Source organism: Runella sp. R5_40 (assembly GCF_057652295.1).
Map to the genome: position 1 here is coordinate 147,305 of NZ_JBYFCH010000007.1, position 56,693 is coordinate 203,997.

A 56,693-nucleotide genomic window follows, 5' to 3' on the forward strand; every position below is an offset into this window, starting at 1 on the left:
GGATGCTCACATCCGACGCCTAACAGACATTTCGGTTCTGAGGAACCGAAAACACGAAACGTGCCGTCGGATGCTCACATCCGACGCCTAACAGACATTTCGGTTCTGAGGAACCGAAAACACGAAACGTGCCGTCGGATGCTCATATCCAACGCCCAATAGACATTTCGGTTCTGAGGAACCGAAAACACAAAACGTGCCGTCGGATGCTCACATCCAACGCCCAATAGACATTTCGGTTCTGAGGAACCGAAAACACAAAACGTGCCGTCGGATGCTCATATCCAACGCCCAATAGACATTTCGGTTCTGAGGAACCGAAAACACGAAACGTGCCGTCGGATGCTCACATCCAACGCCCAATAGACATTTCGGTTCTGAGGAACCGAAAACACGAAACGTGCCGTCGGATGCTCACATCCGACACCTAACAGACATTTCGGTTCTGAGGAACCGAAAACACAAAACGTGCCGTCGGATGCTCACATCCGACGCCCAACAGACATTTCGGTTCTGAGGAACCAAAAACACAAAACGTGCCGTCGGATGCTCACATCCGACGCCCAACAGACATTTCGGTTCTGAGGAACCGAAAACACGAAAAAAAAGCCCTCGCACTTGGAAGTGGGAGGGCTTTTTGCAAAGAAATTCTTAGAAATTACTCTTCGTCGCCTTCATCGTTACGAAACGAATAAAGCGTTGAATCGAGCTTGAGGGTGCCTTTGTTGAAGTTGTTCACAAAATCAGTAATGACTTCTTCCGTTACAGCTTCTACGTTCAGGCAAGCATCTAGTCCTACACCGTACTCAAATTCCGTGTCGATTTCCAAATGCTCTTTCACTTTCACTTCTTCTTCTTCCTCAATCGCCTCAATCAACTCAGTGATAAGCTCTTCCGCTTCTTCTTCCTCTTCGGGCTTGATTTTGTAGCCTGGGCCACGTTCATCCAAGGGCAAGTATTTTGGGAATACTTTTTGAGCTTGCGCTACGGCTTTCTCGTACACCAAACTGCTGTGGTGGAGGCGTAACGTATAAATAATGGCATCGTAAATGACTTCTTGGCCTTTGTATTCGCCAACAAACTGAACGTGAGCCAGTTCGTCATTTTCTGCCATGCTTTCGTCTTCGTCGTCGCAATGAACAAAGTTCATGCCTTCTTCTTCGCATTCCTCCCGTAGTAATTTTATTTCTTCGGGATTGTAACCTTCGTTTGTCATTGATAAGTAATTTTAGCCACGGCAAAATTAGCCGTTTTTAGGCAGCTATTTGTGTATGACCTCATCATTTTTTACTAACCAGCTTAAAATCGTAGAGTTAGCCAGTGTTTTGGCGGGGCCTGCGGTGGGGATGTTTTTCGCCGAACTAGGCGCAAACGTCATCAAAATCGAAAATAAAAAAACGGGTGGCGACATGACTCGCTCGTGGAAACTCCCTTCCGAAAACCCTACGTCAACCACTTCGGCCTACTATGCTAGCGTCAATTGGAACAAGCAGGTACATTTTCTGGATTTGGAAGATACCACTGACCGCCAGCAAGCGTACGAACTCATCAAAGATGCCGACATTGTCATTAGCAATTACCGTACGGCAGTGGCACAAAAATTGGGCGTAGATTACGACACTTTATCAAAACGACATCCTAACCTGATTTTTGCCCAACTCAACGCCTTCGACGACACCAGCGAGCGACCAGCATTCGACGTAGTGTTGCAAGCAGAAGCGGGTTTTATGTTTATGAATGGTGAAAAAGAAGGCCCTGCCGTCAAAATGCCCGTGGCTTTGATTGACGTTTTGGCCGCTCACCAGTTGAAAGAAGGAATCTTGTTAGCCCTCCTGCGGCGTTATCAAACAGGACAAGGCTCGTACGTTTCTACGTCGTTGTTTGAATCGGCGGTGGCTTCCCTCGTCAACCAAGCGACCAATTGGCTCATGGCAAACCACATTCCGCAACGCATGGGCACCCAACATCCCAACATCGCTCCCTACGGCGACTCCTACGTTTGCCTAGACGGGAAAGCTATCTTGCTGGCGGTGGGTACTGAAAAGCAATTTAAGAACCTATGTCAAGTGATACAGCACGACGAATTAGTGTCGCTTTATCCGACCAATGCTTCTCGGGTTAAAAACCGTTCTGCCCTGAACGAGGCGTTGGCACAAGCCATCGGTCAACTGAATTCACAAGAACTTTTATCTCAATTGGAAAAAGTGGGCGTTCCTGCGGCCTCCATCAGAAACATGCAAGAAGTGTTTGAACTCCCAGCGGCGCAAGCCATGATTTTGGAAGAAAAACAGGCCGATGGCAGCGTCAGTAAACGTGTCAAAACCGTCGCTTTTGAGCTAAAATAGTAGATTTTGCCGTTGAACGTCCTTATACACCAAATCAACTAACCGAATGAAAAATACCGTCGCAATTTTAGCCCTTGCCTTTTTACCGTTGGTAAGCCGTGCGCAAGAGGAAGTGAATCAACTGATAGCACCTGGCGCAACCCTTCAGCAAATTTCGAAGCAATTTAAGTTTACCGAAGGCCCTGCCGTTGACAAAAAGGGCAATATTTTCTTTACCGACCAGCCCAACGACAAAATTTGGAAGTACGACACCGAAGGGAATTTGGGGGTCTATATGGAAAAAACGGGGCGTTCTAATGGCTTGTTTTTTGACAAAAAAGGGAACATCATTTCTTGCGCCGACGAAAAAAACGAAATGTGGCAAATCTCTCCCAAAGGCGAAATAACAGTTCTTTTTTCGGGTTATCAGGGCAAAAAACTCAACGGCCCCAACGATCTCTGGATTACGCCCAAAGGGGGAATTTACTTCACCGACCCCTTTTATCCGCGCGATTATTGGGAACATAAAAAGCCTGAACAAGAGAAACAAAGTGTGTATTTTTTACCTAAAGGCGCAAAAACGCCCGTTTTGGTGGACGATAACTTGAAACAACCCAACGGCATTGTGGGAACACCCGACGGCAAACACCTTTTTGTGGCCGACATCCGTGACCAAAAAACCTACAAATACGACATCAATAAGGACGGAACGCTCACCAATCGCCAACTTTTTGTAGCACAGGGTTCGGACGGAATTACGCTCGACAACTTGGGAAATTTGTACATCACGGGGCGTGGCGTAACCGTTTATGACCCTACGGGAAAAAAACTAGGCAATATTCCGATTCCGTCGGGCTGGGTGGGTAACGTTTGTTTTGGGGGTAAAAACCGTAATGTGTTGTTTGTCACTGCATCGGAGTCTATTTACACGCTCAAAATGCAAGTAAAAGGAGTTGAATAACATGAAAAGGCTCATTTTGTCGGTCTTATTGCTGGGAATGGGTGTCGTTTGGGGGCAAAAAACACCCCCACGGCCCAACTTTGTCATTATCATGGCCGACGACCTTGGTTTTAGTGATATTGGCTGCTACGGTGCCGAAATCAAGACTCCTAACCTTGACAAACTTGCTTCAAAAGGCGTAAAATTTACCCAGTTTTACAACGCCGCCCGCTGCTGTCCAAGCCGTGCGTCGTTACTGACAGGCATGTATCCGCACCAAGCAGGCATGGGAACGATGGTCGTGACCAAAGTCAAAGACCGCTCCAAAGAAACCACCACCCAAGGTTGGTTGAGCAAACAAACCGTAACGATGGCCGAAGTACTCAAATCGGCAGGTTATCAGACCTACATGTCGGGCAAATGGCACGTGGGCGAAGAACGTCCCGATTGGCCTTTGCAGCGCGGATTTGACCACTATTTTGGACTTATTAGCGGAGCAACCAGTTACTACGAACTACTCCCAGGGCGAATTTTGCTCGAAGACAACGAACCGTATAAAATCCCCGAAAAGTTTTATTTGACCGACGCCATTTCGGACAAAGCCATTGGCTACATCGACCAAAATCGAGGTTCCAACCAACCGTTTTTTCTGTACGTCGCCTACACAGCACCTCATTGGCCGCTTCACGCCCCCGAAGAAGACATCGCCCAATACCGTGGCAACTACCTCAAAGGCTGGGATTACCTCCGTGCCGAACGCCTAAAAAAACAATATCAGTTGGGCTTATTTCCCCAAAAATACGCCCTTTCACCCAAAGAAGCCGACCTGCCCGATTGGTCTTCGGTGAGCAACAAAGACGAATGGGACTTAAAAATGGCGGCTTATGCTGCCATGGTCAGTCGCATGGATGCGGGTATTGGAAAAATCATGGATAAACTCAAAGCCACGGGGCAATGGGACAATACGGTCATCGTTTTTCTGTCTGACAACGGCGCTTGTGCTGAAGTGCTCAACGACCGCGCCCAACGCGACCTCGGCGAAAAAGCGTATGCCGAGTCGTTGACAAAAAAAGCGGGTGAAAAAGGTTCTTACACTACGTATAGCAAAGAGTGGGCAGCTTTAGGCAATACGCCTTTTCGAATGTACAAACAATTTACGCACGAAGGCGGCATTGCGACTCCCATGATTGTGCATTATCCTGCGCTCGTCAAAAAGCCATTTCAGACCCAGCAACTAGGTCATATTATGGACATTATGCCCACTTGTTTGGAATTAGCAAAAGCAACCTACCCAAGCCAATACCAGCAAAATTCCATCAAGCCTTTGGAAGGGAAAAGTTTAGTGCCTATTTTGGAAGGGAAAACCCGTACTCCCCACCCTTATTTGGCGTGGGAACACTTTGACTGTCGAGCCGTTCGGCAGGGAAAATGGAAATTGGTATGGTCCAAAGACACCAAAAAATGGGAACTTTACGATATGGAAAACGACCGTTCGGAGCTTTACGACCTTGCCTCCTCTCATCCTGCCAAAGTACAAGAATTAAAAGTTTTGTACAGCGATTGGACGGCCAAAGTGGGTGCCACCAAAGGAGAATAATCTCCCGTTAGCCTTCCAACCTTTATGCAACAGTTAGAACAATTTTTACGCGAAATAGGCCCCGTTTACTCTGCTTTGATTGCCACTACATTTACGTGGTCAGTTACGGCGCTTGGAGCCTCCTTGGTTTTTTTCTTCAAAACCATGCACCGAAGTGTGCTCGATGCCATGTTAGGTTTTACAGGCGGCGTCATGGTCGCGGCCAGTTTTTGGTCACTATTAGCACCTAGCATTGAGCAATCTGAAAAATTATTTCCCAGTGTCCCTTGGATGCCCGCTGCGGTGGGTTTTCTACTTGGCTCACTGTTTATCTATTTTTTAGACAAATTTACGCCTCACTTACACATCAATTTTGGAGAAAACGAGAGCGAAGGAATGAAAACACAATGGCACAAAACCACGCTGTTGTTGTTGGCCATTACCCTTCATAACATTCCCGAAGGACTGGCGGTGGGGGTGTTGTTTGGCGCGGCCACCATTAGCGGCGGCGACCATTTGCTATCGGCAGCCATCACACTTGCCATCGGCATCGGCATTCAGAATTTCCCTGAGGGCTTTGCGGTGGCCATGCCACTTCGTCGGCACGGGGTAAGTCGCTGGAAAAGTTTTTGGTATGGCCAACTATCCGCCATTGTTGAACCCGTAGCGGGTGTTTTGGGCGCGGTTGCCGTTATTTATCTCCAGCCTGTCCTTCCTTTTGCCTTGGCGTTTGCAGCAGGGGCTATGATTTACGTGGTGGTGGAAGAAGTAATTCCCGAAACCCAACGCGACAAATACACCGACGTTTCTGTGCTTGGTTTTATCTGTGGTTTTGTGGTCATGATGATTTTGGACGTTGCCCTTGGTTAAACCATTTTGTATTGCTACATACAAAAAGAAGGCCGTCGCTGCAATAGCGACGGCCTTCTTACTCAATGATTTATATGATTAAAATTAGATAACTTTAACGTTAACCGCATTTAAACCTTTTTTACCATTTTCCACATCAAAAGACACATTGTCATTTTCACGAATGTCATCAACAAGACCTGATACGTGTACAAAAACGTCTGCGCCACCATTGGCTGGAGTAATAAAACCAAATCCTTTGGTGTCATTAAAAAACTTAACTGTTCCTTCTTGCATTATATTCTCTTTAAAGTATTGATTCTCAAAGGTAAGAAGATAAAACAAATATACCTAATTTATTCCTTCTTACTTTTGGTAAAGTATTTTCAGCCAATGCAAAAAACTATTTTGTTTACCTTTAAAAAATAAAACCACCCATTAGACAATGAGAACCTGTTTTTACTTTTTTATTATCTCTTTCTGCTTCATTTCTCTTAATACGCTCCATGCCCAAACCACGCATTCCTTCACCGAAGGCTTAGTCGTTGGCCCCTGCCATCAATACGGTCGCGAAGCCATTTACACCGACCAGCTTACCTACCAGTTGATTCAAAAAACCTTTGTCAAACCCATCGAAGGCGCCGTTTTACTCACCAACGAGAAAGGCCAAGAGCTCAAATGGCAAAAAATAACGGCCGATACGGCCAAACGTTTTCGCCACGCGGCACTGTCCAACGGCTACGTGTATTTGACGTATCAATCGCCCAAAGAAACGGTGGCGCTCCTCAACGTCGCTGGTCATGCAGGACTGTATTTCAACGGCATTCCGCGCGGAGGCGATGCCAACCGCTATGAATATATGTACAGTCCCGTTAAAATCAAGAAGGGGTTGAACGAACTTATTGTGCGTGTAGGAATGGGCGGGCGCTTCCAAGGCATTTCCGCCCGATTGGTATTTCCCGAAAAACCAATCTCCCTAAGCCTTCCTGATATCACCCTTCCGCACGTGGTTTTGGGAGAAAATAGCGAGCCGATTTGGGGAGGAATTGTTCTTTTTAACACCACTGAAAAACCACTTACAGGGCTAAAAATCAGGTCATTGGTACAAGGAAAAGAAATAATTACTGACCTTCCAACCATTACTTCCCTCAATTCTCGCAAAGTTGGTTTTAAAATCGACGCCAGCGCCGTTACGCAACGCGGTGACCTAACTTGTGAGGTCTCTGTCCTCCAAAATGGCAAAGTAGTTGACAGCAAAACCCTTACTTTACAAGCAGTTAACAACAAAGAGCATTACAGTCAAACCTTCGTTAGTGGCATTGATGGGAGTGTTCAATACTACGGAGTTGCGCCCCAAAAAGGAGAAAAAACGGACACGTCAGCCTTGTTTCTTTCGGTACACGGAGCGGGTGTAGAGGCGATTGGCCAAGCACGCGCCTATAAACCCAAAGAGTGGGGAACGCTCGTAGCGCCCACCAACCGCCGCCCGCGCGGGTTCAACTGGGAAGACTGGGGGCGCTTAGACGCGTTGGAAGTATTGGCTATTGCCGAGAAAAAATTCCAGCCTCATCCCCAAAAAATTTACTTAACAGGCCACTCGATGGGCGGCCACGGAACGTGGTATTTGGGAGCGACGTTCCCAGGAAAATGGGCAGGCATTGCTCCTTGTGCGGGCTACCCGACCTTGATGGGCTACGGCTCAGCCGACGGAAAAATTCCTGAAAATAGCACCAATCCTGTGGAGCAATTGCTGCTTCGGGCGAGTAATCCAAGCAACGTCATGGCCTTGGCCCAAAACTACAAAGCCAGCGGTGTTTACATCCTCCACGGCGACGCCGACCGCACCGTTTCAGTAGAATATGCCCGCACTATGCGCAACACTTTGGGGGCTTTTCACAACGATTTTTCATATTATGAATACCCCAACGGCTCGCACTGGTACGGCGACCACAGTGTTGATTGGGCACCACTTTTTGATTATTTCAAATGGCACCGTTCTAAAAAAGCCGAAGACGCTGACGTCCTAGATTTTACCACGGCAAACCCTGCCATTTCTTCGCATTACCATTGGATTGGGGTTGAACAACAAATTCAGCCGTTGCAATACAGTCGAATTCAGGCAAAACGAATGCCGAACGAGAAGACACTGGCCATTACCACCGACAACGTTCAAACGCTCACGGTGCATCCTTCGGCATTTTTAGCGAATCAGTCTTTTAAACTAAAAATTGATAATCAAGAAATTACGGGCACTTTCCAGTTGAACAACCAGCCCTTGTATTTTGCGAAGAAAGATAAATGGGAAGCCACTGAAAAACCGTCGATTCAGCAAAAAGGAGCGCACCGTAACGGAACTTTCAAAACGGCTTTCAACCATCGAATGGTCTTTGTCTATGGCACAACGGGCACCAAAGAAGAAAACGAATGGGCATACAATAAAGCACGTTACGACGCCGAAACTTGGTATTACCGTGGCAATGGCGCCGTTGATGTGATTTCGGACAAAGAGTTTTCGTTGGCGGCTTATGCCGACCGTGGTGTGGTTGTTTTTGGCAATGCCACTACCAACAGTGCGTGGAATTTAGTACTGGGCCAATGTCCGATTCAGGTTCAAAAAGGCAGCATGAAAATTGGCAACGAAACCCTTTCGGGCGACGACCTAGGCGGTTACTTTATTTATCCACGCCCCGACAGCCCCCTAGCCTCGGTGGCAGCCGTCACAGGTACAGGTTTGGCAGGGATGATGGCAACCGAATCGAATCAGTACTTTACGGGAGGCAGCGGCTTCCCCGATTACTTTATTTTCAGCACTGCCATGCTCAAAGAAGGAACAAAAGGCGTCAAAATGGCGGGATTTTTTGACAACCAATGGCAATTTTCGCCAGCCGATGTGGTAAAAGTGCCGTAAAGAAATCATAAAATTTGGCCACAAACAGGCGGTTACTATGTAGTAGCGCTTGTTTGTGGCCATGTATGTTGGTTATTTTCCCAACGCAATCTTGATGTGAGCCAAATGGTGCTTGGCGTGCCACGCACCCATGTCCAAGGCATCAATCAACTTGACGTTTATTTGGCGAAGCGGATGGAAATAACCCTTTTGAAAATCTTCCACCGACATTTGTTCCATCAAATTCGTCCAACGGGCATGGGTGCCTTCTATCATTTGCAACGAGAAACCGATAGGAGCCGTTTTGGCTTCTTCCATCGTTGCCCACGCATCAATTTTTGCTACGACGCCGTTGGGGTTATCTTCGGTCAAGACGTGCTTAAAACGGATGTAATGCAACAAGTGCATGTCTGCCACGTGGTGAATCAACTGCTGAATGGTCCAGCTTCCTTCGCGGTATTGTTTTTGTAACTCTTCGTGCGAAAGTTGTTCAGCCAACGCCCGATACTCCGCAGCGATGGTCTTCAGCGTGGTCAGGCGTTCTTGTATTTCTTCAGCGGTGTAGTCTCCTTTGGGCGACCATTTTCCAATCGGGAATTGGAGTGATTGAATGTCCATGAGTGTGTATTATTTTAAATTTTCTTCAAACCATTTTACGCGTTCTTTCAATTCCTCAATCGTTTCGCGCATTTCTTCTCCAGCTTTTAGGTATTCGTTGGGATACTCGTCTTTTAGGTATTCCATTGTGAGGAAATAAATGGGCTTTAATCGGTCTTTGAGTTCGGGGTTTTCTTCAAAGAGTCTGTGGACGGTGTGGTATTGTTTTTTTGAGAGTAATAGTTGAAAAAAATCTTGTCTATCAGTTTGCTTAGATACTTCTCCCCAATCTAAAATACTAACATTTACAGTCTTATATATTTTTACAGCTAACTCAATTTCATTAACAAATAACAAATTTATAGGTAACTGTAAACTAAATATTTCTACAAAAAAATTAATATCAATTAATTTTAATATTTCAAACGGAAATAACTGGCTTGTTAACCTTGACATGAACTTTTTTGTAAGTTCATATTCACTCTCACAATTTCCTAAGTTTTCCAATCTTTCTGCCAAAATTCTGATATGTTTTAAAAAAATATCTTCTGCTAACTTTTCGTAGGCAGTTATTAAAACTTGGATTGATTCTCTATTATATTTTTTATCAATCAGATAGATAATAGCTTTGTAGAGAACACTTAATTTTTCAGCTGGGACTCCCCCATTCTCCACCATCGAATAAGCCAATGCTCTATCAAAGATTGTATTCAACTCGTACGTTTCTTTCTCTAAATTATTATCAAAACGTTCAAAGAGTTGTTTAAGGTCGTTGGTGTCGCACCAGCCTTCCAAAAACTTTACAAACCAAATCACCCGCTGCTTGTCTTGGCGTGTGGAGTAGCGCATCAGATACCAAATGTTAAAAAACCGTTCTTGAAGGCGATAAAGGTGGTTTCTTCCCTTAGCACGTGGTTCTATTTCAATAATTTGATTATCAACCAATTGTTTGAGTTGGGCTGAGATTTGATTAGTTTTCAATCCTTGGCGTTCTGAGCGAGCTAGTTCCGCAATTTCACTTACAGTTACGGCATCCCACGCCCGCGCCACGGCATCCACAATAAGCTGTTGCTGCGGTTTAAGGTCATCCATGCGGTGTTTGTACAGTGGGGTTACGCGGTCAAGAATCGCTTCTAAGTCTTTGAAACTGTCCTGCTTTTCGTTGTCCATAAAAACATCAAAAAGCATCACCATCGTTCGTATTACTCCACCCGACAGTTTTCGCATTACCTCAATTCGCGGGCGTTCAGTCTTTAGCATTTCTTGAAAAGCCTCGCTTTTTCCTTCATTTTCGGCTAACTTTTCAAAAAGCGTGATTGTCTCGTCGGTGGTCATGCCTTTGAGCCGAATTTGGTAAAAGAAATCAAAAAACGGCTCTTTATAATCGAACGTATGTTCAAGCAAGGTAGCCGATGCCCCCACCAATCGCAAATAGGGCGAGTTCATCAGGATATTGCGGAGGCGGTGCGTAGCAGTTTTGCCAATTTTCTCCAAAAACTGCCCAAAATTATCGTGGAAAACAATGATTTTCTGCTGATTTTGTTTCAAATAATCTACTAAAACCTCAAAAGCTTTTTGATCATAATCTGCGTCAAATTCATGTTTCCGCATTTCGTCCAAAAGGGTTTGATAAGCAGTATGATCTTCTGCCAAAATTTTAGCGATATGTTCAAAAAATGCGGCCAAGTCAGGCATCGAATACTGCTCTTCATTAAAAAGAACAGGAAGAAGCCATTTGTTGAGTTTTTCATCTTCTAAAACCGCATATTTAAGGCGCAATAAAAGCGTGGTTTTACCCATACCTCTTTGGCCTAAAATCATATAATGCTGCGGCGGATGCTGCATCAAATCCTCTTGAATTTCCTCAAATAATTGATTAAATACCGCAGTTCTTACCACAAACTCGGCTTTCAATTGTTTTGGTTCTTTTTGAAGAGGATTAAACAAATATTTCAATTTTCTATCCGACATTTTTCGACCACCATTTTTTAAGGGGCTATATTTTCATTGCCGCCTTGATTGTTTTTTTGACCTTATCAAGGTCTTTGACCAATACCACTAATTGAGGGTCAATCCAACTCAGAACATCAATGATTGAATCATAGATTTCAATCGTTAATGTGAAGTTAATACTATTACCAGCAAAACAGATAGGCTCGTTGTGGTTGATTCTGTTTCTAAATCTTCTGATTTTGGTAAGTGCATTATTAATATCCTTTCTCCCGTACCCTTTGGGAATATTACTAAAAATTTGGATAGGTTTGCCTTTAAGTAGCTTATAATGATGTGCCTCAAATAAATCAGTCCAAAATCCTAACGTTTGTTCGGCAATTATTTTACCACTTGTTATAGTTGTTCCCGTTTTACGAAGCCTTTGTTCGGCTTTATTGACTTCTCGTTTTAAAAAGTCATTCGTCTTTTTTTGTCCTGTTCGTTTATCTATCAATGTCAGCGAAGGATCCGACATAAAGCCCGATTTTTGATTAATAATCCAATTTGGGTCAGAGAAGTGAGCTGTCAAGACATCATTTATTCTATTTCTTAAAATTACTTCTAGTATGCCAAGTAAGGGATGGAAAGATTGTGCAATTTTCAAATTGGCCTTATATAATTTAATGGCTTTGCTATTTGAATTACCTGTGGCTATCGAATATCTGTTTACTCGTGCATTTGAAAAATACCGACTAAAGTCTTTGAATTTCATTTGGTCAATTCTCTAAACAGTTATACCTTTGTGCTGTGATGCTTGGTCAAGCCTCTTATTTTTAATAACGTAACCAAGTTACAGATTTGGACCTGTCAGCAATGGCAGGTCTTTTTTGTTATTTTTGATTTACGTCGTCTTGACTTTGCAAATATAATCGCATTTTTTTTATTGCAAAATCATTCTGCATTTTTTTTATTGCTAACTATACTCGTCGGGTTGTGAGCAACCCTCATCACAGGCAACAAAAAAAGGGAGCAAAAATGCTCCCTTTTTTTGTTGATTCCTGAAATTAATGATGCCCATGGGCTTCGTTTCCCTTTTGGCAGCACTCTGGTAGTTTGTCGTGAGCCGTTTTATTACACATTTGGCTATCGGCATCGTAGCCCGTATCCGTAATCACCTTACGAAGCGCAGCCTCGTCCGTTTTTTTAGGATTATACTTGATAGTCACCACTTTGTCATCCAGATTTAAGACTGCTTCGCTCACTCCTTTGCTCAACGTCAAGTTTTTCTCGATGCGTTCCTTGCACATGTCACACACCGCCGACGTCTTAATTTTTACTTCTTTTTCTTTGCCAGGCTTACTAGCTACGGTGCTGAATACTACTCCCAGTACGAGCACAAAAAGGAATGTTAATTGTTTCATTGGTTTAAAAGCCCCCAACCCCGATGGGGAGTTTTTTGGATGATTCACGTACATTGGGGTTTGATGGTGTACGTTTACTTGTATTTATTCTTAATCTTTGACTTTAATTCGTATTCCTGCATAGACCATTCGACCTACGATTGGCCCCCATACTTGCCCCGCATCAAAATACTTCCCAAACGGGTCTTGGGCGTTGATGATGGGGTTTGGTTGTTTAAAATTGAGCAAATTTTCTCCTCCCAAATAAACTTCAAACTTCCGAAATGCCCGCGATACTTGAGCGTTCACGTTGGTGTAAGGTTGTGAATAAAGAATCGGCATTGATTTTTTATCCAAAGTTGCTTCCAACGATTGCAACGGATCATTGATACGAGCTTTCCCGTTCCACTGAACCGTCAAGTCGGCTTTCCATTTATCGTAAGGTAAGGTATAACCAATGTTAAAAAGCACCCTGTCGCGCGGTATCATCATACGAGCCATGAGGCGAACATCGTTGACGGGCTGCCCCATCGTTTGCCAAACATCAAACAAACGGTATGCCAATTTTATTTCGGTACGCTTTGATAATAAACCGTTTAGCTCTGCTTGAAAGCTATTCGAGAACGATTTACCCTTGAGATTGTAAAAATACAAATGCGCGGCCAAATCGTCGGCGTGGTCGCTATCAACCACCAATTGGTTTTGAAAATCAGTTCGATAATAGTCCAGAACCACATCCCAGTGTTTTTCAAACAAATGGAAGGTTTGGGTCAAACTTGCCCCGTAATTCCACGAAATTTCAGGTCGTAGCTCGTCCACAAAACGCACCCACCGTTGACTTACCAAATAGCCATAGTTTTCGGCCAGCGCGTTCGGGGTACGCTGCCCTCGTCCCGCTGATACCCGAAGCGTTGTTTGTTCAAACGGCTGCCAGCGAAGGTGCAAACGCGGCGTAACAAACGCCCCCAAAAGGTTATGTGCATCAGCTCGAATACCTGCCACAAGCGTCAGTTTGTCGAGGTAATTATAAGTATATTCAAAAAACGCCCCAGGCACTGACTCCGTCCGCATACGGTGAATATCCTTGTAGGTTTCGTTGTAGTCGTCCAGCAAATAACTCAAACCCGTCGTAAACTTATGGTTGGTGTTATTGATAATCGACTGATAAATCAGGTTGGCATACAATGTTTGTTGGCGAGCGTCGTAATTAGCAAATCCAAAGTACGAGTCACTGGCGTGCGTCAGTCCGTTTACGATAAAACCCAATCCTTTGTACGGCTTGTCTTGGTACATTTTGGCCGTTTTGGAGAAAAACTCCACACGGCGAGTTGTGTTGCCAAAACCATACGCCTGCGACGTTCCGCGCATGTTTTCACGAAACCCTACTTGTCCTCCCAAACGGTTCTCGTAAAGGGCTTTTACCCCAAACTGCGCCATCATTTTGTCGCTTTTATACTGCCAACGATTAACCGCGTTAAGTTGCGTGTAAAGGGGCATGTCCAGAAACCCATCGCCGTTGTTATCCACCCGCGTTTGGAGCGTACTTGCGTGCGAAAGTATGCCCGTTGACCAACGTTCATTGAGTTTTTTATTGACGTTGAAATTTACCTCTCCACGGCCAAAATTGTTGACGTACGCATTAAAATACAGTTTCTCGCGGGCATCTGGCTTGACCAACTCCACATTAATCGCTCCCGTCAAGCTTTCATAGCCATTGACGACGGAGCCTGCCCCTTTGCCAATGTCGATGCTTTGTATCCACGTTCCTGGGATGTAGTTTAGGCCAAAGGTCGTGCCCAAACCACGGATATTCGGAATGTTTTCGACGTTGGTTTGCACGTATTGCCCTCCCAACCCCAAAAACTGAATTTGTTTGGCGCCCGTCACGCCGTCGCTCAAACTCACCGACACCGAAGCATTGGTTTCGAAGCTTTCCGACAGGTTACAGCAAGCCGCCTTGGCAAGGGCTTTGGTCGTAATAATTTCGGTTTGAATAGGATTCAAGCGGTCGATTTGTGAGGAAGTTCCTCGTACGACCACCTCCCCTAACTGGCCATCAGCCACCAGCACAATCTCAAGATTGTCTTGGTTGGTGACCTTCAACGTATCGGTTTTGTAACCAATGTAGCTCACCACTAGCTGATTAGATTTGGCCGAACGAGCCAAGTTAAACTGCCCCGTTGTGTCAGTAGCCGTACCTAAATTTGTCCCTAGCCAAAATACGTTCACGCCTACCAATGGCTTTTTGACTTTCCCTACTTGCTCCTTTACCAAGCCCGAAATACGCTGGGCTTGAAGAGTTCCTCCCCAAAATACAGTTAGTATTAAGCCATTGAGCAAAAGTCTTAGCGCATTTGTTTTATTATAACGCGTTAACACGGTTAGCAAATAACGGTTAACTTGTGCTTTAGCACTTAATGGTATTAAATTCCTCAATTTCATTTGTTTACGCAGTCAATTGTATAACTTATTTTCTACAAACAGTTATTTTACGCCCTTCGCTTTTGCTCAAATTGCATCCAACGGTTGTCGGTTTTTGTGACCCGAAAGCTTGTATTGACTCGGTGTGATACCCGTGATTTTCTTAAATTGGTTGGACAAATGCGCTACGCTACTGTAATGAAGTTTGTCCGCAATTTGACTAAGGTTGAGTTCATCGTAGGTCAACAATTCTTTCACTCGTTCAATCTTTTGGCGAATGATGTATTGCTCAATTGTGATGCCTTCCAGCGAAGAAAAGAGAGTACTCAAGCCATTATAGTCACGGTTGAGTTGTTCGGCTAAATAGTCAGAATAATTCACCTTCAATCCCAATGACGAAGAACGAATCAACGCTAAAACAAGCGTTTTGATTTTTTCAACCGTACGAACTCGTTTATCCTCAAGCAATTCAAAACCGTATTCTTGCAGCCGAGCTGTCACTTCCGCTATCTGAGTAGCAGTCACAGGCGCTGCCACCTCCACTTCCCCGAGTTGAATCTGTTGAATTTGAAAATGAGCCTGAGAAAATACTTGGCCAACCACCAATTTACAGCGGTCGCATACCATGTTTTTGACGTAAAATACCATTATTGTCTGATTTAAAATTCCCCAACAAGTGTGCTACACTGAGAAAATCTCATGCACTGGAAATTCTAAATCAAAAAAGACTGCACAAACGAAAGCAGGCTTCGCCCGTGAAAAAAAGAAGTAAAAGAATAAACAGAAGAAGAACCCGCCGAAGTGGGCAAGAAAAACTCAAATACAACTTTGAAGACCGCTACAAAGGTCTCGACAGCCCAGTCGGCCGTTGTTTTTAATAACTTAGCTACCCATTGTGTCACCGACGACGCTACCTCTACGTTTTCGTAGCGTTGTTGGTCTTCGCAGCACGTTCTTTTTTTGATGGTAGTTTGTCCAGCAGGGGTTGCTGATTCTTTTGTAGTAGCGCAACTGCCACATTTGTCCTTGCTAAGAGCGGCCAAATGCAGCGATTTTCCTCTCAGAATACAATGATGTTCGACTACGCCAAAGCCCGTGCTTGCCGTCAGAACGACAAGTGCCATAAAAAAGGCAAGAAATCGGCGGAACATTAGTTTCATAAAAGAGAGATAGACTTCAGTTAATGCTCGAACACCTAGTTTTCCTAAAAAGTTCGAGCTAATCAAAAAATAAAAGGTAACGAAATTACATCCGTTACCTTTCATAAAAAAGCGGCGCGCTAGGCGCCACTTTTCCCAATTATTTTACTTTTTCTACTACTGCCTTGAACGCCTCTGGGTGATTCATTGCAAGGTCAGCAAGTACTTTACGGTTCAGTTCAACACCTGCTGCGTGAACTTTACCCATCAATGCAGAATAAGACAATCCTTCTTGACGAGCTGCAGCGTTGATACGCTGAATCCACAAAGCACGGAAATTTCTTTTCTTTTGTTTACGACCGACATAAGCGTAGTTAAGACCGCGCTCAACGGCGTTTTTGGCTACTGTCCATACGTTTTTACGACGACCGTAGTAACCTTTGGCTAATTTTAATACTTTCTTGCGACGAGCCCGCGACGCAACGTGGTTTACCGAACGTGGCATAATTTTGTTAGTTTTTTGACGGTTGGTGGCTTACTTAGAAGCACTTGTAGAACCAACAATCGGGTGAAACAATGAACCTGTGCTTAAAGCACTGTTAGTAGTTATCTGTTGTTCGTTATCTGTGATAAAATCTTGGATAACGGTTAACAATTAACCGATAACGTTGTCCTAACTTAGAACTTGAGCATCAAACGGATGCGATCCATATTTGTGTCATCAACAACAGTGAACCCAACGAGGCCACGCTTACGCTTTGTTGATTTCTTTGTCAAAATATGGCTATGGAAAGCGTGCTTACGCTTAATTTTACCAGTGCCAGTCATTTTAAAACGCTTCTTGGCACCTGAATTGGTTTTAACTTTTGGCATGATACCGACCTTTTAAAGTATTTGAAAAAGTAAAAAATTTGGGGTGCAAAGGTACAAACCTTTGTTGAATATTACAATCCGAGGGGCAGAACTTTATCCTCATTTTTAAAGATATACGACTTCTTCTGGCCTTGGTAGTTGAAGTTAACGAGATTCACTTGGTCATCAAAGACATCAAGCATGATGCTATTTTGTAATGAAAAACCTGTAATAGCCTCAGAACAAGGGATTTCTACATAGATCCAAGTAGCATCGGCCTCTTGTTCTTTGCCGATGTACGAATACGGCTTTTTTTGTTTGGCAGTAGTCACAATCGCAAAATGTTTCCGAATGTATTTTTCGACATAGGGGTCATTTTTGTCATTGTTAAGTACCGAAAACTTTTGCCCGCCATTTTCTTTGGACAGCACACTCTCCAAATCGTCCGTAAACACCCGAATACTCACCTCAAACGACTTTTCTTTGGCGTTATAGTCCATTCGGGTAATGCTGGTATGGAAATCGTGCTTTGAAAAACCGAAAGCGCTCAGGCACAAGAGGAGAATTACGCAAAGACGCAAAGACGCAAAGAACGTTCTCGTCTTTGCCCCTTTGCGTGAGTTAGTTACTAAACTCATACTAACGGAAGAGTTTAAAAATATCGTTTCCAAAAGCGAAAACCATCAATCCAAGCAGAATCACCATTCCCACTTTTTGGGCGGCTTCCAAGAACTTATCTGACGGCTTGTGGCCTGTTACCATTTCGTAAATCAACAAAACCGAGTGGCCACCATCAAGGGCTGGAATCGGCAGAATGTTCATGAATGCCAAGACCATCGACAACAAGCCCGTGAGGAACCAAAAACGTCCCCAATCCCAAATTCCACCGAACATTTGGGCAATCCCAATTGGACCGCTCAATGCCTTAGAGGCAGATACTTCACCACGGAAAATTTTGCCAAACCCACGGATATTGTCAGTCACTACGCTGAAGGCTTTTTGAGTACCAATCGCAATAGATTCGCCAAACGAATAGTCGATGTGCGTGGTTCTGAGACCTAATTCTGGATAAAAACCTATTTTACCGTCTTCGGGTACATCCACGTTAAGTGTTACCACTTTTCCTTTACGGTCGATTTCCAACACTGCTTTTTTGTTTTTCAGATTGGACAATGCGTCTCTGATTTCGTGGTAAAACTGAATTGGCTGATTATTTACCTTTACAATTTTATCCCCTGCCAATAATCCCGATTTAGACGCAGGCATTCCAGGTGTCACTTCTCTAATCGAGAAAGGATAAATGGGGTCAATAAACTCACCCGCGTTTTTCTTGTCCGAAATCTTTTCAATAAAGTTATTAGGTACGTAAATGTCCACTTTTTCCCCATTACGCTCTACTGTGTAGTAGCTATTTGATTCCAAAAACACTTTACGAACTTCGGCAAAATCATCAAATGGTTTACCATTGATAGCCACGATTTTATCGCCCGTACGGAGTCCAATTTCTTGGCCAAGTTTGTGAGCCACAATTCCGTATTTCACATCTTTTGTAGCGATGTAGTCGTATCCTTCCGAATACGTAATGGCCACAAAAATGATAATACCTGTAATGACGTTCACAATAATTCCGCCCAGCATCACAATCAAACGCTGCCAAGCAGGTTTGGCCCGAAATTCCCACGGTTCAGGTTCAGCCGTCAAATTTTTGGTATCCAACGACTCATCCACCATTCCCGAAATTTTCACAAAACCACCCAGTGGTACTGCTCCAAACCCATATTCTGTTTCACCACGTTGAATCGACCATATTTTGGGAGGAAACCCAATGAAATACTTTTCTACTCGCATTCCGAACATCTTGGCTGTGATAAGATGCCCCCATTCGTGTAATCCTACTAAAATCGACAGTCCCAAAATCAACTGTCCCACCATTACTAAAATTTCCATTCTTTGAGTTTATGTGTGCTTACACACGTTTAGTTAGTCATTAATCAATATCTTCAAAAACCGTAGTTAGGTCGATTTCTAATCCTTCTAAGACCTCTCCCCCGCTGATAACACCAAACGGCTGTTTTTCAGGATTGGTATTTTGAGGGCTAAAAATCATGTATGTTTTCTCGTTGGGGTCAATCAACCAACCCAATTGGCAACCGTTGACAATCCACTCCTTCATTTTATCAACATGCTCCGACCAAGTATCTGATTCTGAAATTACTTCTACCACAAAATCAGGGCAGATAGGAGCAAATTTTTTCCGTAAAGCCGAAGGAATTTGTTCCCATCGCTCGCGACGAATCCAAGCTACATCAGGCGACTTGATGGATTTATCAGGGAGGGTAAAACCTGTTGCAGGGCCAAAGGCGATTCCCATTTTATTCTGTTTGGCCCAATAGCCAATTTCAATAGCGATGTCTAAATCGCGCGAGCCTCCGATGCTTCCAGTAGGTGACATAAAGATGATTCTTCCGTATTTGTCCCGCTCAAAGTGCATTCCATTGCGACGATTTGCCTCGCAAAAAGCAAAAAACTCATCGTCGTTCATGGTATCCATGGAAGGTATGTTCAGTACTTGGGACATTGGATTCAATTTGAAAAATTGGTTAATTCGTTCATTTGAAAATTAAAGAAGCGAGCAATGCCCGTTATCAAATTTTCAAATTTTCAAATTTACTCATTAAACTTTCAGCTACACGGCGTGTTTCGGTGTCGGTTTCAATATAATCGTCGAGGGTTGGTTGTTGAATAAACGCTACGGTGTTCATACAAGTTTCGATAAGGTCCGACATTTGCAGAAAACCTACTTTATCTTGTAAAAACGCCGCTACCGCCACTTCATTGGCTGCATTCACAATGCAGGCCATGTTTCCTCCCCGTTCGAGTGCATCGAAAGCGAATTGCAAATTACGAAAAGTTTTTAAGTCGGGTTGCTCAAATGTGAGAGATGGATACTGAGCAAAGTTGAAGCGAGGGAAATCGGCCTTTAGGCGGTGTGGGTAGGTCAATGCAAACTGAATCGGAAGGCGCATATCAGGTAATCCCATTTGGGCTTTGATACTCCCATCTTCAAATTGCACCATCGAGTGAATAATGCTTTGGGGATGCACCACTACTTCGATTTGCGATGCTTCTAGCCCGAATAGCCATTTGGCTTCAATGACTTCCAAGCCTTTGTTCATCAACGAAGCCGAATCGATGGTAATCTTAGCCCCCATGCTCCAGTTGGGATGTTTCAGGGCTTGGGCTTTGGTCACGTGTAAAAGCTCATCGCGGGTTTTGCCTCGAAATGGCCCACCCGAAGCGGTGAGCAATATTTTTTCGATGGGGTTATGAAACTCTCCCACAAGGCACTGAAATATGGCCGAATGTTCGGAGTCAACGGGGTAGATATTTACCCCTTTTTCGCGCGCTAAGGCCGTCACCAATTCTCCCGCCACCACCAAGGTTTCTTTGTTGGCCAAGGCAATTTGTTTGCCTGCCTCAATGGCTTTTACGGTTGGAATTAGTCCCGAATAGCCAACCATTGACGTCAAAACAGTATCAATGGAGTCCATTTGTACCACGTCCGCAATGGCCTTTGCCCCTGCATACACCTGAATCCCGAGAGGGTCGAGGGCGTCAAATACTTTGTCGTACAACGACTCATTGGCAATGACCACCACATTGGGACGAAACGCTGCGGCTTGCTCAATCAACAGTTCAGCGTTGTTTTGAGCGGTAAGAATTTCGACCGTAAACGACTCTGGATGAGCCGCTACTACGTCGAGTGCTTGGGTTCCAATCGAACCCGTAGAGCCAAGAATGGCTATGTGTTTTTGGGGAAACTTCATGCAATGGACAACTATTCACGGGCAAAATTACACATTCTTTTGGCTTTTAGGGCAAGAGACGATTATCGAATTTATTTACTGTCTTTCTCCTATGAGTAGAATCAAAACGACGAATTGTTTAATACAGAAATACCAGTGATTCAACCTGTTATCCTACCACGTCCTTTACCTACATGAAACGCAGAAACTTTCTCCACCACAGCGCCATGATGGCCTTGAGCACTCCGCTTATTTCTAACGCCGTAGAACATGGGTACTTTGATCCTCAAATCGCGGATTTGTCATCGCACAAAATTGCGGAGATTGCTTATACCCAAGTACAACTCAAATGGCCGCGTTTTGTGGGAAAAAATGCGCGTCGTGACATTCATGGATACGGCCCCAAAGTGAACGTTTGTGTTCTTACGACCGACCAAGGTGCGAAGGGTTGGGGAATGCACGGCCGCCGAAACGACGAAGTGATTGCGTATTTGAAGGGGAAACGAGTATCCGACCTATTTCAACCTGCACTTGGCGTTACTGACCCTCAAGCGTTGCCTTTTGATGTGCCGCTGCACGATTTGGCAGGGGTCATCCTCAACAAACCTGTGTATGAATTGATGGGCCGCAAAAAGCCCATTACAACGAAATGCTACAGCGGCATGATTTATTTTGATGAACTTGAACCCAAAGAAGGGCCAGTCACTACGTTGCCCAACGGACTTGACAACATCATTGCCAATTGCAGTGCAGATTATAAATTGGGCTATCGGCAGTTCAAACTAAAAATTGGGCGCGGCAATATTTGGATGCCCAAACAAGAAGGGCTTCAACGCGACATCGAAGTGACGAAGCTTGTTCATAAGACATTTCCCGATTGTGATATTTTGGTCGATGCCAACGATGGTTACACGGTCGATATGGCCATCTCATATCTAAAAGGCATTGATGGGATTCCGCTGTTTTGGTTTGAAGAACCCTTTGCCGAAACCGTAGCAGATTACCGAAAGTTAAAAGACTGGTTGAAAGCCAACAACGTCAAAACGCTGTTGGCCGATGGCGAAGCCAATCCAAATCAACAACTTCTACGCGAACTTGAAGAACAAAAACTGATTGATGTTCACATCACCGACATCATGGGCTACGGCTTTACGCCTTGGCGCAAAATCATGCCTGAGCTTCAGAAAATGGGCATTTTGGCTTCCCCTCACGCGTTTGGTGAGCAGCTAAAATCGTTTTACACGGCCCATTTGACAGGAGCTTTGGGCAATACCGTCACCATCGAAGGAGTACCCTGTACTTGCGAGGACGTTGATTTTAGCCTTTATAAAATTGTCAACAGCGAATTTATCCCCCCCAAAGCGCCAGGTTTTGGCATGAAACTACTCAAGGCATAGCCCCCGTTAAGGACATACAATCAGTTTGTGTGTCCTTTTTACTTTAATTTTTAAACCAACTCCTCTTCCCCTTTAATCACTTTTTCTCGGTGCATCTCGCCCCATAAAACCAAAGCCGAAAGCACATCTTGCAGGGTATCGGCATAAGATAGTAGTTCGTATTCTACTACCACTGGTATGCCCGTGTCCACTTTTCTTCTGACAAAACCATTTTGTTCCAAGTCTTTTAATACACCCGAAAGCACTTTGGCCGATATGCCATCAATGGTTCTTTGTAGGTCATTGAAACGTGTATGTCCATCTTTAAGGGCAATTATTACGCGCAATGTCCATTTTCCACCAATGACATACATGGCATCTTCCAACGCTTTGATGGAGTTTCTACACTTTTCGGCACTGATTGTTTTTTCCATACTATTTCGATTGGCTAACTTAAAGGTTACTACTTACCTTATGTATAGTAGTAACTTTTGGAAAGCAAATGTACATAGCTTTGCGACATCATTAAAATAAATCATTAAGAAATGTCAACAATGAACGTCCTTCACATTAAAACAAGCATCAACGGCGATGCTTCTAAAAGCAATCAGCTCTCGAACTCAATCATTGAAAAGCTAAAAAACACCTATTCGGAATGCGCGGTTGAAACACTCGATTTATCGGAAAACCCGCTTCCATTTCTTACTGCCGAAATGTACCAAGCTTTTTCTACCCCAAAAGATGCACGTAGTCTAACCCAGTTGGAGGTGATTCAACCCTCTGATATGGCCATTAAACAGCTCAAAAATGCGGATATTCTTGTTTTGGCAGTGCCGTTGTATAACTTTAGCATTCCAGCCAATCTAAAAGCATGGCTTGACCAAATTGCCCGTGCCAATGAAACCTTTAGCTATGCCACAGGTTCGCCCCAAGGTTTATTAACGGGCAAAAAAGTCTATTTGGCCATAGCGTCTGGCGGTATCTATTCAGAAGGAATGATGAAAGCCTATGATTTTACGGAGAATTATTTACGAACAGTTCTTGGGTTTATGGGCTTAACAGATGTTAGTACTTTTCGTTTAGAGGGTATTTTTGTGCCAAACATGGGCGAACAAGCCGTTTCGAAAGCCTTAGAAACGGTGGAAGAATATAGTTTTTAACTCTTTCCTGTGTCAATTTTTTTATGCCTTTATCGCTTACTTGGTAAGATTTTTTACCAAAAATACGGAAACTTCTCCGACCTCATTTCGTAAACAATTCTGATTATCGATTCAATTATTTGATAAGCATGGCCCTAAAACCATGCTTTTTTTATTGCTACACTTTCATTTTTAACGATTAGGGCAAAAAGTGCAATTCATGGCGAAATATGTCCATTGAGGGGCTTCGCTATTTGGCGGAACTTTGCATCATCAAAAAATCAAGACGAAAATGAATATCGGAATAGCAGAAAATAATCGTAAAAAGGTAGCCGATGAGCTATCAAAATTATTGGCCAATGAGTATGTACTTTTTACAAAAACTAAAAATGCTCATTGGAATGTAGAAGGGCTTGACTTTTACGACAAACATCAATTATTCGACAATCAAGCCAATCAATTAGCTTCCACAATTGACTCAGTTGCCGAAAGAATCAGAACCTTGGGCTTCGCGGCACCTGCCAGTTTAAAGGCTTTTCTTGAATTGACAACCTTGCAAGAAACAGTCTTAGACTCAAACAGCAGTGTAGCTTTTATCAACGATTTACTCTCTGCCCACGAAACTATTATCCTTCAATTAAGAAGCAATATCAGCCTTTTTGCTGATAGCTATGGCGACTTTGGCAGCAGTGATTTTATCACCAGCCTTCTGCAAGAGCACGAAAAAACGGTTTGGATTTTAAGGTCACTTTTGAAATAAATAACTCGGGAAAAAAGTACAATTCAAAGCGAAAAGCGTCCATTGATGCCCCCGACAAATTGCCCCAACTTTGCATCATCAATTTTAACATGAACAATTAAAAAATAGAAAACATGAACAAGTTAACAGTTAAAGACGGAACAGAAATTTACTACAAAGATTTAGGTCAAGGCCAACCCATTTTCTTTCACCACGGATGGCCGCTATCATCTGACGATTGGGATGCTCAAATGATGTTTTTCCTCGAAAAAGGATTTAGAGTAATTGCACACGACCGCCGTGGACATGGTCGCTCTACCCAAACCTACCAAGGAAACGACATGGATACGTATGCAGCCGACGTAGCCGAACTTACCGCCCACCTCGACCTCAAAAATGCCATCCACGTTGGGCACTCAACAGGCGGTGGTGAAGCCATCAGATATGCCGCAAAATATGGCAAAGACAGGGTAGCCAAAGTGGTTTTAATCAGTGCCATCACGCCATATATGATTGCTGATGAAAGAAATCCAGATGGAGTGCCATTAGCAGTTTTTGACGACATCCGTTACAATACGCAGCACAACAGAGCTCAATTTTACCAAGATATTACCATTCCGTTTTTTGGATATAACCGAGAAGGTGCCGATGTAAAAAAAGGAATCCAAGACAATTGGTGGAGACAAGGCATGATGGGCGGCATTAAGGCTCAGTATGATTGTGTGAAAGTATTTTCTGAAACCGATTTTACCGAAGATTTAAAAAGCGTAAGCATTCCAGTGTTGGTATTGCACGGCGAAGATGACCAAATTGTGCCTTATGCTACCACGGCGGTAAAAGCACACGAATTGCTACAAAACGGTACGCTTATTTTATACCCAGGTTTCTCTCACGGTATGCCAACAACCGAAGCCGCAACCATCAACAACGATATTTTAACATTCATTAATCAATAATTTTCAACCTCTTCATCATAAAATGAAAAAGTCAGTTTCATTAATCGCCATTTTAGTTTCTCTATTTACTCATGTCGTTTCGGCACAAAACAATAGAAAACCCGCTTCGGCAGGCAGATTAGAGTACATAGAAGTAGAAAAAAATGTAAAACTTCATGTAACCGACCTTGGCGAAGGTCAACCAATTGTATTAATTCATGGATGGCCACTGAGCGACGAAATGTATGAGTACCAATACCAGTATTTGAGTCGTAAAGGTTTTAGAGTCATTGGTATTACACTTCGTGGTTTCGGGAAATCAGACAAACCGTATGGACGATATGATTTCGATGTTTTTTCGGACGACATTAAAGTAGTTTTAGAAAAGCTAAAAATAGAAAATGCGGTTTTGGGCGGTTTTTCGATGGGTGGTGCGGTCGTTATTCACTATGTAACCAAGTATAATGCGGCTCATATTAGCAAATTGGCACTATTTGGTGCGGCAGCACCCTCGTGGAGACAGAGAGAAGGCTCTCCGTTTGGAATTTCGGAAGCTGATGGCAACGGATTGGTTTTGCAAACCATGACCGCCAGACAAGATTTAATTGCAGGCTTTGGAGCTGCATTTCCTGCCAAAGAAGGAAACATTTCTAAAAATGTAGAAAAATGGTTAGAAAACATCAATTTAGAAGCATCGCCTTATGCCATCACGGAGTCAATAAAAGCCCTTTTAAACCTTGATTTACGTCCACAACTATCTAAAATCAGCATTCCAGTGGCGATTTTTCATGGCACACAAGATAAATTATGTTCTTTTGAGTTTGCCAATGAGTTGAATAAAGGCATTAAAAATTCCCGCATTATTCGCTTCGAGAACAGTGGCCACGCCTTATTCGTAGAAGAGTCAGAAAAATTTAACACCGAACTTGAAAAGTTTGCCAAACAGTAAAAAGTTCAACCCAAAGCAAAAGCGATGTAAGCGAAGGTTTACATCGCTTTTTGTTTTTATCTATTGAATTTCTAATCACAAGCCCATTGTTTTCTAATTACGTCAGTTCTTGTGGGTAATGATTCAGAAAAGTTACATTTTTTTTAGAAACAAACGCATTGACAATCAATATTAATTTACTTTTTGTTATTACTTCACATATTAGTAACTACTTGCAATAATAAAGTAATGGATTCTACTTTGCAACTTGAAAACAAAAAAGCAACAGTTAACAAAGCACCATTAAGCTTTACTAAACATTTATAAAACCACAAAATGAACTTAATCAACATTTTAGAGAAACGTTATTCTACCAAGTCTTTTGACCCTACAAAAAAAATAGCTTCCGAAGATGTTAAACAACTAAAATCGCTATTGAGGATGAGCCCTTCCAGCGTAAATATTCAGCCTTGGTATTTTGTCATTGCCGATACCGAAGCAGGAAAACAGCGAATGGCAAAAGGTGTACAAGGCCCCTATAAGTTTAATGAAGCCAAAATACTCAATGCTTCACACGTAGTGCTATTTTGTGCTAAAACCAGTATAAATGAGGATTATAAAGAACAGATTGCAGAGTCAGAAGCTCAGGCTGGGCGTTTTCCCAACGAACAGATTAAGCAAATGACCAAAAACGGAAGAACATTATTTGTCAATATTCACAAGGAAACGTTGAATGATGAGCAACATTGGTTAGAGAAACAAGTGTATTTTAATATGGGGCAGTTTGTGTTAGGAGCGGCTGCACTTGGCATAGATGCGTGTACGATGGAAGGCATTGATACTCAAATCTTGAATGAAGAATTTGGTTTAACCGAAAAAGGGTTAACTGCCATAACTACTGTGGCATTGGGTTACAAAACTGAAACCGATTTTAATGACCCTGTCAAAACTCCCAAATCTCGACTTTCTTTTGAAGAAATTTTGACATTGGTTTAAAACAACTACTTGACAATAAATACCTTATATTCGTAAATTTAATTCATACTTTTACTATAGGTAGCAAATGTTAGTACGAAAATCAGTATCACTGAGGGGTATATTTTATTTCTCGGGTCATCATATTCCTTGGCTTACCGCATGGGCAGTGAGTGTAGCTTGCTTGTATCAATATACCAGCCTTAGAGAATTTGCTATCCCCTGGTTACCAGCATCCATCATCGCCACAGCGGTGGCTTTTTATGTGGGCTTTAAAAATAACCAAGCCTACGACAGGGTGTGGGAAGCACGCAAAATTTGGGGTGCTATTGTTAATGGTAGCCGCAGTTGGAGCAATATGACAGATAATTTCATAAGTAATTTGTACAAAGAATCCCCTGCCAGTTCAAATGAAATAAAACAGATAAAACAGCAATTAATCTACAGGCATATTGCTTGGTTATACGTCTTACGCAATCAACTTTTAGTAGCAACCCAATGGGAACACGCTTCGCTGAAGGGCTTGTATGGTGTTTGGGGGCGAAAGAATATTGAAAAATTTGGCTTGGGAAATTATAAAAATGAAGACATTGATGCCTTGTTGGCAAAATATTTGAGCAAAGAAGAGCTTGAGCAAAAATCACAATACGCTAATTACGCCACAAAATTAATACACCTACAGGGCAAAGAGTTGGCGGCTTTAAGAGAGCAAGATTTTTTGTCGGACCGAAAGCATATAGAATTGCAAAGAATGCTAAACGATTTTTATGAGCAGCAAGGCAAAGCCGAACGTATCAAAAAATTTCCCTTGCCTCGGCTTTATGCCAATTTGAGTTTTGTATTTGTCTGCATATTTATCATAATGCTACCTTTCTGTTTGATGGGGGAATTTTCAAAATTAGGTGATATTGGTATTTGGATATCGGTGCCATTGGTCGTGATTGTAGGTTGGGTTTATGTCAGTATGGAGCTGGTGGGCGATTATAGCGAAAATCCATTTGAAGGCTCTTATAATGATGTGCCAATGCTATCTATTTGTCGTACGATTGAAATAGATTTATTGCAAATGTTGGGAGAAACAGATTTACCCAAACCTATTCAGCCCGTAGGAAATGTATTAATGTAAAGCTAATCGCGGTGGTTTAGTTTTGGCAGAAACATTATTCTAAACAAATAATCAACTGATTTTTAAACAGTTGAACATTATTGATTCATTTTAAAGCTCTATTCTTAGACTGCTCCACCAGAATAGAGCTTTTCATTTTTTCACTAAAAACTGCATGGGAGTACGAAACTTTGCAGGTGACTAGAAAAAATTGAACACATAGGCCACATAGAACTTTCACATAGCACACACATCTAGTGTTTTAAAAGGAATACTACTAAATCCTGCATTTGTTCGTACGCCCAAACTCCAATTTATTCTGCACCAAAACGTATTTTTTCAATACAACTATTGAAGAAAACGCTTCTTCGTAATTCTGTGCTATTCTTCCGCTGATATGGGTTAGACGACTGCCAAGGGGCCGCAGTACCTTTGTATCATCAAAATAAACAAAAACAAATATCATCATGAGCAAGACAATTTTCATTACAGGAGCATCAAGAGGCTTTGGTAAACTTTGGGCAGAAGCATTTTTGAAACGTGGCGACAAAGTAGCCGCAACAGCCCGCAACATCGCTGCTTTGGACGACCTTGTAAGTACCTATGGCGATAATATTTTACCCGTACAATTAGATGTAAACAACCGCCAAGATGTAATCAGTGCGGTGAGTCAAGTAGTTAGCCATTTTGGAGGCATTGATATTTTAATTAACAATGCTGGTTATGGTTTATTCGGTACGGTAGAAGAAACGACCGAGCAACAAGCCAGAGACCAAATGGAAACGAATTTCTTTGGACTTTTGTGGGTGACACAAGCAGTTTTGCCCATTATGCGTCAACAAAAAAGTGGACATATTATTCAAGTATCCAGCTTTTTGGGACTTACTACTTTGCATATGTTAGGTTTGTACAATGCTTCAAAATTTGCCGTAGAAGGACTTAGCGAAACCATCGCCTCGGAAGTAGCCCATTTAGGAATCAAATTTACACTCATTGAACCAAACGGTTTTGCCACAGAATGGGCAGGAGCTTCGGCTATTCAAACTACCGACAGTATTGAAGACTACGCACCAGTACGTGCAGCCTTTGCAGCCTCTGGCGAAAATCCAGCGACTTGGGGAAAACCAGAAGCTACCGTAGAAGCCATTTTGAAAGTTGTCAACAGCGAAAATCCACCACAACGATTACTATTAGGTAAAATCGCTTACCATGTTGTGAATCAAGTATATAAAAATCGCCTTGAAGAAATTGAAACATGGAAAGAGGTAAGTATTGCGGCACATGGCGATAATTAAAATTATTTCCATTAGCAACTCATTGATTATCAACAATGATTTACTTTTTGTTATTGCTTTACATTTTAGTAACTACTTGTATATCTAAAGCGATACAAATAGATTTACCATCATTTAACAGGAATTGAATTTCTATCAAGCATAACAAAGTTTGGGAATTATCTAAAACTCATAATCGAAATTAACCAATGAAATCTTTAGCATTAGCGGCAACAACTCAATTTGCCCTTATTGATGGTAAAAAAAGAGCATACCGTCAGTTTGGTACTGGTGAACACCTTGTTTTAGTGAACAGATTTAGAGGTGTTTTAGACACTTGGGACCCACTTTTTTTAGACGGATTAGCGTCTCAAAATACAGTTACGATTTTCGACTATTCGGGTATTGGTCTTTCGGAAGGCGAACTTCCTTTAAATACCATTGACGTAGCCAAAGAAATTATCCAACTCCTTGATTATTTGGACATTCAACAGTTTAATGTATTGGGTTGGTCGTATGGGGGTTTGGTTACTCAAAGTCTTATGTTTCAGTATCCCGACCGAGTGTTGAAAACGGTTTTGGTGGGTACAAACCCTCCAGGAAATACTGAAATTCCAATTCAGCCTATCTTTTTTGAAAAAGCCTTGAAGCCTACCAACGATTTAGAAGACGAATATGTATTGTTCTTTGAACCATCTTCTGAAAAAAGCAAACAATTGGCTCAAGCTTCGCACGAACGGATTGCCCAACGTTTAGACCGCAGTCTTATCCCTGCCACTCAGGACATTCTCCAACGATATTTTGCGGGTTCGATAGCTTTTAGAGAAGATAAAGCTAATTTTAGAGACCGTTATAAAACTTTACAAACGCCCGTCTTTGTGGTTTCGGGCGATAATGATATAAGTTTTGCCGTTGAAAACTGGTTTCCATTATTGAAAAATGCTCCAAGTATTCAACATATTATTTTGCACAATGCTGGGCATGGGCCTCAGCATCAGTATCCAACGTTGGTGAGTGCTTACATCAATTTATTCCTTCAGCAAGATTAAGTTTGTGTAGTGCGTATATTTTAATGAGTTAGCAATTTTTTCAAAACACCATGAAACATTACAAAACCCTTAGCGATTTGCACCATGGCAATGGCTGGGCAATGCCCGAACACCCGCTTTTCAGTGTGGTTGGTTGCCAGTCGGGCTGTCCATTGGGCGACCGAGAATTTACAAGTGATTGTTATATGATTGGTTTAAAAAAAATAAAATCGGGTATAATTCTCTACGGCCGTACCCCTTACGACCATACCAATGGCTCGATGATATTTGTAAAACCTCGGCAGATTATCGAAATGAAAAACCTGCAATTTGAAGAAAAAGGGTTTATGTTATTGATTCATGAGGATTATTTGAATGGACACGAATTGCATCAGAGTATTGAAAAATACGGCTATTTTGATTACGAAGTCAATGAAGCCTTGCACCTTTCACCGAAGGAAGAGTTTATTATGTGGGAACTACACGATAAAATCAAAACCGAATACGATAACAATCCAGACGAATATAGTCGTGAAATTATCATTAGCCATTTGGCATCCATACTCATGTATGCTCAACGCTATTATAAGAGGCAGTTTATAAATCGTTCAGAATTAACAGGGAAGACAACTACCCGATTTAATGAACTCTTAAAAACCTATTTCAACAATGGAGCATTAAAAGAAAATGGCCTTCCCTCTGTTAATAAATTAGCCGATGAGATGTTTTTGTCGCCCCGCTATCTCAGTGATTTATTGAAACAAGAAACGGGCAAAACAGCGATGGATTTAATACACATTTCTTTGATTTCGGCTGCAAAACACCTTTTACATCAAGAACAAGGCGTAGCCGAAATTGCTTATGAATTGGGCTTTGAAAATCCTTCCTACTTCACCCGATTATTTAAAAAACAAACGGGAATAACTCCAGTAGAATTTAGGAAAATGAGCTTGAATCTCAATTAATGTTAATTATGCGGTTGGCAATGCGAGGTACTCATTACCCCATTCTCTCATTTCTACCAATACTTTTCTGAGGGCTTTACCTTTCTCTGTCAACGAATACTCTACTCTTGGGGGAACTTCGGCATAGACTTTCCGAATCACAAGACCATTGTCTTCTAATTGCTTGAGTTCTTTCACGAGCATACGGGTATTGATGCCCTCAATGCTTCTTTCCAACTCTTTAAAACGTTTAGTTTCGTATATCAGGGCAAAAATAATGGGTAAAGTCCACTTGCCACCAATTACGTCAGCAGTTCTGGTGATGGGACATTCAGAAAAGTTACATTTTTTTTCAGGCATAAAAGTATTGATTATCAATATTGATTTACTTTTTGTTATTACTTCACATAGTAGTAACTACTTGCAAAAGTAAAGCAATGGATTCTACTTTGCAAGAAAAAACGTAATACCATGATTTTAACAACACAAAAAATAAGCGATAGTTACTGGAAAGTAATCATTAATAACCCACCAATCAATCTGTTTGGCCCAGAAATGTCAGAAGAATTGATCATACTGATGGATGAATTTGAATCAGCCGAAAACCTAAAGGTGGTGGTTTTTGAAAGTGCAAACCCTGACTTTTTCATTGCTCACTTAGATGTATTAAAAGCAACGGGCTTCCCAAAAGGAGCTGGAAAAACAGGACTTTCAAAATCTTGGCCAGACATTGCCAAACGTTTTGAACAAGCTCCATTTGTCAGTATTGCTTCTATCAGAGGACGTGCAAGAGGTTTAGGAAGTGAATTTGCCCAAGCAATGGATATGCGATTTGCAAGCAAAGAAAAAGCGATTTTTGGTCAGCCCGAAATTGGCTTCAGTATCTTCCCAGGTGGTGGTGGAATGGAACGATTGCATTTACTGACTGGTAAAGCAAAAGCATTGGAAATTATTTTGGGCGGAGATGACTTCGATGCCGAAACTGCCGCTGCTTACGGCTGGGTAAACCGTGCGATTGCCGACGGCGAATTAGACGCATTTGTAGAAAATTTGGCTCATCGCATTGCGTCGTTTGATAAAAAAGTAATTGCTGAAATCAAATCTATCATCAATGAAAGAGCGGTAAATCCTAAAAATGAACAGATCATGGATACCCAAACTCGCTTTTTTGAAGCCTTGGCACAACCAGAAGCGGCCATTAGAATGAAAAACCTGTTTGCTAAGGGTTTGCAACAGAACAGCGATGCTGAACTTAACTTGGGTAAACATTTGGTATAGTAAAAGTCATTTTTAGCAGTACAACATCTGAATATCAATTACTTACATATACATAATTACTCTTACAAAAAGGTTTTCTACTTGAATAGAAAACCTTTTTGTCTGTCCGATGTAGGTTACCAAAAATTATTTTTACAAAAAAAACAGACAAGTCTGTACATTTTTTAAAAAATACTATTACCTTTGTTGTGTTAATGAACGAGAACAATGGACACCAAAAAAAATATTGAAAATACAGCCGCACGATTGTTTTACGAACAAGGCTACAATTCGACGGGAATCAACCAAATCATTGCTGAAGCGGGTGTTGCCAAAGCCAGTTTGTACGCTCATTTCCCCTCGAAAATTGACATTCTGAAAAAGTATTTACAAAACACTTCCGAAGGCTCAATCGAGTTTTTTCGTAGTATAGTTGAGCAAAAACAGACGCCAAAAGACAAAGTGCTCAGTGTTTTTGATTCTTTGCTCACCTTTTCTAATGAAACGAGCTTCAACGGTTGCCAATTTTTAAACATTGCCGCTGAGATTCCCCAATCCAACGAAGATGTACTTGCCATGATTCAAGGGCATAAAAATAAAATTCGTCAGTTATTCGTCGAAATTCTTGAACCAATCAATAAAGAACATTTAGCGGATCAATTATACATTCTTTTTGAAGGGGCTTTAGCAAGTAGCAAGGTCTTCAAAGACAAATGGACGCTTGACACAACCCGCAAAATCGTCGAGCAGTTAATCTGATTTTTTTTGACTTCAAATAGACAGACTGGTCTGTATTTAAAACAAAACCTTTAAGTAACAGAGCAAAAGTTTTAGAACATTTGTTTTATGTAATTTACTGATTTTAAACGGATAACAATTAACCAATAACGATTAACTTGTGCTTTAGCACTTTACAAACTAAAACAATGGAAACGAAAGAAACAACCTTCAAAAAATTGGACTTAGCAACATTATTAGCTACTCAGCCCAAACCAGTACAGCTTAATGACGAAAACGAAGTAGTGATTCAGGACGAGTGTGGCGATACACTATGGGATCGGGTGTTGGCCCAATACGAAACCGAACAAACCGATAAATAACAGCAATCATGGCAAAGAATTTCGCAGAAATTGGTTTTAGCTCGGCGGCCAAAAAACTACAAGAAAAAGTAGGTAGCCGAGCCACTTATGCCCGTATGGAAGCCCAAACTACTTACAACGGCATGAGCAAATTTGAGCAAAGTTTCATTGCTCAGCGTGACAGTTTTTACATGGCTACTTCGGGCGAAAATGGGTTTCCCTATATCCAACACCGAGGAGGGCCAAAAGGCTTTTTAAAAGTATTGGATGCCAATCGGCTGGGCTTCATTGACTTCAAAGGCAATATGCAATACATTACGGTGGGGAATCTGGCTACCAATAATAAAGTGTCGCTTTTTCTGGTCGATTATCCCAACAAACGACGCTTGAAACTCTATGCCACCGCCGAGGTAGTGGAGTTGAAAGACAACCCTGAATTGCACCAATTGCTTGATTTGGAAGGGTATAAATTTCGCCCCGAGCGTATGATGGTTTTCCATGTGGAAGCCTACGATTGGAATTGTCCACAGCATATTACGCCACGATTTACCGTTCAGGAAATAGAGGAAGTGCTAAAGCCTCAATACGAACACATTAAAAATTTAGAAGCCGAAATTGCCGAGCTAAAAGTGAAGTTGGGGCAACCTATTGCAAACTAATTGGGGGCAACCAAATGCCCCCAATTAATTGTTTTTTACTCCACCGTCACCGATTTAGCCAAGTTACGGGGTTGGTCCACGTTGCGACCGCGCATCACTGCGATGTAATACGACAGTAATTGCAACGGAATCGACGACAAAAGTGGCATCAAGATTTCGTGCGTTTTGGGGATTTCAATCACAAAATCCACCATGCTATGAATCAACGAGTCGCCTTCAGTCACAATCGCAATGACGCGACCTTTCCGCGCTTTTACTTCCTGAATGTTCGACACCACTTTTTCGTACGAGCTATCTTTGGTAGCAATAAATACCACAGGCATGTCTTCGTCGATGAGCGCAATCGGGCCGTGTTTCATTTCAGCCGCTGGGTAGCCCTCTGCGTGGATGTAGGAGATTTCTTTGAGTTTCAACGCTCCTTCTAGCGCCACAGGAAAGTTTAGGCCGCGTCCTAAATAAATAAAATTGCGGGCGTAGGTAAAGATAAAAGCAATCTCCTTGATTTTGTCGGCGGCCTTCAGCACTTGCTCTACCTTACGCGGAATGTTTTCTAATTCAATCAATAACTGACGATACAATCCTTCCGAAATGGTACCTCGTTTTTTGGCCACCGCAATCGCCATTTGGGTAAGTACCGTTACTTGGGCTGTGAAAGCTTTTGTGCTTGCCACCCCAATTTCTGGGCCTGCATGGGTATAGGCGCCCGCGTGGGTTTCGCGCGCTATCGACGAACCGACGACGTTGCAAACGCCAAAAATGGTGGCTCCTTTGGATTTAGCCAATTGAATCGCCGCCAACGTATCAGCCGTTTCTCCCGACTGTGAAATCGCAATCACAAAGTCTTTCTCACGAATAATCGGGTTTCGGTACCGAAACTCCGAGGCGTATTCAACTTCTACGGGAATGCGGGCCAGTTCTTCAAAAATATATTCGGCCACCAGCCCCGCGTGCCACGATGTACCACAGCCTACGATAATGATGCGCTTGGCGTCGGCTAATTTTCCCATGTACTCGCTCAAACCTCCCAGTTGTAAGCTACCTTCTTCGCTGTTTACGCGTCCGCGCATACTGTCTGCAATCGAGCGCGGTTGTTCGAAGATTTCCTTCAGCATAAAATGGTCATAGCCGCCCTTTTCGATGGCTTCTAGTTCCATCTCAAGTTTCTGGACGTAAGGCAGTTGTCGCTCGTTTTCGAGATTGACAATTTTTAGCTCATTATTACGCACCAACGCAATTTGGTTATCGTCCAAATACACGACGTCTTTGGTATATTCAATGATGGGCGTCGCGTCTGAGGCAAAGAAAAACTCGTCCTCTCCTACCCCAATCACCAAAGGACTACTTTTGCGCGCTGCAATCAGTTGAGTGGGCTCGTCTTCCGTCATTACCACAATGGCATAAGCTCCTACCACTTCTTGCAAGGCCAAACGTACGGCTTCTACGAGCGTACAATTCACTTCTGACTGAATATCTTCAATAAAGTGAATCAACACCTCCGAATCGGTTTCGGAGCGAAATTCATGCCCTTTTTGCAGCAATTTTTGTTTAATGGTGGCGTAGTTTTCAATAATTCCGTTGTGAATAATCGCCAATTTTTTGTGGTTCGAATAATGCGGGTGCGCATTTCGGTCGTTGGGTTCGCCATGTGTGGCCCAGCGTGTATGACCAATGCCAATGCAAGCCGTCGTATCTTTTGATTTTAACTCCTCTTCCAGCGCCACGACCTTGCCTTTCTTTTTATAAATATTCAAACCGCTTTTGTTCAAAAGCGCGATTCCTGCACTGTCGTACCCACGGTATTCCAGTCGTTTTAAGCCTTTAATAATGATGGGACAGGCTTCTTGATGTCCGACGTATGCTACGATTCCACACATACAGATTGATGTTTAAGGTGAGTTGAACTTTGGGAAAGTTTTTAAAAAAAATTATCAAACGTTTTATGGCTAAAAACTTTTTTAAAAAACTTGGTTTTATCCTATCAAAGTTAACAAAAAACCTTAAAAGTCAAGAAATATTACAAAAACAAAACGCGCAAAGGAGCACCTCCCTTGCGCGTTTTGCGTATGCTGTATTTCGCTTTGTTCTTACTGAGCCGTTGTGTAAAACAACATCAATTTGATGTTTTCTTTACTTGGATTAATCGTCAAGCGATCCAGTTTATTGTTCATTAGCGGATAGTAGCTACTCACAGGTTGCCCACTGGTTGAGTACGACTGCACTTCTTGTGCACCACTTATTGGCATCAATAATAACCCTGGATTTTTCTTAAAGCCCACGGCCAATGCTTGCAAATAGGTCGTTAAGATAAAGTTATAATTGCGGGTTTTGGTAGAATATGATACTACTTGTGGCAAAATATAACTTTGGAAAGTAGTGGCATCAAGAGGTACTAAAAGCTCCGTATCACCTTTGGTTCTCAGCAAGCGGTTAGAAGCATCCGTTTCTGCCAATGCCAACCCAATTGGCAAGGTATAGATGGAGTTCGTCCCCTCGGGCCAAGTGGGGGTAATCAATAGTTCGGCGCGGTTAATGGCAATTCCTTTTTGTTTGAACAATTCTTGCAAATAAGGAATTTCAAGCTTTGTTACAATCCCAAGGGCGTCTTGAATGTAGTTCAACCCACCTGTTTCGCTGGCAGCAAGAGGTTTTAGCGGTTGAATTTTGCTCAAAGCAGTACCTTGGCGATTAGCCTCTACGTGATTAAAACGCTTATTGATAAAAAACGTTTTCACCAACGCGATGGTATCGGCAGTATTGTGATAAAACAAGTTCAGCGTAATTCCAGTCGATTGGGGGGAAATTCCAATCACAGAAGCATTGGTAGCGGCAGGAACAAACGTCAACCCTTTGATTGTCTGGGTAAACTTTGCGATGGTACTAGCCTCTGGCTTACCGTTCAAAGCAAAGATTTCTTGTCCAAACGCATCTGGCAGTCGCATTGTTACCAACGACGACGTTCTGGGGGTTGGATAAAACGTATGATTTACCAACGGTGTTGACGAATAGGGCATTGTACTGTTGTTGTAGTACATCTTACCCGTCAGGAGCGTGTCTGTTAAACGGTGAACTGCCATCTGAAACGGCTTGAGCGTATCCCCGTAATAATAATTGTAAGACAAGCTAATAGACACCGAGTCAAAGGCATACACGTTGGTATTGGTAGTTCCATCCGCGTTCAAGTTCAAATTAAGTGTACTTGTAAACTCCACAAATGATTGTGCTTTTACCTTGCCAAAGATGGGGTCATTGTAAGCACCCACCAATATTCGTTGGGCATTTGAGGTGCGCACCGAGTCTAGTAGCACAGTACTGCTACGTACTGTCAGGGTATCGACAAACTTAACATCGGCAATTACTTCGGGCGGAAGTCCAATTTCTTTAGGAGCTTCGCACGACATCAAGGCCAAAACCAATAAGGTGAGGGTGCTTAGGCTAAGTTTAGCCAGCCAATTCGTTGTAAAGGTTGTAATACGTCTCGGTAAAGTTTTCGTCTTCTTCGACCAGTTCCAACTTGCGTTCGGGCAATTCATCAAAAATTTGGTTTAAACTTTCACTAAAATCATCGTCAGCTTTTACTACGGCATCTGCATACGCACATCCAATTTTGACAAATCCCTCAAAATCAGCCGAACGTAGATGCGCCAGTGCCTCGTCGCTAACGTCCATGGCTTTGGCTTTTTCTAAAATGGCGTCTTCAAACTTATAGTTGAAGGCATTGTTATACACCGTAAAAACGCACTTGGTATCCTTAAACATCGGATCATTTTTATAGGTCGTTTTTAGGTACAATGGGATGAGAGAAGTCATCCAATCGTTACAGTGTACAACGTCAGGCGCCCAGCCTAACTTTTTGACGGTTTCGAGAACGCCTTTACAGAAAAAGATAGCACGCTCATCGTTGTCGTCAAAAAAATTGTTGTCTTTATCTAAGAAAACGGACTTACGATGAAAATAGTCTTCGTTGTCTATAAAATAAACTTGTAGTTTAGCGCTCGGTATCGATGCCACCTTGATTACTAGGGGTTTCTCATCGTCACCGACCGAAATATTAATACCAGAAAGACGAACTACTTCGTGAAGACGGTTTTTACGTTCGTTGATAAGTCCAAAGCGGGGCACTAAAATGCGAATTTCCATGCCGCGCTCCTGCATTGCTTGGGGCAGTTTTCGTACGTATTCTGCTACCTCGGTAATTTGGAGAAAAGGATTTATCTCACTGGCTACATACAAAATCCGTAGTTTACTCATAGGCTTTGGTGAAGCTTGATTGGATTGGTTTTGAAGAAAAATTTTGCAAAATTATACAAAATTTTCGCGAATTTCAACCACCATGGGCGATATTTATTTCACTCCGTATGCCTTACAAGTCACTTTGTCCATCGGTTTTGAGTATGTTTTGCCGATCATATACTTTTGGGATAAATTATACATTCAACTACCCAAACCGCTAATACACTCTCATCCAATGAGTTCAAACAAAATCGCCTACTTTTTGCGTACCGCAGTAGTCATTTTGGCGCTAGGGACGGTAGAGTTTAGTTGTTCAACCTCCCCTCAAGACACCATGTCCTCACGTTTCCATACTTTTGGTACAGATTTAGCTTTTTTAAAGAAACACCAGCTGCCCCTCGTTCTCTCTTCGCCCGACGATGACTCGGCGCAGGTTGCCGTTGTGGCAGCGCTACAAGGTCGGGTGATGACATCCACTGCGGGTGGCTTTACGGGCAACAGCTACGGTTGGATCAATTATAAACTACTCGAATCGGGCAAATTTACGCCCCACATGAGTGCATTTGGTGGCGAAGAACGCTTTTGGCTGGGGCCTGAAGGCGGGCAATTTTCCGTTTATTTTGAAAAAGACAAAGATTTTGTTTTCGATAACTGGCAAGTTCCTGCCTTGATAGACTCTGAGCCGTTCGATTTGGTTTCATCCGAAAAAGCCAAAGCCTCGTTCCGCAAAAAAGCCCAACTTACCAACTACTCAGGAACGACTTTTGACATTGAGATTCTGCGCAGTGTGGAAGTAATGAGCAAGCTTTCGGTCGAAACCATCTTACAACTTCCACTCAAAGACATAAAAGTGGTCGCGTACGAGACTATGAACCAGGTGATTAACCAAGGTGCCGATTGGAAAAAAGAAACAGGGCTGCTTTCTATTTGGATTTTGGGAATGTTTAATCCCACGCCCAAGACTACGGTCATTGTTCCGTTTAAAAACACGCCTAATGCCAAAAGCTTAATCAACGATAGTTATTTTGGCAAAGTCCCTGCCGAACGACTCATCATCAAGGACCATGTTTTGTATTTTGCGGCTGACGGCAAACACCGCAGCAAAATCGGCCTCCCTCCGAGCATTGCAGAGCCTGTCATGGGCAGTTACGATTCCGAAAAAGGCGTGCTCACCATCGTTACTTACGACCTTGACCCCAACGGCGATTACGTAAATTCACTCTGGGAACTTCAAAAAGAACCCTACAAAGGCGACGCCGCCAATTCGTACAACGATGGCCCCGTGGCCGATGGTACCCAAATGGGGCCTTTCTATGAATTGGAATCGTCGTCGCCCGCTCGTGAGCTCAAAAAGGGCCAAATTCTCGGTCACCGCAGTCGTACCTTCCATTTTGAGGGATTAGAATCGCAACTCGAACCCATCGCCAAACGCTTTTTGGGCGTGTCCTTGAAAGAAGTAGCAGCGTTGGAGAAGTAGGGCAAGTTGGCAAAGGGCAAGGGGCAAGTTGGCAAGAGGCAAATTGGCAAGAGGCAAAGGGCAAGAGGCAAAGAGGCAAATTGGCAAGGGGCAATACGCAAGAGGCAAGAGGCAAAGGGTAAAATTTATTGTGCAATGTTGATAACGGTTAAAGAAAGTAGTTGGAATCAATTGGGCGCGAGTATTGACATGCTCGAAAATGCCATTCGTTGTTGTCCCGATGAAGTGTGGGATACTGAGCGCAAGTTTTGGTACCATGCTTTTCATACGCTCTTTTTTCTTGATTACTACTTGACCACTTCACCCAAAACGTTTGCGCCACCTCCTCCTTTCACCTTCTCCGAATTTGAAGATACCCTCCCCGAACGGGTTTATTCTCCCGACGAATTACTTGGATATCTGCATTATTGTAGGGAAAAGGCCCAAACGTTTATTAGCCAATTAACATCTGAAACCGCCGAATCACGTTGGATCAATCAATCCGAAACCATGAATTATTCAATGGTAGAAATACTGTTGTACAACATGAGGCACGTTCAGCACCATGCGGCACAACTTAACCAGCTCCTGCGTCAAGAGATTAACCAAGCCCCTGATTGGGTGTTTCAAGCTACTCAGAAACCGCCATTTTGAGTTTGAAGCGATACATTCCGTTAAAACTGTCTTCTTCCTTCAGCACGGTTTTAGCTTTTTTGGCAACCCAAAAACGCTGGTAACCCATGTTACGGGGCAGGGTATATTCCAGCACCCAGCAGTCAATTCCCTCGATTTTTTCGCTTTTTGTCACCTTATAAAGCTCCGTAGTTGGGAGTCCTAAACCAGGGTCGTGAGATTTGACCTTAAATACTGTATTTTCTTTAAAAGGAAACAACGGAAAAAGTACCAAGTCGCAATGCCAATTGAGAAAATAACCACTTTGTGCGGCCATCGCAAAGTCTTTTTGGAACTTTTCACGCTGATTTTCGGTGGCTTTTCCAGACAGTTCTGCGGTTTTATTTTCAAAATTTAACGCCACATTTTGCCCCGTTCGTTTCCACCAATAAGTGTGGTGCAACGTCCTCAAATCAATGGCACTCAAAACACTTGTCGATGTATGTGACAATGTATCTTTATCGTACCAGCGCTGGTCAATGGTTATCTTTTTTGCCCCTTCTTTTTCTTCCGCAGCAACGTTTATCACCACCAATGTTTGGTTTTGAACGGGAGCGTCTGTCCTTTTTTTGGAATAAATAAGGAAGGTTTGTCGGCCAAGACGAAGGTCCTTGATGCGTAAATTAGAAGCATCGACGAAGGTTGTATCCACGCTTTGTGCAGACACTTGAAATAGAGACAGATAGAAAAAAACGGCTGTTAGAATCGGTTTCATGGTTTGTAAAAATTATTTTTAATTGGTATATTTTATCTACGGGCGAAACCAACGTATCCATGCTTTCCATTCTAGATAAGCCAACGCCCCGACGATAGCAGCATCAAAAAGTAGGTATATTACTCCCAATTTTACATTCTAGGTATCCACAATCCCATTGTAGCCGCTACAATCCCCACCAACATTAATCCCGTCAGCAAAAAAAGCAATGAAGCGGTAGTCCGTTGCAGTAAGGGCTTTGATGGGTTTTTCTGGGCGTAGAGGTACAATTCAAACACCATCAAAGCCACAGGAAGGGCATAAATGGCAATGGATAGAAACCACAAAAATGGCCCGTCAAATGTTTTTGGGTCAAATCCTACGGGGCCGCCGTTGAGCATGAGCCAAGCCATCAGGCTCACCCGAAAAAACCATACGCCATTCGACACCAAGTAGAGCCGAATGGCCCACTGACGGTGTTTCACAAAGTCCCGTTGACGGGCATAATGCAGCGCAAGAAGTGCAAAAACAACCATATAAACGGCCTGAACCGAAATGGCAATGTGCTGCAAAAGTCCTCCCACTCCCCCACGCGTCCATACCATGGTGAGTCCATCAAGAGCTATCAGAATGGCCGTTAGGATATACATTCTTCCCAGCCAACGGTGAGCGGTTCTGAAGCGATTTCTTAGCTGAGGCATCAGTTGCAAAGGCCCGCCTACCACCATTATAAGCGCAAAAAATACGTGGGCCGCCACTATTACGTTTCCCGTCAAATCGTCTTTTACATAGCCATGAGGCAGGACTTTGTTCCACGTCTCCCATTCGCCTGACAAGGTAGATTTGCCATAAAACAGTGCAATGTATAGTCCAAAAATCCACTGCCCTAAGGTGGCAACGACAAACCAACTTTTAACGCTTAGGTCGAGGTAGTTTTTCCCAACTCTTGGGCTAGTTGGAAGCTGTTTTGCAGGTAGTTCTTTTGTTTTCATGCTGATAAAAGGCTTGTTTTTTCACAAAGTTGGTGGCCATTTGGCGTACGACAAGCCATTTTATGACGACCGATTTTGCCTTCCAACTCGTTTTGTTGACGTTAATCGGTCGTTGGTTGACGTTCGTGGAAATAGTGTTGACTCTCACTACTTTCTTTACTCTCTTTGCTTAATTTTACAAACGGTCACTATTGATTATCAGTGGAATGATGAGTAAACCTTTCAAGGTAAGTTGCTGGATTTTGTTTTCTTATTTTGCCATTTGGTACGTGGCAATGGCTTTCGAGTGCAACGGCGAATGGAGTTGTTTTCTGAGCGCTATCGCTATTTTCTCATGGGCGGTAGCTTTTATCGCACTTTTAAATTTGTTCCTTTTTCATCAAGCTATTCCTTGGATTCGTAAACAACCCAAGCGATGGGGCTGGAGTACATTGCTCGTAGTAGGAATGCTGTTCATGCTTACGTTCGGGTTTGCAGGTTGGTGCAAATTTGCGGCCTACGTTTTTGGACTTGAACCACTCAACGACATGCCGTTTACGCTGAAAGGGCTGTCCACTCGCTTCTTCTTCCAGGTTGTGGGAATTATTTATTTTACGCTGGTCAAATTGATAGTTGAATCGTACGAGCTTCGTCTCCACAATCAGCGGCTGGTCATTGAAAAACAACAGTCTGAATTGAGCTTTTTAAAGTCGCAAATCAACCCACACTTTCTTTTCAATACCCTCAACAACATTTACGCTTTGGCCAGAGAAAAATCCGACCAAGCGCCTCACAACGTGCTACGGTTATCGGAAATGCTGCGGTACATGCTCTACGAAACGGGCGACGGGCTCGTAAGTGCCGATAAAGAAATTAAAATCATCGAAGATTACTTGGAGCTTGAGCGAATGCGCTACGACGAGACGCTCAACATCCAATTTAAGGTGCAGCTGGAGGAGTCCCAAACGTTGATTCCACCGTTGTTGATGATTCCTTTGGTCGAAAACGCCTTCAAACACGGGGTTTCAGAAACACTCCAGCAAGCATTTGTCCACATTCGGCTTGCGGTTCGTCAGCAGGAATTACGGTTAGAGATTGAAAATTCAAAAGAAGAAAACGAAGAATCAACCGCTTCCCAAGAAGGAATCGGCATCAGAAACATTCGTCGGCAGTTAGAGCTATTGTTTCATTCTTACCAGCTTCAACTCGAAAACAGGGGGCAAACGTTTTTCACACAACTCACCATTGACCTCAACAGCTATGCAAAAAATTAAGTGCATCATTGTCGAAGATGAACCTTTGGCCGTCAAAATCCTGAAAGATTATTGCGAATCTTTGCCCCAACTCGAACTCATCGCCACTTTCCGAGACGCCATAGGTGCAGGGCTTTTTCTCCAATCTACAACCGTTGACCTGATCTTTTTGGATATTCATTTGCCCAAATTAAAGGGCTTGGCATTTTTACGCACCTTAACGCGCCCGCCCGCTGTCATCGTCACCACTGCTTACCACCAATACGCCGTCGAAGGGTTTGAGCTAAACGTCATTGATTATTTACTCAAACCGTTTTCGTTTGAACGATTTGTCACCGCAACCAACAAGGTCACAAAAGCACTTTCTAGCCACCAACCCATTGATAAAGAAGCCCCAACCAAAGAGCTTTCTTGCTTTTTGAGCATCGACCGAAAGAAAGTACGAATTGTGTTTGACACGGTATTGTACGTCGAAAGTGCCCGTGAGTACATTCGAGTGATGACGACACAAGGTGAGTTTAAATCGAAAATGAGCACGCACGAAATCGAAGCACTTCTGCCCTCCAGCCAGTTTGTTCGGATTCATCGTTCGTTTATTGTGGCCATCGACAAAATTGAAATTTATACCAAAGAAGAAGTCATCGTTCAAGGACAAGCGCTTCCCATTGGAAAAGCGTTCAAGAGCGCACTAACGCGGGTATAGCTGCCGCAAAAAAATCCGCATAGGTCGATTTCTGTGGGCGTAAATGCCTCCTTTTTCCTAAAAATTAGGTTTCTTTGTAGAACACCCTTCGTGGGGAGTAGTCTAACCAATCAACAACCTAATCTACCCAATTATTTATGAAAAAACTCCTATTTCTGGCGTTGTTTTCGACCTCCCTCTACGCCCAAAATCCCATTGAAACCTTCACCAAAGACATGGAGAAGAAAGACGGTTTTTTGCCGTACTACTGGGATGCAAAAAAAGGAAAAGTCTATCTTGAAATTAAGCAGTTCGACACCGAACTCCTCTACTACCCTACCCTTTCGCAAGGCATCGGTTCCAACGACATTGGCCTCGACCGTGGTCGCTTGGGGCAAGAGCACGTGGTTAAATTTCAGCGTACGGGCAACAAAATTTTAATGCTGGAGCCCAATTACGCCTACCGCGCCGTTAGCAAAGACCCACTTGAACGCCGTGCGGTAGAAGAATCTTTTGCGCAATCGGTGCATTGGGGATTTGAGGTCTTGGCCGAAAACGCAGGTACTGCCCTCGTGGACCTTACGCCTTTTTTGATGCAAGACGCCGTGGGAGCCATTCAAGGTATTTCGCGTACGCGTCAAGGTTCGTTTCGATTGGATGCTTCACGTTCGGCCATGTATTTGCCCAACACCAAAAACTTCCCTCAAAACACGGAGTTTGAAGTAACCATCACCCTCACGGGCGACTCACCTGGTGCGTACTTGCGTCAAGTGGTTCCTACCGCCTCCGTCGTAACCATGCGTCAGCACCATTCGTTTGTACAACTTCCTGACAGTGACTACCAACCACGCGCTTTCGACCCACGCATTGGGTACATTTCTACGTCCTATTACGACTATGCCACGCCCATCAGTGAGCCGATTGAAAAGCGCTACATCGTTCGTCACCGTTTAAAGAAAAAAGACCCTAACGCCGCCCTTAGCGAGCCCGTGAAGCCAATTGTGTATTACATCGACCCAGGTGCCCCCGAGCCCATCCGTTCGGCTTTGGTAGAAGGTGCCAAATGGTGGAATCAGGCGTTTGAAGCGGCGGGTTACAAAGATGCTTTTCAGGTAAAATTGCTCCCTGCCGACGCCGACCCAATGGACATTCGCTATAACCTCGTGCAATGGGTACACCGTTCTACGCGTGGATGGTCGTACGGGGCGAGTATTGTGGATCCTCGCACGGGCGAAATTTTGAAAGGGAAAGTAACACTAGGTTCGCTGCGGGTACGTCAAGATTATTTGATTGCGCAGGGTTTGGTGGGTAATTTCCAAACCGACACCAGCAACGTAGAAGATATGTTAGGAATGTCGATTGACCGCTTAAAACAGCTTTCGGCGCACGAAATTGGACATACCTTGGGGCTTCCACACAACTACGTAGCCAGCATTCACAACCGCGCTTCGGTGATGGATTATCCGCACATGTTGGTCGAGTTGAAAAACGGAAAAGTGGATTTGTCCAATGCGTATGACAAAAAAATTGGCGATTACGACAAATGGTCCATCATCTGGGGCTACCAAGATTTCCCTAAGGGAACGGACGAGAAAAAAGCCCTCAACACCATTGTGGACCAGATGTACGGCAAAGGCTTGTATTTCTTGACCGACCAAGACGCTCGCCCCGAAGGAAGTGCTCATCCTCAAACCCACTTATGGGACAATGGCGCAAACGCTACGGCCGAATTGAAACGGGTATCGGAAATCAGAAAAGTAACATTGAGTAATTTTGACGAACGCAAACTGCGCACAGGGACGCCGATGAGTTCGTTGGAAGAAGTATTTGTTCCCATGTATATGTTCCACCGTTTTCAGGTAGAAGCCACGGCTAAAGTTGTCGGTGGAGTCAATTATAAGTTTACCGTAAAAGGCGACAAAGACCTCACCACCACCCCTGTCAACGGACTCGAACAACGCGAAGCCTTGGAAACCCTGCTCCAAACGCTCCAACCTGATTTCTTGAAAGTACCCGAATCGGTATTGAAACTCACACCTCCGCGCGCCTTTGGCTACGACGCCAATCCTCGCGAAACTTTTAAACGCCGTACGGGACTGGTTTTTGACCCACTCGGCCCACCCGAAGCCTCGGCGGGATTGACGTTACGCATGTTGCTTAATCCAGAGCGTTTGAGCCGTTTGGTGATTCAGTCGTCGTTCCATCCGTCGTTGTTAAGTTTGGAAGAAACCCTTGATAAACTCATCGGCGCCACTTGGAAATCAAACGCATCGCGGGCGGGTTATGAAGGCGAAATTGCGCGTTTGGTGGACAAAATGATGTTGGAGAAACTTATCGAGTTATCGAATAACAAAGAAGTTACGCCACAAGTACGCGCCGTTATCATGCTCAAATTGAGAGACTTGAACTTCTGGCTACAAAATCGTGGTATTTCGGACGCCAAGCAAAAAGCCCACAATTTGTTTGCGATGCACCAAATCGAAATGGCGAAAAATCGTCCTTCTGATGTCACTACCACCCCGACAATGACCCCTCCCGATGGCCAGCCCATCGAATCGGGCTACGACTGGCTAGCTCCTGCGTGCGACTGGGAATTGCCTACATTTTCAAAAGGACATTAGTAGTGCAGCCCTACCAAGTTTCGGCGTCGTTGCCAAATAAACTTGGTAGGTCTTTTTCCTGATAAAACCTTCCAAGTTTTGGCTATTAACCAAACACACTTGGAAAGTTTCCTAAAAGACTTTCCGCTGGATGCAACGTGGGAAGTCTTTTTTGTTTCTATGGATAAAGTAATAAACAATTTAACTTTTTCAAGACCATGCAATTTCTCTTCAAAAGTGTCCTACTGGTCTGTGTGTGGCTTTCATCGCTTCTACCTAGTTTTTCTCAGGCTCTTACTGTTTCCGAGCGATTTGTGGCAAGTACCCCATGTGGAAGTATATTTCAGTCGCTGCTTGCTATGCCACCTTCTGCGGCTTGTGATTTTATCAAATGGGAAATTATCTTCCAACGAGACGCTCAGACGCAAGCTGCCACCGATTTTCAGTTGCGCGCTACGTACGGGGTATATCAGCCCAACACCAATCTTTTTGCAGGAGGCGGCACTCCCGTAACGATTACTGGAAAATGGGAGATAACAAAAGGCACCAAAACCAACCCCAATGCCCTTGTCTATCGCCTGCTCGCCGACCAGTCCGACAAAACGCTATCGTTTGTAAAAATGGACGACAATCTTTTGCATCTTCTTTACGGGGATAAAAGTTTGATGATTGGTACACCTAGCCACAGTTATACCTTTAACAAAACCGTGCGATGAAAAAGCTACTTAATTTTACCTTTATCTTTCTATTTTCGGCTGCGCTTTTGGCCCAAAATACACCTCCCCTCGTCCCCACCTCACGCCCTATACCTTCTGGCCCAGAGGTCCTTGGCATTTTTGCAGGACGCTGCCCTTGCCAAGAATTAGCCACTTTACTGAAAGTGACAGTATCCAGTGAATGTTTTAAAAGTAAGTGGGAAATAACACTTTTCCATGACCCAAAGACGCATCAGCCAACTACCTTTCAGTTGATTGGTACGACATTTCGCAAAAAAGACCAAAACGGAGCGTGGAAAATCAGTAAAGGGATAAAAAATGACCCTGAGGCCACTGTATATGAATTGCAAATGGAGAACGCCACCTTACAACTTCTCAAAGCGGATGACAACCTCCTTTTTATGTTGAACCATGACCGAAGCCTTTTGGTAGGTAATGAGCTGTTTAGCTACACGTTGAATCGTATCGAAAAAAAACCAATGAGTGCGTCGAAATAAGTACATCCTTATCACACGCTTAGCCAAAACTTCCCCAGAAAGATTCAAAAGGCACACTCCTAACCCATGTTCGAGAAAGAAAAGAGAGTATTAATGCAACGTTTTGAAAAAACGCATGTCATTGTTGTAACCATTTTAAGAACGCCGAGTATCCACACTAAAATTCATTCACTAACTACCACACAAAAAATACAGCCAACACCCATTTAACAGCCACCTCTGGTAAACTTTATGAAACAGTTATTCTTAGTAGCCCTCTTGCTAGGGGGTATCGGGACTTCGTTTGCCCAAAAATCAAAAATTTCAGGCTTTTTGCTCGATTCTACGTCCAAACAAGCCGTTGAGTTTGCGACTGTTGCGCTGTTGAAAGACAGCAAAATTTTGGAAGGAACCACCACCGAAGTTACTGGTAAATTTACCTTTAGTAAGGTGAGCGGTGGTTCCTACCAACTCAAAATCACCTTTGTGGGCTACCGCGACAAAATCATCAATAACGTAGTAGTAACCGAAGGGAACGACCTCGACCTAGGGGTAATTTCGTTTGCACAAGCTGCCCAGCAACTCCAAGAAGTGCAGGTCGTTGAGCAAAAAGCCTTGTTTGAAGACAAACCCGACCGTTTGGTTTACAACGCTGAAAAAGACATTACCATCAAAGGAGGAAACGCGGGCGATGTGCTTCGCAAAATTCCAGCAGTGGCGGTGGACTTGGATGGCAACGTAGAACTGCGCGGTAGCTCCAACATCAAAGTGTTGATTAATAATAAACCCTCCAACTTAATGGCCAAAAGTGTAGCGGAGGTGCTCAAATTAATTCCTGCCGATGACATCAAGCAAATTGAAGTCATTACTTCTCCTTCGGCCAAATACGACGCCGAAGGTACGGCAGGAATTATCAACATTATTACCAAACGTAACACGCTTCAAGGCGTCAATGGCAAAGCCAATACCTCGATTGGACGGTGGAATGATAGCTACAATGGCAACCTCAATTACCGCAAAAAGAGTGTAGGTGTGACGGCCCGCGGTGGGTTTAACAAATGGCGCAATTTGGGCGAAAATTCTGTGACCCGAATTACAACCCTCGAAAACTACCAAACCAAATTGCTCCAAACGACATCGTTCAAAGGCACTGGAGAAAATATGTACGGCAACCTTTCGGCCGAATGGGACATTGATTCGCTCAATCGACTAAGTGCGGGATTGAATTTTTATGACGGCAAAAACGCCATGAATTTTGATTACGTCAACGACTTTACGGCCCCTAGCGAGCCTCGTTCATTGTTTACCAGAAAACTCTATCGGATTTATGATTGGAACGGAGGAACCCTGAACTTCGACTACAACAAGTCGTTTAAAAAGCCCAAAAAAGAGTTTAATATCTTGACCATGTTTTCTAAAGAGGTGGATGACAGCTATTACAACCTCGACCAGCTCAACGCCGAAAACGCCATTTATTACCGCGAAAAAAGCCCCAACGCAAGCCGAAATCACGAAGGAACGATTCAAATTGATTTTACCAATCCGCTGGATAGTGTAAGTACCTTAGAAATTGGCGCAAAAACCATCTTGAGAAACGTTAAAAGCGATTACCGCGTCGCTACTGCCTTAGACGGTTCTAGCGATTTTCAGGACGTTCCAGCCTTGGCCAACCTCTTTGATTATAACCAACAAGTCGCTTCGAGCTACGTCGCTTACTCGCGCGTTTCTAAAAACAAATGGGGTATCAACGCAGGCGCTCGCTACGAACACACGTTTATCCAAGCGGCATTTTTGGCGGGCACGGTGCCGTTTTCGAGCAACTACGGCAACATCATTCCGAACCTTAGTTTATCGCGCAATCTCCCTAAAAATCAGAAACTTAAACTGAGTTATTCGCAACGGATTCAGCGACCAATGCTTTGGTTCTTGAACCCGTACGTTAACGCCAGCGAACCAAAAGCTACCTACTCAGGCAACCCATATCTTAAACCCGAGCTGACCCACAGCGCCGAAGCGAGTTACAATGTGTATATCAAAGAATCATCGGTGAATACGGTGTTGTTTATGCGCCAAACCAATAATGCCATCGAGCGCATTCGGACGGTCAATGAAGACGGTTCAACCCATTTGACGTTCCAGAATATCTCTCAAAACATTTCATACGGACTGACCTTGAGCGGAAGTACAAAAATTAAGAAATTTTCAGCCAACACCTCCCTCAACCTGTATTATAACATCCTGAACAGCCCTGCATTGCAAGCCAAAAACGAAAACTGGATGTATCGCATCAATTTAAACGGTACTTACGATTTTGGTAAAGGTTTGAAAGCGCAGTTTTTTGGCTTCTTCAACTCACCACGGGTTATGTTGCAAGGCAAAGTCAGTGGCTATGCCTATTATAACTTAGCCTTACAAAAGGAAGTTTTGAAGAAAAAAGGCACAATTGGACTGGGTGTTGACAATATTTTTGCCCCGTTTTTAGAACAGAAAATTACGTTTGCCTCTCCCGCTTTTACCCAAGAAGGAAGCAGCAAATACTTCAACCGTGGCTGGCGCGTGAGTTTTTCTTATGAATTTGGAAAAATGACTAGCCAACCTCAGCGCAGCAAAAAAAGCATTAGCAACGACGATAAAAAAGGAGGAGAAAATTAAGCCCCAACGTGCCGAGGGTTTCTCACTTGTGCAGAGGGTTTCTCACTTGTGCAGAGGGTTTCTTAAAACTTTCCAAGTGCTAAGGGTTTCTCAAAACCCGCTTCTACGTGACAAAGGCTTCTCAAAACCTGACGAGTGCTAAGGGTTTCTCAAAACCGTCGAGTTCGGGTTTTGAGAAACCCTCAGCACCTACTAACACCTCCTGTTAATCAAAAAACAGATTTGAAATAATGACCAACAGAAAGAATACCACAATCACGATAAGGTAGTAAAACAAGTCGATAAAAGGATAGTCGTGGCGATTTAATTTATCCAACCATTTATTTAGCATAGCATTAATGAGTTAATTTTGGGGCGAGCAACCAGCAGGTTGTCGAGAAAGAGGATACTTAGCTCACAAATCTAATGCAAATTTTTGTAAATACGCCCTTCAACGAAGCGCTCCGCCACACCTTGCGCCAAGCGTTTCCTGCGGGGCATCAGTTGCTATTTAAAGTAGAACTCCCTGAAGATGAACACCGTGACGCGTTTCGTCGGACCGATGTCATTTTGGGCAACCCACCTGCGGCATGGTTTACGGAAGCCCCTGCTCAATTAAAATTTTGGCAACTCGAATCGGCGGGATTTGATGGGTACAAGCACCTACACCTTCCCAAGGTGACGATTTGTAACCTTGCCGACTACTTCTCCGTGCCCTGTGCCGAAACCATCGTCGCAGGCATTCTCGCTTTCTATCGAGGGTTAGAAGAGCTTACCTTGTTAAAAACCGAAAAACGTTGGGTTGGCTCGCCCATTCGCTACCGTTTGGGATTACTCACAGGCAAACGAGTGGCGATTTTAGGCGCAGGAAGCATTGGCCAAACCGTCAAAAAAATGCTTTCGGGCTTTGACTGTCGCCTTCAAATGGTCGCGCGCTCACACCCCGATGCCACCATTCACACTCCCGAAGCACTCCTAGCCATTCTTCCCCAAATCGACCTAGTAATCAATTGTTTACCAGGAGCGGCCAAAGGCTTTTTTACGGCAGATATGATTAACGCAATGCCTCCGAATGCTGTATTTGCCAACATTGGCCGTGGTTCTACCGTCGATGAACCAGCGTTGATAAAAGCCTTACAAGAAGAGCGTCTTGCGGGAGCGGTACTTGACGTGACAGAAGTGGAGCCTTTGCCAAGTAGCCACCCGTTTTGGGGCATGTCAAACGTGATTTTAACCCAGCACACGGGCGGCGGACAGGCCAACGAACAGGAAGGAAAAGTTGTTATTTTTGCCGACAATTTCCGACGCTTTATCGAAGGACAACCGCCACACAATCAAATAAATTTACAAAAAGGATACTAGAGAGTGTCGAATGCAAAGTGCAGAGTGTTGAATGTTGTCACTCGACACTCTGCACTCTCCCCTCGACATTCTGCCATCGACATTTTATAACAACGACAAGACATGGTTCTTTCCCCCGAACAAGCGCTCAAAGAAATACGCCAAAAGAAAATTCAACCGCTGTATTTTATTCACGGCGACGAGCCTTATTACATTGATTTACTGGCCGATGCCCTTGAAAAAGCCGTTGTTCCCGAATCAGAAAAAGGATTTAATCAGTTTGTACTTTTTGGGAAAGATGCCGATGTTGGTACGATTCTCAACTACGCGCGTCGCTTTCCCTTTATGTCGGAGCGGCAACTGGTGTTGGTCAAAGAAGCCCAACAATCCAACGGCCTTGATACCAAAGACAAATCGGCTCTTTTGGACGACTACGCCACTCGTCCGTTGTCATCCACGGTATTGGCTTTGTGTTTTCAGGGGAATTTTGACATGCGAAAAGCCTTGCCCAAAACTTTTGAAAAACATGGCGTTTTAGTCCAGTGCAAAAAGATGTACGACAACAAACTCCCCGATTGGGTAGGTGAGCACGTACGAAGTTTAGGAGCAAAAATCAGCATCAAAGCGATTCAGATGTTGGTCGAAAACATTGGGAATGACCTCAAACGCATCACCAGCGAAATCGACAAAATCTTGCTCAACCTCACCGCCAGTGAAGAAATAACGGCGGCTGTGGTGGAAAAATACGTGGGAATTAGCAAAGAATACAATGTGTTTGAATTGCAAAAAGCGCTGATTCAACGCGATGTGATTAAGTCTAACAAAATAGCTAATTACCTCGCTGCCAACACAAAAGAAAATCCGTTACCACAGGTACTTATTATTTTGTATAACTTTTTTAGCAAAGTACTCGTCGTTCACGGAACGCAAGACAAGTCGGAAGGACACCTTGCTTCGGTGTTGGGTGTGAGTCCTTTTTTTGTGAAAGATTACCTATCGGCGGCGCGGCAGTATTCGTTGGGACACGTGGCCAAAGCCATCAAAGCCTTGCGTCAAGCCGACAATGCTTCGAAGGGGATTGAGTCAGGTTCCAAAGATGAACAAGCCATTATGCAAGAACTTGTGTTTACGATTTTGCACTAAATCAGTTGTGTGGTGTACTCGCAGTGGTGTGATTGCTCGCGATGGCGTGCTCGCGGTTGCTCACAACCGCGAAAAGGGTTGCTCACAACCCAAAGAATGATAGTGGGTTGTAAGCACGATTACGTCGGGTTTTGAGAAACCCTCAGCACGAAAAAAGCGGGTTGTGAGCAACCCGCTACACGAACAAGCAGGTTTTGAGAAACCTGCGGCACGTCAATCTTCGTCTTTGGGCAAAAGCTTAGGTTCGGCGTTTACTTCGTCATAATTGCTAAACTCCTCTAGCCGTTTTTGATTGGCTTCGGGGAGTTGCATATTTATCTTCCAGTTCATCGAAGCGGCCAATTGGTACATCATAAACTGAATTTGATTATTGGCAATGCGTGGTAAATCTCCCTCCAGTGCCTTTTCGTTCATAGCTTGTTTGGCATCCACCAACAAATTGGTATAATCTTCGTGGCTAAAGCGGTTCCAAATGCCATTTTCGATGTCATAAAACTTATAATCGGTATCAATGGAAAGTACCTCAGGTTCAGGGAAATACTCAATGACCATTTGGTTGGTAGTTTCATCAAGACGAAAACGCATTTTGGCAAAATCGAAACCAACCAGCACCTTCGCTTTGGCAATCACTAAGGCTTTTTTGGAATTTTTGAACAAATACAAAAACTTTTTATCGTCCTTATAATCAAATATTTCCGTAAAATATCCTTCAGCCATAACGACTTTAAACACCTTTTCAATCCGCTCCAGCAAAATGGTGGACGATTGGGTGGACTGACCCAATTGGGCATTTTTTCGATTGGCCACGTAAAACAAGCCATACCCCACCGCCCCGCCTAAAAGTAGGGTAATCACAAAAAACAAAAGCGTAGAAAGTCCCATAAAAAGTTGAATTTTGCGAAAGTTAAAGAAAATTTAAGTATCGTTTTTAGTCAATCAAATTTCAACCATGTTAGCATTTTTTAAACCATCCTCTCAACAAACTTACACTGATTTAGGGCTGCTTGTACTCCGCATTTTTGTATTTATTATGCTCATTCCCCACGGGTACGACAAACTACTTAGCTTCCTCGACGGCGCAAACGACTTCCCTGACCCGTTACACGTCGGAGTACGGTTTTCTCATTTTATCACCGTTTTAGGCGAAGTATTCATACCGTTGCTGCTCATTTTCGGGTTGTTTACGCGAATAGCAGCCGTGATCGAAATCGGGCTTTTCTTGGTCATTGCTTTTGTCATTCACGGCAGCGACCCATTTGGCGACAAAGAACACGCCCTTTTGTACTTAGTCCCTTCGTTGGCGTTGTTACTCACAGGTGCGGGAAAATATTCGTTGGACGCAGCTTTGTTTAAAAAGAAATAACCCACGTCAATTCTTTGAAAGAAGCCATCGAACTAACTTAACTACTTCGATGGCTTCTTTCACGTCATGAACACGGAGGATATTTGCGCCGTTCAGAATGGCTACCGTATTGAGGGCAGTGGTGCCATTGAGCGATTGGTCAGGCGTGATGTCGAGTTTTCGCCAAATCATTGATTTCCTAGACACACCCACCAACAACGGCACTTCCAACGCCTCAAACGCCCGCAGTTCCCGCAGCAAGACGTAGTTTTGATCCGCATTTTTGGCAAACCCAAAACCCATATCTGCCACAATGTCTTTCACCCCCAACTGACGAAGTTGGTAAATTTTAGTTTGCAATTCCCGAAGTACATCCGTCACCAAATCGTCGTATTGGTTGAGTTCTTTCATCGTTTGAGGTGTGCCACGACTGTGCATAAGAATATACGGTACGTTCAGCTCGGCGACGGTTTCAAACATCAATGGGTCGAGGTTGCCACCCGCAATGTCGTTGATAATATGCGCGCCTGCTTCAATGGATTTGCGCGCCACCGACGCCCGAAAGGTATCTATGGATATAATGGCCTCAGGGAAACGCTTACGCAGCATTTCGACCACGGGCAGCACGCGGTTAAGCTCTTCTTCTTCACTGACGGCATCGGCTCCTGGGCGGGTTGAGTGCCCACCAATGTCGAGCATCGAAGCCCCTTCCGAAAGCATTTTATCGGCTTTTTTATAGGCATCTTCTATTTGCAACACCCGACTCCCTGAGAAAAAGGAATCTGGGGTAACGTTGAGAATCCCCATCACCTGCGGAGTTGACAAGTCGAGCAACTTTCCAGCGATATTCAGCGTTTTTTTCATAATTTCGCGGCGCACACTGTGCCTTATTAACTGTTAATTGTTTTATGCAACAAACTGAGCGCGAATATCGGAGTGTTATCACTCGCTGCAAAGACATTTTTACCAAAAAGAACCAAGATTACGGCCCCTCGTGGCGAATTCTGCGTCTTCCTTCCATTACGGATCAAATTTTTATCAAAGCCCAACGCATCCGCACCCTTCAAGAAAACGGTTTTTCTAAAGTGGATGAAGGCGAAGTACCTGAGTTTATCGGTATCATCAACTACTGTGTGATGGCCCTGATTCAGATACAATTAGGTGACAACAAAGGAATGGATTTTACGGCCGCGCAGCTCACCGAATTGTACGATACCCAAATGAACGAAGTATATGAATTGTTGTTCAACAAGAACCATGACTACGGCGAAGCATGGCGTGACATGCGGGTCAGTAGCATGACTGATATCATTTTGATGAAGCTATTTCGCATCAAACAAATTGAAGATAACGAAGGAAAAACGATTATTTCGGAAGGTGTAAAGTCTGGTTATCAAGACATTATCAACTATTCGGTTTTTTGTCTTATTAAACTTGGACAAGCACATTAACCTTTCATTAACAGTTACTTTTGGCTTAATTTTTGAAATTTGTAGTCAATACTGAATAGCAAACTTCCATTTTTTAGTACAAAGCAACCCAAACGAATCTAACGATAACGAATGAAAATTTTAGCCCACATTGTCCGCTTTTTAGTTGGAGGAATCTTTATTTTTTCGGGTCTAGTTAAACTCAACGACCCCGTTGGTACTCAAATCAAGCTGGAAGAATACTTCGAGGTATTTGCCACTGACATGCCATTCATGCACGATTTTTGGATGGCTTTGGTTCCGCTTGCGCTTTATTTGTCGGTGCTGATGTGCGCTGCCGAAGTTATCCTTGGCGTAGCACTTCTTGCCTCTTGGCGTTTGAAGCAAGTCAATTGGATACTGCTTGCACTCATCGTTTTCTTTACTTTCTTAACATTCTATTCGGCTTATTTTAACAAAGTGACCGACTGCGGTTGCTTCGGTGATTTCTTAAAACTCAAGCCTTGGACTTCCTTTACCAAAGACATTGTCTTATTGGTTTTGATTATATTCCTTATCTGGCAAAGCAAGGTATTCCGCAGCCTTCCTACGGGTTCGTTGGTGGCCTTTTCGGCTATTTTTTCCATTGCTTTGGCCATTTATGCCATTCGTTACCTCCCTCCTGTTGACTTTTTGCCTTATAAAATTGGCAACAACATCCCTCAATTAATGCAACCTTCGGAACCTCTCCGTTATAAATACATCATGGAGAAAGATGGCAAAACCGAAGAGTTTGAGAAATTCCCGACTGACACCACCTATAAGTACAAAGAAATGGTGCTTATCAACGAAAGCGCCAAACCAAAGATTACGGACTATAAGGTTTGGAACAACGAAGGTGATTTTACGCAAGAAA

At 43.4% G+C, this 56,693-nt stretch carries 57 protein-coding genes (1 of these 57 cut by a window edge); 32 read left to right on the plus strand and 25 right to left on the minus strand.

The features are described from left to right. Positions 1 to 658: 658 nt before the first annotated feature. Entirely contained in the window at positions 659 to 1,216 is a 558-nt protein-coding gene (locus tag AC23N5_RS14805; protein WP_183979560.1) for a hypothetical protein, read from the minus strand. 55 nt (positions 1,217 to 1,271) lie between these two features. Here AC23N5_RS14805 and AC23N5_RS14810 point away from each other — a divergent pair, with 55 nt between their 5' ends. From AC23N5_RS14810 to AC23N5_RS14825, 4 genes are read left to right on the plus strand one after another with little or no spacing between them, the layout of a single operon-like run. After that, positions 1,272 to 2,345 carry a CaiB/BaiF CoA transferase family protein gene (locus AC23N5_RS14810; RefSeq protein ID WP_487756191.1) on the plus strand — a complete coding sequence of 358 codons (1,074 nt, stop codon included), beginning with the start codon at positions 1,272 to 1,274 and terminating at the stop codon, positions 2,343 to 2,345. 46 nt (positions 2,346 to 2,391) lie between these two features. Continuing rightward, a complete protein-coding gene (locus AC23N5_RS14815; protein ID WP_487756192.1) occupies positions 2,392 to 3,285 on the plus strand; it encodes an SMP-30/gluconolactonase/LRE family protein in 894 nt (297 codons plus the stop codon). A gap of 1 nt (position 3,286) precedes the next feature. After that, a complete protein-coding gene (locus tag AC23N5_RS14820; RefSeq protein WP_487756193.1) occupies positions 3,287 to 4,861 on the plus strand; it encodes an arylsulfatase in 1,575 nt (524 codons plus the stop codon). Positions 4,862 to 4,885: 24 nt separating this feature from the next. Next, positions 4,886 to 5,710, plus strand: coding sequence for a ZIP family metal transporter (locus AC23N5_RS14825; protein WP_183979568.1), 825 nt, complete (start codon positions 4,886 to 4,888; stop codon positions 5,708 to 5,710). Positions 5,711 to 5,794: 84 nt separating this feature from the next. Here AC23N5_RS14825 and AC23N5_RS14830 read toward each other — a convergent pair whose 3' ends face one another. Beyond that, a complete protein-coding gene (locus AC23N5_RS14830; RefSeq protein WP_183979570.1) occupies positions 5,795 to 5,986 on the minus strand; it encodes a cold-shock protein in 192 nt (63 codons plus the stop codon). A 148-nt stretch (positions 5,987 to 6,134) separates the two neighbouring features. Between AC23N5_RS14830 and AC23N5_RS14835 the strand changes: the two genes are divergently transcribed. Continuing rightward, complete coding sequence (locus AC23N5_RS14835; protein WP_487756194.1) at positions 6,135 to 8,597, plus strand: alpha/beta hydrolase-fold protein; 2,463 nt, start codon at positions 6,135 to 6,137, stop codon at positions 8,595 to 8,597. 72 nt (positions 8,598 to 8,669) lie between these two features. Here the strand turns inward: AC23N5_RS14835 and AC23N5_RS14840 are convergent, their stop codons facing one another. From AC23N5_RS14840 to AC23N5_RS14900, 13 genes are all read right to left on the minus strand, one after another. Then, positions 8,670 to 9,194, minus strand: coding sequence for a YfiT family bacillithiol transferase (locus AC23N5_RS14840; RefSeq protein ID WP_487756195.1), 525 nt, complete (start codon positions 9,192 to 9,194; stop codon positions 8,670 to 8,672). A gap of 9 nt (positions 9,195 to 9,203) precedes the next feature. Further along, a complete protein-coding gene (locus AC23N5_RS14845; RefSeq protein WP_487756196.1) occupies positions 9,204 to 11,144 on the minus strand; it encodes an ATP-binding protein in 1,941 nt (646 codons plus the stop codon). A 25-nt stretch (positions 11,145 to 11,169) separates the two neighbouring features. Continuing rightward, positions 11,170 to 11,877 carry an Abi family protein gene (locus tag AC23N5_RS14850; protein ID WP_487756197.1) on the minus strand — a complete coding sequence of 236 codons (708 nt, stop codon included), beginning with the start codon at positions 11,875 to 11,877 and terminating at the stop codon, positions 11,170 to 11,172. A gap of 292 nt (positions 11,878 to 12,169) precedes the next feature. Beyond that, positions 12,170 to 12,526, minus strand: a complete 357-nt coding sequence (locus tag AC23N5_RS14855) for a heavy-metal-associated domain-containing protein (protein WP_487756198.1) — start codon at positions 12,524 to 12,526, stop codon at positions 12,170 to 12,172. 90 nt (positions 12,527 to 12,616) lie between these two features. Then, the gene (locus AC23N5_RS14860; RefSeq protein WP_487756199.1) at positions 12,617 to 14,947 is read right to left on the minus strand and encodes a TonB-dependent receptor; all 2,331 of its coding nucleotides are present in this window, start codon (positions 14,945 to 14,947) and stop codon (positions 12,617 to 12,619) included. A 66-nt stretch (positions 14,948 to 15,013) separates the two neighbouring features. Beyond that, positions 15,014 to 15,574 (minus strand): helix-turn-helix domain-containing protein, encoded by a 561-nt coding sequence (locus AC23N5_RS14865; protein WP_487756200.1) that lies wholly within the window; start codon positions 15,572 to 15,574, stop codon positions 15,014 to 15,016. Positions 15,575 to 15,639: 65 nt separating this feature from the next. Further along, entirely contained in the window at positions 15,640 to 16,077 is a 438-nt protein-coding gene (locus AC23N5_RS14870) for an HYC_CC_PP family protein (protein ID WP_487756201.1), read from the minus strand. 148 nt (positions 16,078 to 16,225) lie between these two features. Then, the gene (gene rplT, locus AC23N5_RS14875) at positions 16,226 to 16,570 is read right to left on the minus strand and encodes a 50S ribosomal protein L20 (RefSeq protein WP_028526735.1); all 345 of its coding nucleotides are present in this window, start codon (positions 16,568 to 16,570) and stop codon (positions 16,226 to 16,228) included. 173 nt (positions 16,571 to 16,743) lie between these two features. Further along, positions 16,744 to 16,938 carry a 50S ribosomal protein L35 gene (rpmI, locus tag AC23N5_RS14880; protein ID WP_028526736.1) on the minus strand — a complete coding sequence of 65 codons (195 nt, stop codon included), beginning with the start codon at positions 16,936 to 16,938 and terminating at the stop codon, positions 16,744 to 16,746. A 71-nt stretch (positions 16,939 to 17,009) separates the two neighbouring features. Further along, on the minus strand, positions 17,010 to 17,555 hold the full coding sequence (locus tag AC23N5_RS14885) for a DUF6702 family protein (protein WP_487756202.1): 546 nt from the start codon (positions 17,553 to 17,555) through the stop codon (positions 17,010 to 17,012). Between the two features lies 1 nt (position 17,556). Further along, positions 17,557 to 18,864: an RIP metalloprotease RseP gene (gene rseP, locus AC23N5_RS14890; protein WP_487756203.1), complete on the minus strand. Its 1,308-nt coding sequence runs from the start codon at positions 18,862 to 18,864 to the stop codon at positions 17,557 to 17,559. Between the two features lie 40 nt (positions 18,865 to 18,904). Then, the gene (locus tag AC23N5_RS14895) at positions 18,905 to 19,495 is read right to left on the minus strand and encodes a Uma2 family endonuclease (protein ID WP_487756204.1); all 591 of its coding nucleotides are present in this window, start codon (positions 19,493 to 19,495) and stop codon (positions 18,905 to 18,907) included. A 67-nt stretch (positions 19,496 to 19,562) separates the two neighbouring features. Further along, positions 19,563 to 20,744, minus strand: a complete 1,182-nt coding sequence (locus AC23N5_RS14900) for a 1-deoxy-D-xylulose-5-phosphate reductoisomerase (RefSeq protein WP_183979594.1) — start codon at positions 20,742 to 20,744, stop codon at positions 19,563 to 19,565. A gap of 173 nt (positions 20,745 to 20,917) precedes the next feature. Here AC23N5_RS14900 and AC23N5_RS14905 point away from each other — a divergent pair, with 173 nt between their 5' ends. Then, positions 20,918 to 22,120 (plus strand): enolase C-terminal domain-like protein, encoded by a 1,203-nt coding sequence (locus AC23N5_RS14905; RefSeq protein ID WP_487756205.1) that lies wholly within the window; start codon positions 20,918 to 20,920, stop codon positions 22,118 to 22,120. A 50-nt stretch (positions 22,121 to 22,170) separates the two neighbouring features. Here the strand turns inward: AC23N5_RS14905 and AC23N5_RS14910 are convergent, their stop codons facing one another. After that, the gene (locus tag AC23N5_RS14910) at positions 22,171 to 22,533 is read right to left on the minus strand and encodes a winged helix-turn-helix transcriptional regulator (protein WP_183979598.1); all 363 of its coding nucleotides are present in this window, start codon (positions 22,531 to 22,533) and stop codon (positions 22,171 to 22,173) included. Between the two features lie 120 nt (positions 22,534 to 22,653). Between AC23N5_RS14910 and AC23N5_RS14915 the strand changes: the two genes are divergently transcribed. The 9 genes from AC23N5_RS14915 (at position 22,654) to AC23N5_RS14955 (ending at position 31,187) form a co-directional block, all read left to right on the plus strand. Then, a complete protein-coding gene (locus tag AC23N5_RS14915) occupies positions 22,654 to 23,259 on the plus strand; it encodes an FMN-dependent NADH-azoreductase (RefSeq protein WP_183979600.1) in 606 nt (201 codons plus the stop codon). A gap of 271 nt (positions 23,260 to 23,530) precedes the next feature. Then, positions 23,531 to 23,998 carry a Dps family protein gene (locus tag AC23N5_RS14920; protein ID WP_487756206.1) on the plus strand — a complete coding sequence of 156 codons (468 nt, stop codon included), beginning with the start codon at positions 23,531 to 23,533 and terminating at the stop codon, positions 23,996 to 23,998. Positions 23,999 to 24,111: 113 nt separating this feature from the next. Beyond that, on the plus strand, positions 24,112 to 24,933 hold the full coding sequence (locus AC23N5_RS14925; protein ID WP_487756207.1) for an alpha/beta fold hydrolase: 822 nt from the start codon (positions 24,112 to 24,114) through the stop codon (positions 24,931 to 24,933). A gap of 22 nt (positions 24,934 to 24,955) precedes the next feature. Then, positions 24,956 to 25,861: an alpha/beta fold hydrolase gene (locus AC23N5_RS14930; protein WP_487756208.1), complete on the plus strand. Its 906-nt coding sequence runs from the start codon at positions 24,956 to 24,958 to the stop codon at positions 25,859 to 25,861. A 315-nt stretch (positions 25,862 to 26,176) separates the two neighbouring features. Then, entirely contained in the window at positions 26,177 to 26,836 is a 660-nt protein-coding gene (nfsB, locus tag AC23N5_RS14935) for an oxygen-insensitive NAD(P)H nitroreductase (RefSeq protein ID WP_183979609.1), read from the plus strand. A gap of 67 nt (positions 26,837 to 26,903) precedes the next feature. Further along, positions 26,904 to 27,941 carry a bestrophin family protein gene (locus tag AC23N5_RS14940; RefSeq protein WP_487756209.1) on the plus strand — a complete coding sequence of 346 codons (1,038 nt, stop codon included), beginning with the start codon at positions 26,904 to 26,906 and terminating at the stop codon, positions 27,939 to 27,941. Between the two features lie 446 nt (positions 27,942 to 28,387). Beyond that, a complete protein-coding gene (locus tag AC23N5_RS14945) occupies positions 28,388 to 29,215 on the plus strand; it encodes an oxidoreductase (RefSeq protein WP_487756210.1) in 828 nt (275 codons plus the stop codon). Positions 29,216 to 29,403: 188 nt separating this feature from the next. Continuing rightward, positions 29,404 to 30,243 carry an alpha/beta fold hydrolase gene (locus tag AC23N5_RS14950; RefSeq protein WP_487756211.1) on the plus strand — a complete coding sequence of 280 codons (840 nt, stop codon included), beginning with the start codon at positions 29,404 to 29,406 and terminating at the stop codon, positions 30,241 to 30,243. A 50-nt stretch (positions 30,244 to 30,293) separates the two neighbouring features. After that, positions 30,294 to 31,187, plus strand: a complete 894-nt coding sequence (locus AC23N5_RS14955) for a helix-turn-helix domain-containing protein (protein ID WP_487756212.1) — start codon at positions 30,294 to 30,296, stop codon at positions 31,185 to 31,187. Between the two features lie 6 nt (positions 31,188 to 31,193). Here AC23N5_RS14955 and AC23N5_RS14960 read toward each other — a convergent pair whose 3' ends face one another. Next, entirely contained in the window at positions 31,194 to 31,526 is a 333-nt protein-coding gene (locus tag AC23N5_RS14960; RefSeq protein ID WP_487756213.1) for a winged helix-turn-helix transcriptional regulator, read from the minus strand. A 111-nt stretch (positions 31,527 to 31,637) separates the two neighbouring features. On the opposite strand from AC23N5_RS14960, the gene AC23N5_RS14965 reads away from it, so the two are divergent. The 4 genes from AC23N5_RS14965 (at position 31,638) to AC23N5_RS14980 (ending at position 34,161) form a co-directional block, all read left to right on the plus strand. Then, positions 31,638 to 32,444: an enoyl-CoA hydratase/isomerase family protein gene (locus AC23N5_RS14965; RefSeq protein ID WP_487756214.1), complete on the plus strand. Its 807-nt coding sequence runs from the start codon at positions 31,638 to 31,640 to the stop codon at positions 32,442 to 32,444. Between the two features lie 207 nt (positions 32,445 to 32,651). Then, complete coding sequence (locus tag AC23N5_RS14970; protein ID WP_487756215.1) at positions 32,652 to 33,182, plus strand: TetR/AcrR family transcriptional regulator; 531 nt, start codon at positions 32,652 to 32,654, stop codon at positions 33,180 to 33,182. Positions 33,183 to 33,349: 167 nt separating this feature from the next. After that, positions 33,350 to 33,523, plus strand: a complete 174-nt coding sequence (locus AC23N5_RS14975) for a hypothetical protein (protein WP_183979623.1) — start codon at positions 33,350 to 33,352, stop codon at positions 33,521 to 33,523. Positions 33,524 to 33,531: 8 nt separating this feature from the next. Continuing rightward, positions 33,532 to 34,161 carry a pyridoxamine 5'-phosphate oxidase family protein gene (locus AC23N5_RS14980; RefSeq protein WP_487756216.1) on the plus strand — a complete coding sequence of 210 codons (630 nt, stop codon included), beginning with the start codon at positions 33,532 to 33,534 and terminating at the stop codon, positions 34,159 to 34,161. Between the two features lie 35 nt (positions 34,162 to 34,196). On the opposite strand, the gene glmS is transcribed toward AC23N5_RS14980, so the two are convergent. The 3 genes from glmS to AC23N5_RS14995 form a co-directional block, all read right to left on the minus strand. Beyond that, complete coding sequence (gene glmS / locus AC23N5_RS14985) at positions 34,197 to 36,035, minus strand: glutamine--fructose-6-phosphate transaminase (isomerizing) (protein WP_487756217.1); 1,839 nt, start codon at positions 36,033 to 36,035, stop codon at positions 34,197 to 34,199. A gap of 210 nt (positions 36,036 to 36,245) precedes the next feature. After that, positions 36,246 to 37,691: a DUF4270 family protein gene (locus AC23N5_RS14990; protein ID WP_487756218.1), complete on the minus strand. Its 1,446-nt coding sequence runs from the start codon at positions 37,689 to 37,691 to the stop codon at positions 36,246 to 36,248. Further along, positions 37,600 to 38,409 carry a glycogen/starch synthase gene (locus AC23N5_RS14995; protein ID WP_028526746.1) on the minus strand — a complete coding sequence of 270 codons (810 nt, stop codon included), beginning with the start codon at positions 38,407 to 38,409 and terminating at the stop codon, positions 37,600 to 37,602. Before AC23N5_RS14995 ends, AC23N5_RS14990 begins: the two co-directional genes overlap by 92 nt. 217 nt (positions 38,410 to 38,626) lie before the next feature. On the opposite strand from AC23N5_RS14995, the gene AC23N5_RS15000 reads away from it, so the two are divergent. Both AC23N5_RS15000 and AC23N5_RS15005 read left to right on the plus strand, forming a co-directional pair. After that, positions 38,627 to 39,868, plus strand: coding sequence for a DUF6786 family protein (locus tag AC23N5_RS15000; RefSeq protein WP_221225754.1), 1,242 nt, complete (start codon positions 38,627 to 38,629; stop codon positions 39,866 to 39,868). A gap of 135 nt (positions 39,869 to 40,003) precedes the next feature. Continuing rightward, positions 40,004 to 40,501, plus strand: coding sequence for a DinB family protein (locus AC23N5_RS15005; RefSeq protein ID WP_487756219.1), 498 nt, complete (start codon positions 40,004 to 40,006; stop codon positions 40,499 to 40,501). On the opposite strand, the gene AC23N5_RS15010 is transcribed toward AC23N5_RS15005, so the two are convergent. Both AC23N5_RS15010 and AC23N5_RS15015 read right to left on the minus strand, forming a co-directional pair. Further along, entirely contained in the window at positions 40,479 to 41,234 is a 756-nt protein-coding gene (locus AC23N5_RS15010; RefSeq protein WP_487756220.1) for a hypothetical protein, read from the minus strand. The genes AC23N5_RS15005 and AC23N5_RS15010 overlap by 23 nt on opposite strands. Before the next feature lie 131 nt (positions 41,235 to 41,365). Beyond that, complete coding sequence (locus tag AC23N5_RS15015; protein ID WP_487756221.1) at positions 41,366 to 42,205, minus strand: DUF2306 domain-containing protein; 840 nt, start codon at positions 42,203 to 42,205, stop codon at positions 41,366 to 41,368. A gap of 191 nt (positions 42,206 to 42,396) precedes the next feature. Here AC23N5_RS15015 and AC23N5_RS15020 point away from each other — a divergent pair, with 191 nt between their 5' ends. The 6 genes from AC23N5_RS15020 (at position 42,397) to AC23N5_RS15045 (ending at position 50,563) form a co-directional block, all read left to right on the plus strand. After that, positions 42,397 to 43,458, plus strand: coding sequence for a sensor histidine kinase (locus tag AC23N5_RS15020; RefSeq protein ID WP_487756222.1), 1,062 nt, complete (start codon positions 42,397 to 42,399; stop codon positions 43,456 to 43,458). Beyond that, the gene (locus tag AC23N5_RS15025; RefSeq protein WP_487756223.1) at positions 43,445 to 44,140 is read left to right on the plus strand and encodes a LytR/AlgR family response regulator transcription factor; all 696 of its coding nucleotides are present in this window, start codon (positions 43,445 to 43,447) and stop codon (positions 44,138 to 44,140) included. The genes AC23N5_RS15020 and AC23N5_RS15025 overlap by 14 nt, the downstream gene beginning before the upstream one ends. A 137-nt stretch (positions 44,141 to 44,277) precedes the next feature. Then, the gene (locus tag AC23N5_RS15030) at positions 44,278 to 46,740 is read left to right on the plus strand and encodes a zinc-dependent metalloprotease (RefSeq protein WP_487756224.1); all 2,463 of its coding nucleotides are present in this window, start codon (positions 44,278 to 44,280) and stop codon (positions 46,738 to 46,740) included. 197 nt (positions 46,741 to 46,937) lie between these two features. After that, a complete protein-coding gene (locus AC23N5_RS15035; protein WP_487756225.1) occupies positions 46,938 to 47,435 on the plus strand; it encodes a hypothetical protein in 498 nt (165 codons plus the stop codon). Beyond that, entirely contained in the window at positions 47,432 to 47,932 is a 501-nt protein-coding gene (locus tag AC23N5_RS15040) for a hypothetical protein (protein WP_183979641.1), read from the plus strand. The genes AC23N5_RS15035 and AC23N5_RS15040 overlap by 4 nt, the downstream gene beginning before the upstream one ends. Positions 47,933 to 48,163: 231 nt before the next feature. Further along, a complete protein-coding gene (locus tag AC23N5_RS15045) occupies positions 48,164 to 50,563 on the plus strand; it encodes a TonB-dependent receptor (RefSeq protein ID WP_487756226.1) in 2,400 nt (799 codons plus the stop codon). Positions 50,564 to 50,768: 205 nt separating this feature from the next. Here AC23N5_RS15045 and AC23N5_RS15050 read toward each other — a convergent pair whose 3' ends face one another. Further along, positions 50,769 to 50,894: a hypothetical protein gene (locus AC23N5_RS15050; RefSeq protein WP_262889965.1), complete on the minus strand. Its 126-nt coding sequence runs from the start codon at positions 50,892 to 50,894 to the stop codon at positions 50,769 to 50,771. Between the two features lie 74 nt (positions 50,895 to 50,968). Between AC23N5_RS15050 and AC23N5_RS15055 the strand changes: the two genes are divergently transcribed. Together AC23N5_RS15055 and holA are read left to right on the plus strand one after the other, a co-directional pair. Next, a complete protein-coding gene (locus AC23N5_RS15055) occupies positions 50,969 to 51,904 on the plus strand; it encodes a D-2-hydroxyacid dehydrogenase (RefSeq protein ID WP_487756227.1) in 936 nt (311 codons plus the stop codon). Between the two features lie 102 nt (positions 51,905 to 52,006). Next, positions 52,007 to 53,026: a DNA polymerase III subunit delta gene (gene holA, locus AC23N5_RS15060; protein ID WP_028526755.1), complete on the plus strand. Its 1,020-nt coding sequence runs from the start codon at positions 52,007 to 52,009 to the stop codon at positions 53,024 to 53,026. 213 nt (positions 53,027 to 53,239) lie between these two features. Here holA and AC23N5_RS15065 read toward each other — a convergent pair whose 3' ends face one another. After that, positions 53,240 to 53,908, minus strand: coding sequence for a DUF4230 domain-containing protein (locus AC23N5_RS15065; protein WP_122931303.1), 669 nt, complete (start codon positions 53,906 to 53,908; stop codon positions 53,240 to 53,242). 67 nt (positions 53,909 to 53,975) lie between these two features. Between AC23N5_RS15065 and AC23N5_RS15070 the strand changes: the two genes are divergently transcribed. Continuing rightward, positions 53,976 to 54,389, plus strand: coding sequence for a DoxX family protein (locus AC23N5_RS15070; protein ID WP_487756228.1), 414 nt, complete (start codon positions 53,976 to 53,978; stop codon positions 54,387 to 54,389). A 6-nt stretch (positions 54,390 to 54,395) separates the two neighbouring features. Here the strand turns inward: AC23N5_RS15070 and folP are convergent, their stop codons facing one another. Then, the gene (folP, locus tag AC23N5_RS15075) at positions 54,396 to 55,232 is read right to left on the minus strand and encodes a dihydropteroate synthase (RefSeq protein WP_487756229.1); all 837 of its coding nucleotides are present in this window, start codon (positions 55,230 to 55,232) and stop codon (positions 54,396 to 54,398) included. A gap of 44 nt (positions 55,233 to 55,276) precedes the next feature. On the opposite strand from folP, the gene AC23N5_RS15080 reads away from it, so the two are divergent. Further along, positions 55,277 to 55,819 carry a DUF1599 domain-containing protein gene (locus AC23N5_RS15080; RefSeq protein WP_122931310.1) on the plus strand — a complete coding sequence of 181 codons (543 nt, stop codon included), beginning with the start codon at positions 55,277 to 55,279 and terminating at the stop codon, positions 55,817 to 55,819. 111 nt (positions 55,820 to 55,930) lie between these two features. Further along, on the plus strand, positions 55,931 to 56,693 hold the 5' portion of the coding sequence (locus AC23N5_RS15085) for a BT_3928 family protein (protein WP_487756230.1). It continues 326 nt past the right edge of the window; the window shows 763 of its 1,089 coding nt (coding positions 1-763); it begins with the start codon at positions 55,931 to 55,933; its stop codon lies beyond the right edge, outside the window.

Excerpts from the sequence above, each read along its gene's own strand:
- AC23N5_RS15070 (WP_487756228.1), top strand. The coding sequence starts at position 53,976 with ATGTTAGCATTTTTTAAACCATCCTCTCAACAAACTTACACTGATTTA.
- AC23N5_RS14900 (WP_183979594.1), bottom strand. The coding sequence starts at position 20,744 with ATGAAGTTTCCCCAAAAACACATAGCCATTCTTGGCTCTACGGGTTCG.
- AC23N5_RS15035 (WP_487756225.1), top strand. The coding sequence starts at position 46,938 with ATGCAATTTCTCTTCAAAAGTGTCCTACTGGTCTGTGTGTGGCTTTCA.
- folP (WP_487756229.1), bottom strand. The coding sequence starts at position 55,232 with ATGAAAAAAACGCTGAATATCGCTGGAAAGTTGCTCGACTTGTCAACT.
- rpmI (WP_028526736.1), bottom strand. The coding sequence starts at position 16,938 with ATGCCAAAAGTTAAAACCAATTCAGGTGCCAAGAAGCGTTTTAAAATG.
- AC23N5_RS15025 (WP_487756223.1), top strand. The coding sequence starts at position 43,445 with ATGCAAAAAATTAAGTGCATCATTGTCGAAGATGAACCTTTGGCCGTC.
- AC23N5_RS14980 (WP_487756216.1), top strand. The coding sequence starts at position 33,532 with ATGGCAAAGAATTTCGCAGAAATTGGTTTTAGCTCGGCGGCCAAAAAA.
- AC23N5_RS14960 (WP_487756213.1), bottom strand. The coding sequence starts at position 31,526 with ATGCCTGAAAAAAAATGTAACTTTTCTGAATGTCCCATCACCAGAACT.
- AC23N5_RS14870 (WP_487756201.1), bottom strand. The coding sequence starts at position 16,077 with ATGTTCCGCCGATTTCTTGCCTTTTTTATGGCACTTGTCGTTCTGACG.
- AC23N5_RS14850 (WP_487756197.1), bottom strand. The coding sequence starts at position 11,877 with ATGAAATTCAAAGACTTTAGTCGGTATTTTTCAAATGCACGAGTAAAC.
- AC23N5_RS14950 (WP_487756211.1), top strand. The coding sequence starts at position 29,404 with ATGAAATCTTTAGCATTAGCGGCAACAACTCAATTTGCCCTTATTGAT.
- AC23N5_RS15050 (WP_262889965.1), bottom strand. The coding sequence starts at position 50,894 with ATGCTAAATAAATGGTTGGATAAATTAAATCGCCACGACTATCCTTTT.
- AC23N5_RS14970 (WP_487756215.1), top strand. The coding sequence starts at position 32,652 with ATGGACACCAAAAAAAATATTGAAAATACAGCCGCACGATTGTTTTAC.
- rplT (WP_028526735.1), bottom strand. The coding sequence starts at position 16,570 with ATGCCACGTTCGGTAAACCACGTTGCGTCGCGGGCTCGTCGCAAGAAA.
- AC23N5_RS14990 (WP_487756218.1), bottom strand. The coding sequence starts at position 37,691 with ATGAATTGCCCGAACGCAAGTTGGAACTGGTCGAAGAAGACGAAAACT.
- AC23N5_RS15030 (WP_487756224.1), top strand. The coding sequence starts at position 44,278 with ATGAAAAAACTCCTATTTCTGGCGTTGTTTTCGACCTCCCTCTACGCC.
- AC23N5_RS14965 (WP_487756214.1), top strand. The coding sequence starts at position 31,638 with ATGATTTTAACAACACAAAAAATAAGCGATAGTTACTGGAAAGTAATC.
- AC23N5_RS14885 (WP_487756202.1), bottom strand. The coding sequence starts at position 17,555 with ATGAGTTTAGTAACTAACTCACGCAAAGGGGCAAAGACGAGAACGTTC.
- AC23N5_RS14905 (WP_487756205.1), top strand. The coding sequence starts at position 20,918 with ATGAAACGCAGAAACTTTCTCCACCACAGCGCCATGATGGCCTTGAGC.
- AC23N5_RS14895 (WP_487756204.1), bottom strand. The coding sequence starts at position 19,495 with ATGTCCCAAGTACTGAACATACCTTCCATGGATACCATGAACGACGAT.
- AC23N5_RS15040 (WP_183979641.1), top strand. The coding sequence starts at position 47,432 with ATGAAAAAGCTACTTAATTTTACCTTTATCTTTCTATTTTCGGCTGCG.
- rseP (WP_487756203.1), bottom strand. The coding sequence starts at position 18,864 with ATGGAAATTTTAGTAATGGTGGGACAGTTGATTTTGGGACTGTCGATT.
- AC23N5_RS14920 (WP_487756206.1), top strand. The coding sequence starts at position 23,531 with ATGAATATCGGAATAGCAGAAAATAATCGTAAAAAGGTAGCCGATGAG.
- AC23N5_RS14815 (WP_487756192.1), top strand. The coding sequence starts at position 2,392 with ATGAAAAATACCGTCGCAATTTTAGCCCTTGCCTTTTTACCGTTGGTA.
- AC23N5_RS15005 (WP_487756219.1), top strand. The coding sequence starts at position 40,004 with ATGTTGATAACGGTTAAAGAAAGTAGTTGGAATCAATTGGGCGCGAGT.
- AC23N5_RS14845 (WP_487756196.1), bottom strand. The coding sequence starts at position 11,144 with ATGTCGGATAGAAAATTGAAATATTTGTTTAATCCTCTTCAAAAAGAA.
- AC23N5_RS14865 (WP_487756200.1), bottom strand. The coding sequence starts at position 15,574 with ATGGTATTTTACGTCAAAAACATGGTATGCGACCGCTGTAAATTGGTG.
- AC23N5_RS15000 (WP_221225754.1), top strand. The coding sequence starts at position 38,627 with ATGAGTTCAAACAAAATCGCCTACTTTTTGCGTACCGCAGTAGTCATT.
- AC23N5_RS14830 (WP_183979570.1), bottom strand. The coding sequence starts at position 5,986 with ATGCAAGAAGGAACAGTTAAGTTTTTTAATGACACCAAAGGATTTGGT.
- AC23N5_RS14835 (WP_487756194.1), top strand. The coding sequence starts at position 6,135 with ATGAGAACCTGTTTTTACTTTTTTATTATCTCTTTCTGCTTCATTTCT.
- AC23N5_RS15045 (WP_487756226.1), top strand. The coding sequence starts at position 48,164 with ATGAAACAGTTATTCTTAGTAGCCCTCTTGCTAGGGGGTATCGGGACT.
- AC23N5_RS14995 (WP_028526746.1), bottom strand. The coding sequence starts at position 38,409 with ATGAGTAAACTACGGATTTTGTATGTAGCCAGTGAGATAAATCCTTTT.
- AC23N5_RS14945 (WP_487756210.1), top strand. The coding sequence starts at position 28,388 with ATGAGCAAGACAATTTTCATTACAGGAGCATCAAGAGGCTTTGGTAAA.
- AC23N5_RS14855 (WP_487756198.1), bottom strand. The coding sequence starts at position 12,526 with ATGAAACAATTAACATTCCTTTTTGTGCTCGTACTGGGAGTAGTATTC.
- AC23N5_RS14840 (WP_487756195.1), bottom strand. The coding sequence starts at position 9,194 with ATGGACATTCAATCACTCCAATTCCCGATTGGAAAATGGTCGCCCAAA.
- AC23N5_RS15010 (WP_487756220.1), bottom strand. The coding sequence starts at position 41,234 with ATGAAACCGATTCTAACAGCCGTTTTTTTCTATCTGTCTCTATTTCAA.
- glmS (WP_487756217.1), bottom strand. The coding sequence starts at position 36,035 with ATGTGTGGAATCGTAGCATACGTCGGACATCAAGAAGCCTGTCCCATC.
- AC23N5_RS14925 (WP_487756207.1), top strand. The coding sequence starts at position 24,112 with ATGAACAAGTTAACAGTTAAAGACGGAACAGAAATTTACTACAAAGAT.
- AC23N5_RS14860 (WP_487756199.1), bottom strand. The coding sequence starts at position 14,947 with ATGAAATTGAGGAATTTAATACCATTAAGTGCTAAAGCACAAGTTAAC.
- AC23N5_RS14930 (WP_487756208.1), top strand. The coding sequence starts at position 24,956 with ATGAAAAAGTCAGTTTCATTAATCGCCATTTTAGTTTCTCTATTTACT.
- AC23N5_RS14820 (WP_487756193.1), top strand. The coding sequence starts at position 3,287 with ATGAAAAGGCTCATTTTGTCGGTCTTATTGCTGGGAATGGGTGTCGTT.
- AC23N5_RS15015 (WP_487756221.1), bottom strand. The coding sequence starts at position 42,205 with ATGAAAACAAAAGAACTACCTGCAAAACAGCTTCCAACTAGCCCAAGA.
- AC23N5_RS15065 (WP_122931303.1), bottom strand. The coding sequence starts at position 53,908 with ATGGGACTTTCTACGCTTTTGTTTTTTGTGATTACCCTACTTTTAGGC.
- AC23N5_RS14825 (WP_183979568.1), top strand. The coding sequence starts at position 4,886 with ATGCAACAGTTAGAACAATTTTTACGCGAAATAGGCCCCGTTTACTCT.
- AC23N5_RS14805 (WP_183979560.1), bottom strand. The coding sequence starts at position 1,216 with ATGACAAACGAAGGTTACAATCCCGAAGAAATAAAATTACTACGGGAG.
- AC23N5_RS14915 (WP_183979600.1), top strand. The coding sequence starts at position 22,654 with ATGAACGTCCTTCACATTAAAACAAGCATCAACGGCGATGCTTCTAAA.
- AC23N5_RS14955 (WP_487756212.1), top strand. The coding sequence starts at position 30,294 with ATGAAACATTACAAAACCCTTAGCGATTTGCACCATGGCAATGGCTGG.
- AC23N5_RS14975 (WP_183979623.1), top strand. The coding sequence starts at position 33,350 with ATGGAAACGAAAGAAACAACCTTCAAAAAATTGGACTTAGCAACATTA.
- nfsB (WP_183979609.1), top strand. The coding sequence starts at position 26,177 with ATGAACTTAATCAACATTTTAGAGAAACGTTATTCTACCAAGTCTTTT.
- AC23N5_RS14910 (WP_183979598.1), bottom strand. The coding sequence starts at position 22,533 with ATGGAAAAAACAATCAGTGCCGAAAAGTGTAGAAACTCCATCAAAGCG.
- holA (WP_028526755.1), top strand. The coding sequence starts at position 52,007 with ATGGTTCTTTCCCCCGAACAAGCGCTCAAAGAAATACGCCAAAAGAAA.
- AC23N5_RS15055 (WP_487756227.1), top strand. The coding sequence starts at position 50,969 with ATGCAAATTTTTGTAAATACGCCCTTCAACGAAGCGCTCCGCCACACC.
- AC23N5_RS14810 (WP_487756191.1), top strand. The coding sequence starts at position 1,272 with ATGACCTCATCATTTTTTACTAACCAGCTTAAAATCGTAGAGTTAGCC.
- AC23N5_RS15080 (WP_122931310.1), top strand. The coding sequence starts at position 55,277 with ATGCAACAAACTGAGCGCGAATATCGGAGTGTTATCACTCGCTGCAAA.
- AC23N5_RS14940 (WP_487756209.1), top strand. The coding sequence starts at position 26,904 with ATGTTAGTACGAAAATCAGTATCACTGAGGGGTATATTTTATTTCTCG.